The sequence below is a fragment of the Cyclobacterium sp. SOCE241 genome (assembly GCF_056867545.1).
In genome coordinates this window covers 519,044-576,714 of sequence record NZ_CP149779.1, presented here as the reverse complement: position 1 = coordinate 576,714, position 57,671 = coordinate 519,044, and the positions used below count along the sequence as shown (strand labels likewise).

Sequence of the window (57,671 nt, the reverse complement as noted above, 5' to 3'; positions counted from 1 at the left end):
GTTGAAGTTCTTTCTTTGTCCCAATGAAAATTTTGTTTGGCATAGGGACCAAAACCTTTGGCACGGCCTCCACTTTCATCAAACAGACCATTTGGTGCATGGTTGTGATAAATTTTACCAACACCCATAGTGTAATATCCTTGCTCTTTGAAATACTCATGCATCATTTTAGCTTGCTGAGTAGCCTTATTGGTCTCTTTAATCATATCATCAGCAATGAAGCCATAAATCCCTGTCGTAGAGGGACGAAGTCCAGTCATTATTGCTGTCCTTGAAGGGCTACACATGGGAGACTGACATTGGGCATTGGTGAAAAGTAAGCCACTGTCAATAAGCCTATCCAAATTGGGAGTAATGGCATTTGGATGCCCCATTCCCCCACAAAGTTATTCAAATCGTCCACCGCAATCATCAATATATTGGGTCGATCTTGTTGGGCTTTTCCGCTAAGGCTAGTAAAATAAAGACTTATAAAAAACAGTAAAAGGAACTTTTGGGACATGGTAATTTTTAATTGTTAATTGGATAATGATTAATTGTTAATTGACAATTTCTTCCAATTAGAATTTTAATTTCAGTAAGTAGGCTTGTCTTGATCCAGAATGTACGGAATTAAAGCCAATCATATCCCCATTTGGGCTCCACCTACAGTGAATATCACAGCGCCAATGTCCTTTAAATGATTCCGGTGTTACAAACTGACCTAAGGTTCTCACGGCATTGGTTTTCATATCCATCAAATAGATTTTCTGTTCTCGAAATTTGTTCTCTCTGGCATAAGTGTCTGTAACCATCCATTGGCCATCAGGTGAGAAAGTCCCATGCCCATCAAAATCCAGTAAGCCGTTTCCTAGTCTTTTATAATTTTCTTCACCGGTAGTGTACAATATGTGAGAGTATTGGGTGTTCTCAAAGGATCCTGTAACCATCAATTCCTCATCGTTTAACCAATCAAAATGGGAACCTCCCCAACCATCAGGAAAGCACTTTTCCAATTGGCTTCCATCAATATTTACGACCATGGAAGTGGTGTTTCTATTAGGTATAGCCCTGGCTAACCAAAATATTTTGGTCCCTCCTCTACTAAATAATGTGTGGTTAAAATATTCAATTCCTTCTTCCGGTATTTCAGGAACAATTTCTTTAACATCAGCTATAGAAACGATAAGTTTAGATTTACCTGATTCCAAATCAATTAAAAACAACCCATCATCTTCTGGAAATTGAAAATCCTCCCGCTTATCCTGTCCTTCTCCCCCATATCCATAGTCACTTCTGGTAATGCGTAATCTTGAAAAATTAATGCTAACGGCCTTCTTCCCATCTGGAGAAACGGCACTTATTGGATGTGGGATGGTTTTAATTTCCTCTTGGGTATGAACATTCATGATTATGGAAACAAACGCCCCTTCTCTAAGGTCATTGTAAATGATTAAAGAATCGGGAGAAGAAGCCAGCCAATGAGCCATGCAACCTTGCTGAAAATTCCATGCCTTGGTTGTAGTCAGAGGCTTAAACTCCATGGTTTCGAGGTCTACAAGTCCCAAAGTTGCTTCATCTTCCTCAGTTGGGAGCCTATCTACAATATCCGTTTCTAAAACAGTGGCATACCTTTGATTGGCGCTAAAGGAATTGATTCCATAATAACTGGCATAAAGGTGTTCTTTGTCATTGTCCACCAATTGAATTGGCTCCGAAACTTCCGGAAAATGAACAAGATTGGGATCATTCTTCTCCAAATTGGAAGGACGCTCGGCACAAGCTATTACAATTAAAAAACTAAGCAGAATAAAAATTGAAGGTCTCATTAAATTTGGTTATTTGGTGGAATTCGTTTGCTAATCAAAATAGTTGAAGGCACAAAATAGCATGAGAAAACGATCTTTCAAACATGAGGATTAAAATAGCCCGGATTATCACCTGAGCAACACCCTTTAAAAGGTCTTTTTTTATATGTGCCCCATTTTTTTTTCTTAATAACCAAAAAGCTTGCTGTAATCCAATTTTTATCCGGTTTTATGCGTGTATTCCTTTCCATCCTAAGGCAATTTAGTCATCCACTATTGCATAACTTAAATTACAATTTCATCGATTAAAGCAGTATTTTACTATAGAATTATTAAAAGATTACTTGTAATATTTTAAACCCAATTATTCATAAAAACTATCTATGTACTTTCAATTGATATTTTTTTTCTATAAAACTAAATTTAGAATAATTTAAACTGCTTTTTAGTTTACTTTTGATTATCATTATCATTTAATGTAATAATGTCAATTAACCGGTGATTATCCACCATTTAAAAAACCTAAAATCAAAATTATGAAGCAACCCTTATTAAAACATGTGAAACCCTTAATCCGATTGTTTTCAATGGCAATTATTATCCAATGCATAAGCATGGATTACTTAATTGCAGCAAACAAAAAGGGTAGAGAAAAAAGCTTAGAAAATTCAGGAAAGCATTTTTCAATGCCGAGTGGAAAACCAAATTCCACCCTTACAAATGCTAAAGGCTTTGGCATTAGCATTTCATCCAATCAAGCAGATGTAACGGTTACCGGAACAGTAACAGATCAGGAAGGTGAACCGATTCCCGGAGTGACAGTTTCCATTCCCGGCAGTTCTTTTGGAACAGCCACTGACTTGGACGGCAAATATTCAATTACTGTTCCCGAGGACGCCACCTTGGTTTTTTCATTTATTGGATTTGAAACACAAAGTATAGAAGTGAATAATCAAAACAATATTGATGTTACCTTGGTAGAGGACGTAGCCTCTCTAGATGAAGTTGTTGTGGTGGGCTATGGATCCGTCAATAGAGAAAACCTTACAAGTGCGGTCAGTTCCTTAGATGAGAAGGATTTTGTAGCCGGCACTGTTTCTCCATTAATGGCCATACAAGGAAAAGTTCCGGGTTTAAGTATTCAGTCCACCAATGGTGCTGATCCAAATTCGGATGTCTCCATCCAATTGCGAGGAGTAAACTCTGTAAATGCCTCTCAAGGACCACTTATTGTCATAGATGGGGTGCCGGGAGGGAATATCAATTCCGTAGTAAAAGAAGACATTGAATCAATTGAGGTACTTCGTGATGCCTCAGGAGCAGCCATTTATGGTACCAGAGCCTCCGGAGGGGTTATTTTAATTACAACAAAATCTGCAAAATCCGGAGAGTTGACTGTTAGCTATACAGGCGAAATGTTTGCTACAACAGTACGTCGTTACAATGAACCCCTTGGTAGAGAGCAATTTCTTGAGGAGGGTTTGGGAAATGACCTTGGACACAATACTGATTGGTTTGATGAAGTCACCAATGACACTCCTTTAAGCTACAGAAATGTATTGAGTTTTAGCGGAGGGGTGGAAGATGCAAGAATCCGTGCAACCATCAGTAATAACAATGCCAAAGGTTTGGCCATCGGGTCGGACAGAAATGATCTGCAAGCCAGAATTAATACTGATTTCACCTTGTTTGACGGCTTCCTAAGGATCACCAACAACCTTTCGTATAGTGAAAGACAATCTAATTATTCCAACAACGATATTTTCAGGATGGCTTTACAGCTAAACCCAACTGAAACACCATATGATCCAAGTATGCCTCATGGGCTAAATGTTTGGACAGGAGGGTATGACTGGTATAATCCTGTAGCGGATATTCGCTTGATGAAAAACCAAAGAAAATACGAATATCTCCTTAACACCACTTCCTTGTTATTTAACCTTACTGATAATTTATCCCTGACTGCTAGGTACTCTTTAAACAAAGGAAGTAATTATGGAACCTATTGGAGATCTGCCCAACATAAAACATCCTTGGATGAAGGAGTTGCAGGCTATGCCAGTCATAGTTATGGAGAATTTCAGGACAATACCTTAGAAGCTTTCTTCACCTACGATGAGACCTTTGACCTACACACTATCAATGCTGTTGGAGGTTATAGTTTTCAAGAATTCAATGGACAAGGGTTTTCTGCAAGCAATTCAGATTTTGCCGTTGATGGAATAGAAGAACATGATCTGGGAACAGGGAGATTCTTATCTGAAGGTAGGGCCGGTTTAGGTTCTTATAAAAACCCAAGAGTAAGATTAATGGCCTTTTTTGGAAGGGTAAACTATAGCTGGAATAATAGGTATTTGATAACAGCAAGTTTAAGAAGAGAAGGCTCATCCAAATTTGCCGCCGGAAATAGATGGGGAAACTTTACTGCCCTTTCAATAGGCTGGAATATTCACAATGAACCTTTCATGCAAAGCCAGAATATATTCACCAACTTAAAACTTAGAGCAGGCTTTGGTGAGACAGGAAATGAAGGGTTTTCACCTGGTGTAGCCACCAGAATGTATGGTCCTGATACTTGGTGGCTAATGAATGGTGAATGGCGAAGGACTTACGGTGTTTCCCATAACCAAAACACTGACCTAAAATGGGAAACAAAAAAGAATACAATCTAGGGATTGACTTTGCTATTCTTGAAGGAAGCGTGTATGGTAGATTTGATGTTTTTAGAAGAGATGTTGACGATTTAATCTATGATATCTCTGTCCCACAACCACCGGCAATTCATGACAAAACAACCATGAACGTAGGGATATTAAGAAATACCGGCTGGGAGGCTGAGGTATCATGGAATGCGGTCGATAATGCAGATTTTAAATACACCACTACTTTGATTGGTTCTGCCTATAAAAGTGAATTAGTAAGCCTTTGGGGAAACCAGACATTCTGGGACAGAAAAGGGTTTCCGGCACCGGGGAGCCCGGGTAATGCCGTAAGACTATTTCCCGGGGAACCCATAGGAAGGTTCTTTGTATGGGAACACGCGGGATTTACCGAAGATGGAAACTGGATGTTGAGAGGAGATGACGGGGAAGTATTTGATGTTACCGAAAGGACAAAAACCAACCAGGATAAGAAATTTATTGGCAATGCCATTCCAAAATTAATTCTTGCTTGGAACAATCAATTCACCATAGGAAGATTTGATGTAAATGCTTATTTCAGAGGTTGGGCAGGTCATGACATTTTCAACATGCCAAACTTTTACTACGGCATACCTTTAGAATCAAGAAATGTCTTAGTAGAGAATTACGAAGAACAAAAGCATATTACCGGGGAAAAAGAGCTGAGTGACTACTGGATAGAAGACGGAGATTTCCTTAAGCTAGATGTATTATCAGTAGGGTATTCATTTGATTTAAAGGGAAGTAAACATGTCAAAGGCTTGCGTGTATATGCCACAGGGCAAAATTTATTCGTGCTCACCAATTATTCAGGGTTAAATCCTGAAGTAAACATTAATGGTTTAGATCCGGGATTTGAAGAAAGGGCAACTTATCCACAAACCCGAACTTTCATGTTAGGAGTACAAGCAAATTTCTAAAGCCAAAAAAATTAAGACAATGAAAATAACAAAATATATATTAATTCTATTTACTGTCATCATAACAAGCTGTTCTTTGGATGAGGTTTGGTATGACCGGGTGGTACCGGAAACCTTCTTCAAAACTGAAGGAGATGTATTGGCAGCATTATACCGTCCTTTTACCCATGCAAGGTGGTATTTAACAGGGGATCGATGGGTGGCTCAAGAATTTTCAGGAGACCACTTTGCCCGAACAACTAAAGGAAGACATTGGTATGATGGAGGGCGTTATGCGCGCTATCAACATCATGAATGGACACCGGATGAATCTCAATTGTTTGGAACTTGGAGAGGAACCTTACAAGGTGTAGCACTAGCTCTGGATGTTAAGCAAGATTTAGGCAAATTAAATTACGCTGAACTAGCGCTTACTGAAGAAGATAAAGCGGCCCACCTAGGTCAGCTGGATGCATTGATCGCATTTTTCTACTTGAGAGGCCTGGATTTCTATGGTGGACTACCAATTTTCACTAGTCTCGACCAGGAAAATGTCCCTAGAAGTACTGACCAAGAGACTTTTGATCACATTGAAGGTTTATTAAAACAAGCGCTTATTGACTTGTCTGTGAAAGAAGATGGAGCACCTCAGGAAGGAATAGCAATCACGAAAGGAGCAGCTGTTGTTAGAGTTGCCTAGGCTTCAATGCTGAAGCTTATATTGGTGTGCCTATGTATGCAGAAGCTGCTGAAATATCCAAAGCAATCATTGCTAATGATTATGGAAATTATAGTTTGGACACGGATTGGAAAGGACCCCATGATTTTGATAATCACGAATCTCCTGAAATAATATGGTCTATTCCATCCGAATTTAACCGATTGGAATACACGCATTATGGTCACATGTATCATTACAATTCCCGTGTATATTTTGATGTAGACCTTGGATCAAACAATGGAACACATTTGCAACCCTCAAGAAAACCGGATGGCTCTTTGTATTCAGAAGATTTTAAGCTGGGTTCACCTTACGAAAAATTTGAAGATAATGACCTTAGAAAGAAACCATTTAAATATTTGGGCTCTGGAAGTTATGAAGGAATGTTCCTAGTAGGACCACAAATATCCCCCATTACAGGAGATCAAGTGATAGGTAATGAAGAATACAATGATCAGCCACTTGAGTTTGTAGATAAAGTAGCAAGGTTTTCCGAGTTAGGTACCACCTATTCTTCCATTGAGGAACTTCCCTCAAATATCGGTGCCGGTGAAGAAAATACCGGTATTCGTTTGGTGAAAATTCCCGTTCCATCTAGCCAAGACCTGACTTTGAGATGGGCTGCAGATCACCCGGTTTTTAGGTTGGCAGAAGTTTATTTAATGCTGGCTGAGTGTCAATTAAGGCTAGGTGAAGAAGCTGAAGCAGCAGAATTAATCAATACTGTACGCCAAAGGGCTTTTGAAGGGGGAAATGACCCTAACCCGGCTAGTGCGGGAAATTTAGATTTGTACAGAATGGCAGATGAATGGGGTATTGAATTTTTAGGAGAAGGAAGAAGAAGAACCGATTTAATAAGGCTCGGTTTCTTCACTACAGAAGAATGGTGGGACCACGCTCCTTCAAACTCAGACCATCTGAAGCGATTCCCTGTACCAACTGCTGCACTTTCAGCAAGTAATGTACTTGAACAAAATCCTGGTTATTAATTATTACTAAGAAAAATCAATTGACGGGCTTCTTGCAAAGGAACCCAAAACTGAAATGTTCAATCCGGCATCTCTTACTAAAGTATAGGTGCCGGATTTTTTCTTTTGATGTATTTGAAGGGAGGTAATGGTTAATTGTTAATTGTTTTTAAGGTATAAACTTCAATAATCTATTACCGTTGCCTGAGACTGATGGGCATCCGAACTACCGGTGCCTGAGCCTGTCGAAGGCAGAGGTAAGGCAGTAGAACAATTATTTCCAGGCTATTTTTGGCTTTGATTCACCTGTCTTAGTTTATAGAAATCTGGTTTATCATTGTTAAATGTAACCAAGACATAATGGGTGCCATTAAAGTTGATTATGTCTAAACCTCTTACCGCTTTTTGGCTAAAATTTAAACCAAGCTGATTTCCTTCTATTATTTTTCCTTCTGAAGTAATTGTATTTCCTGAAAGACTTCCAAGGCGACCATGATATGGGGACACACCAAAATAATTCCCACCTGCCATGACTTCTTCCTTGCCATCTCCATTAAAATCATACTTTAAAAAAGTGGTCAACGGTGCTACTTGTAATGAAGCGTCAAAACTTTCAAACTTAAACTTACCCTTTACATTAAGCAGGTATCCGGAAGCCAATTGCTCCGCTATAAGAAGGTTGGCTTGATCCAATTGCTCATCGTCAAATAGCTCTTTCAAGGGTTTTCCTGCGAAATCTTTATAAGAAGTAAACTTTCTTTTAAAAAAGTTCATTTGGCTCCCTAGTTCATCCAAGCCCGCAACAGTATAATAATTTTCATCTTTTTCATAAGCCACTATTGTTTCTGTGCTCCCATTTTCATCAAAATCTGCATAATACATCTTCAAGGGGAAACTTTCTTTAGAACTGAATTTGCTGTTTAAGCCCCAATTCCCCAATAAATAATCCGTTGCTCCATCTCCATTAATATCAAATGGAATAATGGCTTGCCATAGACCAGTTAACTCTTGATCCAAAATCTCTTCTGTAATGTCCTTTAAAATTCCTTCATGATTTTGAAAAAATCTGGGGGACATCCACTCCCCTACTACGATTAAATCCACCCAAGAATCTCCGTCAAAATCTGTCCAGACGGCATCCGTCACCATTCCAACATTCTCCAGTACTTCATTTCCAATTATTTTAAAAGTACCGACTTCATTTTTCAAGAGTACAGATTTAGGGATTTTTCCAAAATCTTTTGAAACTGCAGCCCCACCAATAAATAGATCTATATCACCATCTTTGTCATAATCATGCGCTTTTACAACCGAACCATTTTCTCTATAAGAAGGAAGCTCTTGTCTATAAAAGTCCTTTCCGTCATTGATCAATAGACGGTCTTTCAATGCTTCATTACCTGCGGTAAACTCTCCTCCTGCCGAAACCACAAACAGGTCATTTATCCCATCATTATTCAAATCTTCAATTATAGCCGACACATCTTCATGTAAGGAATCAAAAGCGATTTCACTGTAGTATTTTTCAACAAAGCCATTCCCATCCTGAAGAAAGATTCTAGAGGGTTGAGATTTAGCCCCTCCAAAGAAAATGTCATCACTACCATTTCCATCAAGGTCTTTGACTACGACTGCAGGTCCCCGATCAGAAATCTTGTAAGGGATAAGCTTTTGACGGTTAAAATCTATAAACCTATTTTCTTGGTGTTTATAATTTAATCCCGGCAAATCGTCAACCTTTTGAAACCAAGTGTCTTGTTCAGGGAAAACACTTAAATAATCCACCTTATCGCGAACTTCTAATGGTGTTAATTCTAAGGTTTGATTTACTGCGATATCATATTTTTTTCTATGGTATTGTCTGGCCATATTACATACAGCGAATCAACTTGTAGTGAATTTCCGAAACCGAAATGTACCAAATGTTCAGAGGAAGACTGAAAACCCCTTGAGGTAAATAATTGCTTCATTTGCATCTTCCCATGGTGCCAAGTGATCACTTTGGTGCCAATCCCAAAAGTATTTGGAGCCATGAAATTTACCTTAATTTTTAAATAGGCTGAATTTTCATTCAAGTCATTCCTGTATAAGGTAGCAGGTTCATTGATAGTGTTGGTTACTAAATCTAGGTCACCATCATTGTCCAAATCCGCCCAAGCGGCTCCGGTAGATAAATTCGGTTGATCAACCATCCACTTGCCTGTTTGATCAATAAACTTAAGTTGATCCTCACCTTTAAAAATATAGTTTTTCACTTTTCCAGAAGGCATTTTATTCAATGCTTCCTGATCCAATTTATTGGAAGCATTAAATTGGCGCTCTACTTCCTCACTTGAGATGTAATTGATATAATCATGATCATTGGGTCTTCGGGAAATCCCTGTAGAAATGAATAAATCCTGCTTTCCATCCAGATCAAAATCTGCAAATAAAGGACTCAACTCCAATCCGTAGCTGAGACACCACTGTACAAGGCGACTTCCTGAAAGTATTCTCCACCACGGTTGATTTGCAACATATTTCGCGCATACTGAGGATGATAATTGAGGCGTTCTATTTTTAGGTCATGTGTATAAATGGGGTCATCACTCATAGATGATTTAAGTACTTTTTCATCTTCAGGAAGCATATCCAAAGTGACAATATCTACAAAGCCATCTTGATTGATGTCCACAGCATCATTCCCCATAGAAAACCTGCTTACCTGGCTGAATTTATCCTTTAGTTGCTCGGTAAAAGTGCCGTCTCCATTGTTGACATAGTAATAATCGTCTTCGTGAAAATCGTTGCTTATATAAAGATCAGTAAATCCATCATTGTTAAAATCTGCAGTGGCCAACCCAAGTCCATAGCCATTGGCCCCACCAAAAATCCCTGCATCCTGACTTACATCAATGAAGTTTCCACCTTCATTCCTAAGCAACTTATCACCACTTTCCTCAGTGCGCTCATGTCTTATCGCTGCCGGGCCATAGGAATTATCAGTATGGACAGAATGGTTTAACAAATACATGTCCAGATCTCCATCATTGTCATAATCAAAGAATGAAGCCATTGTAGAATAGTTTTTAAAATCCAATCCATATTTCTTCCCTTCTTCGCTGAAGGTCAGGTCACCATTGTTGATAAACAGTTCATTCTTACCCTTAAACCCATGGATTCCTACAACAGCACACACATAAATATCAAGATAACCATCACCATTTATATCAGCCATCGTTACCCCTGTATTCCAATCAGCTAATCCGGCAACTCCGGCCTTATCAGTGATGTCCTCAAAAACCATGTTCCCTTTATTTAAAAATAATTTGTTGGCTACTTGATTTCCGGTTAGATAAATGTCTTGAAGGCCATCATTATTGATATCCCCTATGGCCACACCACCACCATTGTAGAAATAGAGGTAATAGAGAATACTTAAATTAGCAGACTCCTTTAATTCATTTATAAAATTAAGATCAGAAATTTCCGATGGTATGGATTTAAACAGAAATTCTTCGTTTCTAGACTCAGAGCATGCAAAAAGTGTGAAAAATAGTAGTGCAACTACGGCTATTTTCATTTTTCTATTGGGTAAATGATGAACCACTAATTTACTAATTTGAAATGAGGCAAAAGAAATTTAGATACATATTTTTGCTAATTCATTACCGGAAGTTGCTATACCAATCTGATGTAAAGAACTTAGGGTAATGAGGAGGCTAAACCTTGTGTTCAATTAGAAAACTTTACTTAATACTATTACCCATACTTGTACCAGCAATAATGAGGTTGAATAAAAAGACTGCTTCAATTACAAATTTTCTCCTGCTTCATACTAGCATGACTTAAAAGAAATAAAAACAAAGCACCAAATTTTTTATGGAAGTAATTTAGGAAATATTTCACCATGACTCCTTCCATAATTAATTCCTTTAGTATTAACCACTTTCTACAAAACTGCTGGATTTTAATATTTTCTCCGTTTTGCTTTCCATTCTGCCCTGCCGTATTCACCCAAACTCAATATACCGTCCATATTATTGTTATTCGCTACTCCAGTAAATTGAAAATTAAGGCGCACACCTTGCTTTGTATAAGAACTTCGTATCAAAATATCATTACCATAAAGCGTACCTGTTAGCTCACGAGGTCCGAAACTAGCATGGTGGGTACCAAAAATTTCATTTCCTCTTTGTTCAAGCATGAAAGTTTGGTTCACAATGCTCGCGACGAATTGTATCTCTAAGTCCCAAAGGCCACCTAAGTTAAAAGCAGCAGGACCACTAGGCTTTTGCATCTTTGGTGGATTGGAAAGCAAGTCATAAACGCTTTTGGCAATTACCTTCTCCTCGCCTGCCATAAGTTGGGAAGGGTTAATCCGTATGTTAGGCTCCATATTTGGAGGGAAAGGAAGGTAACTCCCAGCACCGCTGACAGCAATTCGGGGATTGTTTTCCCACAAAAGTTCTTCAACATCTTCTCCTGTGAGTGGAATTAAAGAAATATCCCATTTTACATGAAGAGAAGGTGATCGATTAGATCTTCCTTTTGGGAGAAGAATCTCTGTCTTCACCCCAGGAACCTGCTCCAAACGATGGGAGATGTAATTGGCCCACGAAATCCACATCCTCCACTCTTCTGTATGATCCCGTTTTTTCCACATTTCTACTGCTGTCAGCATCCCCATTATCTCCTCTCGTCCCACCTTAAACCCACGTCCAAAACCATGGTGGGGCGCACTTGTGATCCAAGAAGCTTGGACCAAGTCTTTGCGTCCTATCAATAAGCCGGCACATTGTGGACCTCGTAAATATTTACCTCCACTATAAGCAACCATATCTGCCCCTTGGGCTATATGTGGATTTGGGACTTCTAGTCCCTCAGCCGCTGCATCCACAAGGATTGGCACGTTAAGTGGCTTGGCCAGAGCCGAGATTATTTTCAGCGAGAGAGGCCCGTCCTCAGATGCACCACTTGCTAAGACCATAATCATAGCTGTTCGGGGACCCAAGGCAGCTTTTAATTCTTCTGGGCTATTTACCTCGATCATTCTCACTCCCACCGCCTTTGCTGCAGCATCATAGGCCGATCGAGAATATGAAGGAATAATCACTTCATCCTTCATTCCATCCAGATTGGGGATTTGCCAAATCTTATCAGGGTCGCCTCCTGTCACACAACCGGCTGTCGCAATAGATATTGCAGCGGATGCACCTGAAGAAACCACGCCCCATTCCGCCCCTGTTATTTCTGCTAGGCGAAGTCCTACTCCATTCATCAGTTCATCAATTTGAACAAAGTCCTTCACCGCTTCGTCCATCGCCACCTGTACTTCAGGCAAGACCCGAGTTGCACCAACGACAGTAACAGTGCCTCGGGCATTAATCAGTGGCCGTACTCCAATCGAGTCATATATGCTTTTGCCAAGAGCCTTTTTACTTGGGGACACAGTAGTGGTAGGCATTGACCTGGCACTATTTGTACCCAGAAGTGCTCCTAAAAACAGACCTCCAAATGGCAGGCTTGATAAAATATTTATTACTTTTCTTCTGCTAATCATGATCAATTTTTTTCAAAATAAAAGGTAATAGTATATAATTAGATTTTTGTCCGAATTAGAATTTAATTTTAATTCTCATGGATGAATAATTTAGCATTGATGTATGAGGAAGATGTAAACCAATGAACGCACCCTGAATCACCAAAATTCTATCGATTATTTAACCGAAGATATTTAACTGAAAGATCAACGCTACCTTCAAAGACAATAAGCACAAATATTTCCAGTCTCTCTAAAATCCATTTTTTTCTTCCGGTAACTTTTTTCCTTGATTTTCTTTTGGTCTCAAGGTTCAAGCATACTTTAACCCATAATTTAGAATACACTATCTCTAAAATAGTCCTAAAATCAGTATATTTATAGTATGGAAGTCAAAAAACCGGATAATGTCAATGAACCGGATTTGGAATATGGGAATTATTCCTATGCCGATTACCTGAAATGGCAGATGGAGGAAGTGGTCGAACTGGTCAAAGGGAAAGCCTTTAAAAAAGCTGCTGTTGCCCCAAAACGTATCCATCAGCAAATTTCAATAAAGTTGGCTGCTAAACTCTATTACTTTTTGGAAGACAAATCATGTCAAGTTTACGATGCACCCTTCGATGTGCGTTTTCCAAAAGCATCCAGAGCAGATCATTTAATACATGATGTGGTTCAGCCGGATATCTGCGTGATTTGTGATCGGGAAAAATTGGATGACAGAGGCTGCATAGGAGCCCCAGATTTGATTGTTGAAATTCTATCCCCTAGCAACAGTAAAACCGAATTGAAGCATAAGTTTAAGCTTTATGAGTCCAATGGAGTTCAGGAATATTGGATCATACATGCTGAAACCCAGGATTTGTTAATCTATAGTCTTTCTAACGGAAAATATGTCCCCTCCCTTTTGCTTACCTCCGGAGATGTGGCAGAGTCAAAGGTGATCCAAGGGTTTAAACTGGACTTAGAGGAGTTTTTTGGGGATATAGATTAGTATTTAGAACCAATAGTAAGGTGAAGCTTTCCGTTCAATTCTATTAATTTTTATAGAATTTCTTTTTGGGTAAGGAATCTTTCTTGAATTATACAACTATTTAAGCATAACTGTCTTGAAATATTTACATCAATTATTGTTTATAATAAGCCTTCTTATGGTTACATTAAGGAGCGACCTGGCTTATGCTCAGCTGTCACAAAACAATGCTAATCAATCGTATCAACTCAATAACCCTATATCGGTACCGTATCTGAAAAAGAATCTTCAGAAAGCCCAACCTAGATTAGTTTTAAATCAAGCAACTGAAAAAAGGCTAAGAGAAAAGCTTCAAACCGATCCCCTTATTCAGCATATTTATCAAGCCATCAAGTACAATGCTGCATCAGTACTGGCATTGGATTTAATTACAGTTGACATCCCAGATAATCCCCGATCTCAACAAAACCAGCTTGGTATTTCTAGAGATTTCCTCTATCGAATAAACATGTTAGGAATGGTCTATTTCGTAGAAAAGAATCCTGATATTTTGCAAAGGTTAAATGAAGAAGTGATTGCTGCCTGTAATTTCCCTACTTGGAACCCAAAGCATTTTCTTGATGTAGGAGAAATGTCATTGGCCATTGCTCTGGCACTAGACTGGACCGCAGGGAAATTACCCAAATCAACCATCTCTTTGGCGAAAAAGTCATTGATAGAAAAGGGTATTATGCCTAGTTGGCCTGAAAATGGGGAGACCCCTAGGTGGGTCAATGGTACCAATAACTGGAATCAGGTTTGTAATGCGGGAATGATTGCAGCCTCCATAGCCATTGCTGAGGAAAACCCGGAATTGGCAGCAAAAACCATGAAAAGATCAATCGAAGGCATGAACCATGCACTTGCAGCATATGCTCCGGATGGTGCTTATCCTGAAGGCGCTACCTACTGGGGTTATGGGACAATGTTTTCAGCAGTAACTGCAGCGATGCTTGAGAGCGCTTTTGGAACAGATTTTGGAATAGGTGACTATCCGGGCTTTAAAGAGAGCGCAAATTTCGGACTTTTAACCACAGCACCTTCCAAACTATTATACAATTATGCAGATAGTCCGGATGTACCGGAGCTATATACCGATTTTACCTTGAGTTGGTTTGCCTCCAAAACAGGAGATAGAAACTACTTGAATACTAAAAGATTTATGCAAACTCCTGATGAGATAGGGAAAATCTCTCGCCTGGCAGGAGCAGGCTTGGTTTGGACAGCACAGTTCGAAGAAAAGGAATCAGGACTTGTTCAAAGTGCCTGGAAAGGTGAAGGAGCAAACCCAATTGTGATTTTTACCGGTCAGGGGGAGAATAAAGAAGGGTATTATTTTGGCGGAAAAGGGGGGCGAGGATCGATAAGCCATGGAAATATGGATGCCGGTTCTTTTATTTTTGAATTAAATGGTGTTCGATGGGTGATCGACCCGGGCAACCAGAGCTATGGGGTGCTGTCGAGAGCCGGTTTCGATTTATGGAATAGGTGTCAGGAATGTGACAGATGGAAATTACTTACAAAGAATAATTTTGGACATAGTACAATCTCGGTAGATAATAAGCGGCACATAGTTGATGGTTTGGCAACTTTGGTAGACTTTAAAGGTGGGAAAAACCTGAAGCCACTTTTGACCTTACGCCGACTTTTGCAGGTCAACTTAAAAGCGCTGCTAGGAAGTTTATTAAAGATAGCCCAAGATCAATTATCATCGAAGACCAAATTGAAACCAACGATGCTACAAAATTGATCACCTGGCAACTTATGACGCAGGCCGATATTGAGTTAGTAGATGGTGGAGCTGTTTTGACTCAGGATGGCAAAACCCTCAAATTGGAAAACCTATCCCATCCTGAGTTTAACTTGTCTATTGTCTCACTTGATCCGGCTCCACTTGAATTGGACAAGCAAATTGAAAACCTAAAAAGAATTGAGCTAAGAATTCCTTCGTGGGTTTTAGAAGAAAATAAAGGGGAAATAAAAGTGCGTTTGTCTGGGGAATAGCATGAATACAGCATACTTAGGTTATTGTACTCATTGAGAAAATTATAATATGAAATTTTATTGCTAAGGATTCGGAACATTTTCTAAAAATTGCTTTGCCTTTTGAGCCAAATAGTTGTTATCAGAATTGCTCAACAAACGAACTTTTTCCAAACTGGTGGCATCGTACATTTTCTGTTTTTGATATACCTCTAGGAGTAACACAATTAAAGGAACTTCTAAGTCAAGAATCGACTCATAAAAAAAGGTTTTTGTTTCCGGGTGAACATTAGGAGCTTCTTTAAACAAATCTAGTATCCATTTCTTTTTACCACTATCCATTTGCGGAAATAGGGCGATCAGATCCATTTGGAAAGATTGGGAAGATAAATTCTGTGGATTAATAGTTTGTATGGCTTTTTCAGAGAGACTATATTCACTGCTTTTTATAAACTCAAAAATCAATGGGTTTATTTTTGGGTATTGATCAAGCTTTCCTTCCAATTGCTCCAGAGTCCATAGAATATCTGAAAGATTTTCACTTTCTAATAGAAGTGTAATATAATTAGCATCAAAATTTTCAGTAGTCCATTCTTTAATCACTCCATTGGTTGGTCCATATATCAAGTGCCATAATTTGTAAGTTGTGAAAGCAGCACCTTCAACCACATAGTCAAGAATAAATTTAGAGGTAGCACTCGACACAGCATCAATCTCTTTTACCTCATATTGGCTATCAGAATATTCTTCTTTAGATCCTTCCATCACAATCTCATTGTAGGAATATTCTCCCAAAGGAAGGAATGGATCTGCTAGTAATGAATGGAGTTTGATATACTCTTCCGCTGTAAATGGTTCATGATCATGTTTACTAAGGTGTTCTTTTTCAGGCAATTCAAAACCTAAATACCTTCCTGTAGGGTTCCAATATACAATTACATCAAGTAACCTACATTCTCCATCAAAGCAAACACTTGTGACGACATTTCGAGAGTAAAATACCGGATCGCCTTGAACGGATAAATGTCCATAAAGCGTGTCCATTGAGATCTCCTCTTCAAAATCAATTAGTCTTTTATCAACTTTAACAGCCTCAATTGTTAATGTTTTGTCTTGGAAGTAATGTATGGTTCCCGTATTGGAAACGGGAACCATACCAATAATGAACGCAGCAATAATTATTAGAAAATGTTGCTTTGTGACTTTAAACATCGATTTTATTAGCTTTCTAAGATGCTACAGAGGGAACAATGGCACCATGGTTTCTTAAAATTTGTCTTACCTCTTCCAATGAAACATCAGCAGGAGAAACATTTCGTCGGCATGCAACCGATGCTGTTGCTCCTGCAACCTGCCCCATGCCCATACTTGAGGCTTGAACCCTCAGGGCAGAATTGGCTAACCTGTCACTAGACAAACACCTGCCGGCAACCATAAAGTTCTTGCTGTTTTTGGGAATCAAAGCCCTTAAAGGTACAGTTGCAACCACCCCATCACTTAGTTGTTTTGGAGTAACACCATGTTCTATTATATGCAAATCTATCGGGTAATAAGAATAAGAAAGTGAATCCTCAAATACTTTTCCTGAAGTATAATCCTCGTGTGTGATTTGATACAAACCATCTATCCTATAAGTTTCTCTGATACCGATTTCTGTGCGCATGTCCTCAATTACAATATTCTCGCACCCAGGCAAGCCCCTTAAAAATTTTAGGTGTTTTAGAAGTGAACTTCTTGCTTGAATATTAGCGACAGTATGAGACTCAGAGGTTGTGGAGTCTGCGCCTCTTATATGTTGAATATTATCGCCTTTGGTACTTAGAAGGCCAACTATATTGCCTCGAAACTCTTCTCTGACCAATTGTCCACGATCTATAGCCTCTTCATATTCCCTTTTAATCATATCCAAATCCAAGGCTTCCATGTCATAGCCTCCCAACCTAAATATTAGGGTTCCTGGCTGAGTTTCAGATTCTCTTAACAGGTCAAACCCAGCAATATTTGCAGCAATTGCGTTCCCTGAACAATCAATGATTTGCTTGCATTTTATTTTGGTAGTAATCCCTTTACCAACGGTCTCCATTTCCCAGAATCCATTCTTAAACGCTATCCTAGTAGGTGTTTCATAATAGCGCAAATCAACTCCAGCTTCTACGCATTTTTGTTCTATTAATATGGAATACAGAGGACCGTTTAATCTCACTTGATGTTTCCAATGCCATCGGCCGTGAGGGACAGAAAAATTGGGTAAAGTATCTCCATTTAAAGCCACAGCTTCCTGTACCATTTCCCAACCAATACCACCAATAATCTGCTTCCCCCAAGCAAAGAAAATACCAGGAAAAGCCACTCCAGCGGTAGTAGTGGTACCACCAAGCTGGCTAACGCACTCGATTAGGGTTACTTTTTGACCTTCTCGGCCAGCTTGAATCGCTGCCACTGCACCAGCGGTACCACCTCCTACTACTACAATATCCGTTATTATATTTTTTGAACAACCTTGTAAGGTTCCTTTAATACATCTCCTTTTGCAAAGGGCGAAGTAGCCACACCTAGGGAAAGTGTTCCCATGGTGGCTATCATATCTCTTCTTTTCATAATTCTTTTTTATTACCAATCCGAATTATTTAAATAATCCACTATCAAAATATGTCATCGCCTTTTTAGAATGTTCTCCATCCATTAAATTAATAGCTTCAATAACATTCGGCTTGGTTATCTTATTTATTAAACTGGTTAATAACCCGGATTTTGATCCGTATCCGGATCCAGAGCCCCATTAAAGTTCAACTCGGATAATGGAATTGGCCATAAATAATGGGCGTCTGCTATGGTAATGCCTTTATTTTTCATTACCATTTCCTGTGCTCTTCCTACCCTTTTCAAATCTAACCAACGCTTACCTTCGAAGATAAACTCGTAAGCTCTTTCTTGTAATAAGGCATCAAGGAATTCTGTAATTTCACCCGAGGAGAAAGAATAATCAACTTCCGATGGTGAATCAATGGCTAAGCCATAAGCTCTTCTTTTTATTTTATTTAAGGCTTCTAAGGCTTCAGCAGTTACTGCATTGGCATTTCTAGCTGAAGATTCAGCAAAAATTAAAAGCACTTCAGCATACCTATATATTGGCAAATCATTTCCTCCATCACTCCTTCCAACAGCATCCAGCTCCATGTACTTATTACTTACCAAGGTATTTGGTCCCAAGCCAAAATCAACTTTGTCCCAAAGTTCTTTTCTTAAATCACCATCCTCCCAATTGATATAGAAAGGGTTAGAAGCATCGCTATAATGCGCGTAAGCCCCTCCAAAATTAAAATAACCGGTACTAGGATGATTCAATATAAATAACATGAAGTTTCCCTGTCCAATTTCCCTTGAATATTTAAAATAAAATACTTCTTCTGTGCTAGTAACCAGATCCGAACCGAAAATATCGGTACGGATGTCATTGGCTTCATTTATTTCTACCAAAGAATAATTGTTTGAATCAATAACTTCTTTGCTTTTCGCCATTGCCTTATCATAATTGCCTAAGGTCAAATGAACATCAGCCAGTAAAGTTTTGGCAGCATATATTGTAGGCCTTCCAATAAGGCTAGCAGTAGCATTAAGGTGCATTTCAGCATATTCAAGGTCTGATAAGATTAAATCATAAACATCACTAACAGAACTTTTTGGCAAGTCAATTTCCAACATATTATCCTCTGTTCTTAAGGGTACACCGGCCCAATTTCTTACCAGGTCAAAATAACTCAATGCTCTAAGAAACTTTGCTTCAGCAATAAAATAATTGATCTCTTCTTCACTAATATCATTCCCATTTGGCGCATTATAAATGACCAAATTGGCATTTCTTATGGCTTGATAGAAAGAATTCCATCTGGATCCTGCCGTATTGATATTTGTAGCATTTAACCCGGAAAAATCATTGTATTGGGCACGGCTTCCTCTACCATATCCCCAATCTGTATGTGCATCTAATATGGCAATCTGCTCTGCTCTGGTAGAACGCAAAGGTGAATAAATCGCATTTACAGCGGTCTCTACTTCCTCAGCCGTATTGTAAAAGTTTTCTACAGCAACAGTTTTAGGTTGTTCCAGTAATAAGTCCTCACAACTTATTAATAACAAGAGGAATACCGGAAGAATATATAATTGTATGGTTGTTATCCTTTTCATCTTTTTTCACTTTTGGTTGAATATTTGTTTTCACTACCCTGTTTAAAAACCCAATCTTACCCCCATTGTGAGGGATTTAGGAATAGGATAACTATAATGGTCTATTCCTAGTTGGGTACCTGCACCCCTAGAATTAACTTCAGGGTCCCACCAAGAGTAACCAGTCAAAGTGATGAAATTTTGAGCACTCACATAAACCTGCGCGCTATTAAGTGATTTTTTGAACAGAAGAGAAGCAGGTAGGTTGTAGGCCAGCTGAATATTTTTAAACCTTAAATAAGCCCCATCTTCAATAAACCTATCTGAAACTCTAACCTCGGTATTTCTGCTGATCAAAGGGTATTTAGCAGTAGTATTTTCAGGTGTCCAGTGATCATACAAGACTTCTTTTGGCATGTTCATACCCTGCCCAAAATCCATTGAGCTGGTAATTGAACTTACATTAAAAATATCATTTCCATAGGATCCTTGAAGGAAAAAACTAAATTCAAAGTTTTTGTAATTCATAGTGGAATTAAACCCATAGATAAAATCAGGGTTAGGATCACCAATATAAGTTTTATCATTTTCGTTAATGATACCATTGTCATCTTGATCGACAAAATTGATGTTACCATTTTCATCATAACCATCTTCCTGATAGCCCCAAAATTGACCTATAGGTCTTCCTTCTCTAAGGATGGTAACATTATCACCAACTACCAACACACTAACATAGGCGCCTAATATATCCTCGCCATTATGTAGGCTTACTACCTTATTTTGGTTAAAGGAAATATTACCAAAAACGTCCCATTTAAAGTCACCTGTCATAACTTTTCCATCCAAACTGAACTCCACTCCTTTATTTTGAACCTTTCCAACGTTTTGTATTGTAGTAGTGAATCCTAAAGAACTTGGAAGCCTAACTGTATTAAGTAAGTCACGGGTATTTTTAATATAATAATCTGCATTAAACAAAATTCTGTCATCCATAAACCCAATATCTATTCCAACATCAATTTGCTCAGTGGTTTCCCATTTTAAGTTGCCAGGCAAGACTGTACTAGGTGCAAAAGTGTTGAATAAACTATTTTGAAATACTGTATTTCCAGGGCTTAATTGGTTCAGCGTTGCATAAGGAGAAATTGCCTGACTACCGGTAAGCCCCCAACTAGTTCTAACCTTTAAATCTGAAAGCCAGTTACTATTTTCAACAAATGACTCCTTGAATACGCGGTAAGCAAAGGCTCCTGACGGAAAATAACCCCATTTGTTTCCTGGACTATACTTGGAAGAGCCATCCGTCCTAAAACTAAAAGTGAATAAAAACCTGTCGTCAAATGTGTAATTAACCCTACCTAGATAGGAAATCAATACAGAATTTGAATACCCGCTGCTCGGAATTCCCGGTGTACTTGCCGCCTGAAGACTGTAGGTTTCAAAGGAGTCACTTAAAAACCCAACCCCGCTTCCACTTAAATAAGTAGAGGTAAAATCTTGGTAAGTAAATCCAAGCAAGGCATTTAATTGGTGCTTGCTCGCAAAGGTTTTGTCATAACTTAGGGTGTTTTCACTTAAAAGACTTCTAAATTGACTTGTATTTACACTCGCTCTACCATCAGAGTTAAAGAAATTTCTAGAGGTGTAAGCATCCGTTCTGTCATCTCTGTTTTCAATTCCTCCAGAAATTTTTAATGTCAGATCTGGAATGGGTTTGTATACAAAAGCCATATTGGTCAAAACAATATTTGCCTTCACAATACTCATCTGTTCATTGAGGAAATTGAGCGGATTGATAATATCTGGAGCAATAAATGGATATTCATTTCCTAATACATTATAACTACCATCTTCATTATAAGGTTGAGAGATTGGTGCAGCAGACAATGCAGCCCCAATCATAGAATTACCACGTGAACCCCCTCCACTGTCCCTTCTTTCCGTTTTAAGGTGGGTAAGGTTACTATTAAAAAGTAAAGCTATCTTATCACTAACAGTATGATTGATGTTTGCTCTAAGGGAGTACCTATCGTAATCACTTCCTTTAATTATACCATCCTGACCAAAAAAACTTCCCGAAATAGAATATTTAGTTTTAGGACTTCCTCCACTAACATTTAAAGATGTGGACAATATCGGAGCCTTAGTAAAAATTAAATTTTGCCAATCAAACCCCTGACCAAAATTAGCAACCTCCTGTTCAGTAAAATACAAAGGAATATTATCATTGGTAGCTTGAATATTCTGGATTTGAGCATACTCACTGCCATTCATTAGGTCCAAAGTATTGCGAATGGATTGTGTACTATAACTTGTTTCGAAATCAACTTTAGAAGTACCTTCTTTTCCTTGCTTGGTGGTAATCAGCACAACTCCGTTGGCTCCTCTGGAGCCATATATAGCCGTTGCAGAAGCATCTTTTAAAACTTCTATACTTTCAATATCAAAGTTGTTTAAATTTGTAGGGTTACCCGAAAAAGGAAATCCATCGACCACGTATAATGGTTCATTGCCCCCTTGGATGGAATTAGTACCCCGAATTCTAACACTAATACCAGCTCCGGGAGCACCACTATTCTGGATAATTTGAACCCCTGCTGCTCTACCAGCCATCGCTTGCATAACATTCGATGTTGGGAAAGCATTAATTTCGTCTGATTTTACACTCGATACTGAGCCTGTTAAATCACTCTTTTTGACCGTTCCATAACCAACCACAACCACCTCTTCTAGATCGTTATTGTCTGGCTCCATGATAATGTTAAATTGGGTTTGGTTGGCTATAGATACATTCTTAGTTTTGAAACCAATAAATGAAATCACCAGAGTAGCTCCTTCTTCAACCTCAATTGAGAAATTTCCATCTAAATCTGTAACAGTTCCATTTGAGCTATTAGCAATTGTTACTGTTGCCCCGGGTAAAGGATCGCCATTTTCATCTGTCACGACGCCCTTAACAATTATTTGTTCCAAAACTTCTTCAACTAGAGCCGTTTTATGGTCCATTTTCTTAACATGGATGTTGCTATTTACCTGTTTGAAACTGAGATCCGTTTGAGCAGCAATGGCAGACAATAGAAAGTAAAGGCTTTCTCCTTTACTTTCTACATTGATTAACTGACTGTTCTCGATTTCCCTAGAGGCGAAAACAAAATTGTAATCCGTTAGCTTTTCTAACCTTTTAAAGGCTTCTTTTACCTTTACATCTCTTAAAGAAAGGTATACGGATACCTCCTCTATGCTTTTAACTTGGGCATTTCCATTAAAAGCTAGAAGGAAACTCATGCTCAAACACTGAAGAGTGAAGGCTATTGTAAATAATTTGGTCATGTAGATAACATGCTTAAGTAGGCATTTATTCATATCTTTACATCGTTTGTTTAGAAATTCGATTAAATAAACATTTTCGGAAAAAGGATGGCAGTCCTAGTTCCGGTTTCATTGAAGGTCATAAATGTTGGCGCATTTATGGCCTTTTTTAAATTTTAGACATTACATAGGCATACTAAATTTAGTGGAACTTTAAAGTCGCTTTATTTTTTCTAATTTGTATTCAAACCTTGCAGAATGACTTAATCCTTCAAGAACATTCTCTAAACTCTGGTCCTTAAACCTGCCTGATATTTCTAAATCTGAAGCTGGACGATTAATAAAATCAATATTTACTCCATACCAATTTTCAAGAACTCTCTTTATTTCAAACATAGACACTTCATCAAAAATGATCACCTTTCTTGTCCATCCAAGTAACTTTTCGGAATCAAAGGATAAACTTTTAATCTCATCCTTAGAAAGGTCTATTTCCAAGCCTTGTCCTTTTTCAAGATTGAGGCGTCGGGATTCATTTAATTTAATATCTACAGCCACTTTACCTGATATTAAAGCGATATCCAGTGGTTCATCGTCATAGGAGGAAATATGGAAGGTTGTTCCAAGTGCTGTGGTTGTCACTGCCCCGGTTTTTACACTAAATGGCCTCGATGTGTCTTCCGCCACTTCGAAATAGGCTTCCCCTGTGAGTTCCAATACACGTCGATTACTTTCGAAATTTTTTATATATCTTAAGGTACTTCCGGAGTTTAGTATCACTTTGGAGCCATCCTGAAGGGATAGGTTGGCCTTGACTCCGGGAGGGGCATAATGTTCAAGCATTTCCACCTCCTCTACAATTTCCGTATCATTCACACTAGGTAGATAAATATTAACCAAAATTGCCAGAAAAAAAATGATGGCTAAAATTCCAACCAAACGGTAAAATTGAGAAATTACCCTAGTGTTTTTAGTTCTCTTATCTCTAAACTTGAGAACAGTGCTAACAGCGTTCAAAGGAACAGTATTTTTATTTTTTCCTTAACCACCGTTTTTCCAATAGCCTGTTCTATATTACTCCAAGTTTCTTCAATTTTATCAGAAGATACCTTAGAAGAATTTCTTGACATATTTGCTACTATTTTTATTGCAATAGCAATGTCCTCCCTTTTTTTGGGTTTTCATTCAGGTATTTTTCCCAATATTTTTTCGTTTGGGCATCAGGGTTAAGCACCCATTTTTGAAATTCCGGGTCCAAAACAAAGTCGGCTATCTTATAATCTCGCTTACACATAGTAAAGTGTTTCAATTAAAGGAGACAAAAACATAGAAAAGTTATCCTCTTTAATAGAAAAAAAGTTAAAAGATTTTTTCTATGCCTATAAAACTTTTTAAAAAATGAACCATTGGCATAAAATTACAATATTTTTTACTAAGAGTTTTATTAAACTATATATTTAATTAATTTGAGGTTTAAATAGAATTTAATTCAACTGCGTTCATATGCTTTTGCATGGTTTCAAGCATAGAATATCACCTTCCAATCCCAAGAAAAGAATATTATTAAAACGCTAATTGAAATTAAATACGCTGATTATCAATAATTTAATTCATATAGCTAAAAAATTACAAAAAAGGAAGGTTACATTTATAGATTATTCTGCTTTATATTTATATACCCAAATAGGATATTGTCAATAAAAGACCAGGCTTTACATTTTAGTCTAATTTTGAATTCTTTTAATGACGATTAACTGAAAAGAATAACCCAAAATGCCTGAAAAGAGAATCTCACCGGTCTACTTAGCCAAGGAAGAGCGTAATTCCTCGTTAACCAGTTCAATTTTTTCTTCAGAAACTGCTGCATGGGATGCGTTCAGGCAGGGCAATGAATCAGCATTTATCTTTATTTATGAATCCTATTTTGAGATACTGTATGCCTATGGATTCAGCATTGTATCAGACGCAAATTTGGTGAAAGATACCTTACAGGATTTATTTGTAGAGCTCAGAGAAAGAAGGAGAAATCTTGGTGCAACAGATGCCATAAAGTTCTACCTCTTTAAATGCCTGAAAAGAAAACTTATAAAGGAAGTGACCAAATGGCCGAGTAAAAGGGAACCCCTTGAAGTCTTGCCAATGGGATTCCAATTTACCCTTTCTTATGAAGCCCAACTGATAGACCGGCAATTGAGCGAAGAGAAAATTACTAAGTTAAATATTGCTGTGGCCGGGTTGAGTCCCAGACAAAGAGAAATTATCTATTACAGTTTTTATGAAGGATTTACTTATAGGCAGATCCAGGAAATGATGGGCTTGGAAAGTCAACAAGCCACCAGAAATTTGATGTATAAGGCCATGCAATACTTAAGAAAATGTATTTAGTCATTTCTGTTTGTCCATAATTATCTAGAAGAAACTAAGCACCTATATTTATTTATCTGTGAATACATTGAACAATATCGAAGACTTTTTAACCCATCCGGAGTTTGTCAGGTGGGTTAAAAAGCCTGATAAAGAACTAAATTCCTATTGGGACCAATGGCGCAAGGCCAATCCGGAACAATTGCCAACCATGCAATTGGCAAAAGAGTTGTTGCTGAGCACCACATTTCAACCTCCACATTCCCCTACAGGGTTAAAGCAGGAGGTACTTCAAGAAGTACTTAGGCAACGGAAAAAAAGGCTAATCGACCCGAAGTTAAAGAAAATAAGGAAAAGAAATTAGGATACCGATCTTTATGGAATAGACTGGGACAAATGAATAGAGTGGCGGCCATTCTCTTGATCACCTTAGCAATAGGCGGATCATTTGGCCCCATCTTCACAATTAATTTTATTGCCGAAGAGGAATTGGAAACAGTTGATACCGTCTTTAAGTATACCGGTTCGGGTGAGAAATTACAATTGACTTTAGGGGACGGAACCAAAGTATGGGTAAATTCCTCCAGCCAAATAGAATTTCCAAAAAATTCTCCAATAGCGAACGGATCGTCTATTTAAAGGGTGAGGCTTATTTTGAAGTCAAGAGAGATAGTTTAAGGCCTTTTAAAGTAAGTACGAATGGATTGACAACTATCGTTCTTGGTACCAGCTTCAATATCAATGCTAAAGTCCCAGGTAACATTCAGGTGTCACTCGTAAGTGGAAAAGTTAAAGTAAGCACTTCTCTCACCCAAACCTCCTTATCTCCTGGAGAGATGCTTGATTATAATAGTGCAAAGGGAACCTACGATGTAAAAGTATTTGATGCTAACGATATATTGGCATGGAAAGAAGGAATTTTAAAGTTCCATAAATCCACATTACCTCAAGTAAAGGCTGCGCTGGAAGAATGGTTTGGGGTTAAAATCAAATTACAAAACGCCGAGGGGATAGTTTGGGAGTTTTCCGGTACCTATCCTCAACAAACGCTTGAGGAAGTGCTGGAAAGTATGTCCTATATCAAGGGTTTTGATTATCGGATTAAGGATAAAGAAGCAATCATAAAATTCTGATCATATGAAACATGAAGACAGTTCATAAAAAAACCGTATAGGAGCTTGCTCCTACACGGCATCTTAAACAACCTGTCCATGGGAATCATTGGGGAATGCACCCCTGGCAGGCTGGGCTTACCAAAATCGAATATTTAATAAACCTAGGTAAAATTATGAAAAATAAATTACTAAAGACAATCATTATGTTGTCAAAAAGTTTTCTATATGGTTTCGTATTACAGACCCTTATGCTAAATCTGGTTATTGCCATGAATGCAAATGGGCAATACAAAACCATTGAAGAGGTCAGGGTCACTTTAACAGCGGATCAATTGACTCTTGATCGTTTTTTTAGGGAAGTGCAGCGACAGACACCTTTTAAGTTTTCATTTGAAAACAGAGACATGAAAAGGAATCTGGACCTTAGCTTTGCCAAAAAGGAAGGCTCCGTAATGGACTTTCTAAAAGAGGTATCCCTTCAGACGGAATTATCTTTTCGGCAAATCAACCATGGCATAGATGTGCTAAAAAAGGAAGGAAATGGGAAAGTCTTAATTTCCTCTCCTGACCCCATAACAGTAAGCGGAACCGTAACTGACGAAAATGGACAGCCTATTCCGGGAGTTACGGTATCTGTTCCGGGATCCTCCATAGGCACTGCCACCGATATTGATGGTAAATATTCATTACCTGTTCCGGAGGAGTCAAAACTCGTCTTTTCGTTTATAGGTTTCGCTAGCCAAACTGTTGAAGTTGGTACCCGGAGTGTCATCAATATTGTCTTAAGCGAAGATATGGCTTCTTTGGGCGAAGTAGTAGTGGTTGGATATGGATCCGTTAAAAAAGTGATTTAACCGGGTCGATTGCCTCAATTAAATCTGAAGAAATCAAAGGCCTACCTGTAAGGTCAATTGCTGAATCAATTCAGGGAAGAGTAGCAGGTGTTATGGTCAATAAAAGTAGTGGAAGACCGGGATCTGGATCTGAAATAATTATCAGAGGTGTAGGATCAATTAATGGTTTAAGTCCTCTATTTGTTGTAGATGGTGTGATTTCAGGTAACTCACCAACCTTCAATCCACGTGATGTAGAATCAATTGAAATTATTAAAGATGCCAGTGCAGCTGCAATTTATGGCGCCAGAGCTGCAGGTGGAGTGGTCTTAGTGACCACTAAAAGAGGATCTTTTGGTCAGAAAAATAAGATTCAGTTTACCTCCAATACAGGAGTTAGAAAAATCTCCAACACTTATAAAATGTTGGAAACAGATGATTACGTGAGGGCACGAAATGGAATTGGAGATGACTACGATCTGTGGGATAATCCGGACCTTCCAAATACTAATTGGTTTGACGAGTTATTTGAAACAGGCATGGAGCAGTCCTATTTACTTTCTCTGAGTGGTGGAAGTGATAAGATAAAGTATTACCTATCAAGCGGCTATGAAAGAGAAGAAGGTATTCAAAAGGGTAATTATTGGGAAAGGTATTCAATTAGACTAAATGCGGATTATGCAGTTTCAAAAAATGTAACACTAGGCCATCAACTTTATTTGGCTAAAATGCAACAGGATCCTTATACCATGGAATTACCTTGGAGAACATTACCCTATATGGATGTTTACAATGAAGATGGCACATTTGCCGCAGTACCTCCTGTTGTTGAATTTTCAGGAGGTAATCCGATAGCTGAATTGGGCTACAGACATTATAAAAGCCGGGATTTGTCAGTTAATAGTATTTTTTATATGAATTGGGAAATCACTCCAGGTCTAAATTTTAAAACAACAGGATCGGGTTCTTTTGCTTCCGGATATGATGATAATTTTAGTGAAGCAAATCTATTAAGAAGAGCTCAGACCAATGAAAACTACAGTAAGTCTTTGAACTATTCAGAGTCTTATATATTAAATTCAACGTTGACTTATGATCGTGTGTTTGGTGAAAAACACGACTTTAAAATAATGGGTGGCTATGAAGTAAGAAACTCTCATGGTGCCAGCTTAAGTTCTCAAGCAACAGGGTTTCCGGTTAGGGTAGCAGAGTCTTTTGCATTATCCACAAATAACAACAAGACAGCTAGCGGTGGGCTATCGTATGGTAGTTTTTTATCTCAATTTGGCAGGCTCAATTATATCTATGACAGCAAATATATTTTAACTGCAAATGTAAGAAGGGATGGCTCCCCAAAATTTGGACCTCAAAACAGATGGGGTGTATTCCCCTCTGTTTCAGCAGGTTGGAAAATAAATGAAGAGGACTTTTTCAATGCGGGTTTCTTTGACCTTTTAAAACCACGAATCAGTTGGGGGATACTCGGAAATGATAGTGCATTAGGCAACTTCTTGTATCAACCCTCCTATCAGCAGGTTACCATGCATAGTTTTGATGAAGTAAGCAGTATCGGGGGGTTCAATTCCATAAGAGTTGTAAATGAAAACATAAAATGGGAAGAGATTCATTCTACTAATATAGGAATTGACGTTGCCATGCTCAATGGTAAAATTACATTCAATGCTGATTACTACTGGAGAAATACCAAGGATATGATTTATAATTTATCCATTCCATTATCATCAGGTATAGGAAACGTTAATAGCAACCCTAGTTTAATGCCTGTTAATATTGGAAGTATATTGAACCAAGGATGGGAAATAAGTTCACAGTACCGAAATACCATAGGTGATTTAAAGTTTTCTATTGGTGCAAATCTATCTCACAATGAGAACAAAGTGCTTGATCTAGGTCTACCTACTGCCTACATATACAGTGGGGGTGCGTGGCCTCTCAGTTCAAACTCTCGGCCTTTCATTACTGAAAATGGACAACCTGTGGGTCAATTATATGGATTTATTGCGGATGGTATCATCCAAAGCCAAGAAGAAATTGACGGATTAAATCAGGCTGCATCTGATTTTGCAGGTCAACCGGCATTCTATAATCATCAATATACAGGACCTGGAGATTTAAGATTTCGCGATCTTGATGGTGATGGTCGAATTACCGCTGAAGACAGAACAGTAATTGGAAACCCATGGCCTAAATTCCAATATGGTTTTAACTTATATATGGAATGGAAAAGGTTTGACTTAAATGCAACCATTATAGGAATTGCCGGAAGGGATATAATGAATGATGTCAAAGCCTTTGAGCAAAATTTTCAGCAAGATTTCCAATCAACATATGATATATTTAATGCCTCCTATTTCTTGGATAATGGGTTAACCGATCAACCTAGATTAGGACTATTCGATCCATCAGGTACGGGTGCCTACATTGAAGATCCCAGTAAGAATTACCGTTACTACTCAACTTATTTAGTAGAGGATGGATCTTATCTAAAAATCAAAAACATTTCTGTTGGTTACTCTTTTCCTAAATCAATTCTTGATAGAGTTGGCATGGATAACCTAAGAATATATTTATCCGGTCAAAACCTTTTCACCTTTACCAAATTTTCGGGACTAGATCCTGAGTTTTCCAATGATGTCAAGAATCATGGGCAGTACAATATATCTACCTATCCTCAGACCCAGTTGATTTCATTTGGATTAGAATTAGGTATATAAGAAACATTAAGACTTTATAAATATTAAATCAATTAGATATGAAATATTTAAATAAAAGATATTGGTTACTGGTAATAGTAATATCTTACTCACTTATCGGATGTCAAGATTATTTGGAACTTGAAGACAATACTTCAATTTCCGCGGGTTCTTTTCCCACCACATTGGAACATGTGGATCTATTAGTCGCTTCTACTTACGGTGCTCAGCATGATTGGGGTTTTTAGGTCATTATTGGCATGGATACGGAATTTATTGTTTTGACCACACGATAGATTTTCAATGGAAAGGGACCGAGAGCTGGATTGGAATGAGCATTGGAATGGCAGAGTTAGGTGATTCCAAATTGGTCAATGAATGGAGAGACTTATACAGAGGGATTTATTATTCTAATAGTGCTTTGGAAGGAATAAGAAGCTATCGAAGTATTGCTCCCGAATCAGAATTAACACGATTAAACCAATATGAAGGTGAAGTCTTATTTATGAGAGGCTTCTATTTGTGGCACCTTCAAGTCTTTTACGGCCAACCTAATTTAGATGGAATGGGAGTGCCTGTAATTACCGAGGTTCCTGGTTCTTTAGAGTCGATGTCAGTGGGTAGATCATCCACAATGGAAACTTATCAAGCCATGATTGAAGATTTCAAGAATGCTTCCACCCTTTTAGAAGGTCAATTAGACAACCATAGGGCTACAAAATGGTCTGCAAAAGCTGCTTTGGCAAAGGTTTATTTATTTGCTGAAATGTATGATAGCGCCAAGGTTGTCTTAGAAGACTGTATCAACAACAGCGGAAAGTCTCTGGTCTCTTTCGATCATTATAAAAACATGTTCAATGGAGATACTCAGTATGAATACAATTCGGAATCATTTTATGAAGTTGGTAACCGGGCTGAACCGGAAAAACCAATAATAACGGTTCGAGGGTACAAAACACCGGCTCCTCAGTAACGATTCTTTACACTCCTTTTTATATAGATAGTAATAATGAGAGAAGTGCAATGGGCTATAGTAATCAATATACACATGATAAAAATCTAAAGCGATTTGGCTATAATGACCCGGCCCCTCTAACGCAAATTGAAGAAGTTAATGGAGAATATAAACTATTAGACAGTTATGTAAGCCAACAGATGGAGCGAAGAGCAAATGCAGGAATGCAGGCCGATGGTCCGGATCCACGCCTCTATGTTTCTACTTTACAACCATTTTTTGATTCGGTTACAGTTGCAGGTGTGGAATACCCTGTAGCTCAAGCAGAATTTGGAAAATGGTGGGAAATGTCCCCTACGACAGGGATCGATCCAAACACATTTTACGGCTGGCCTTTAAGAAAAAATCAATTTCTTGGAGGTACTATATGGGAAACGAGAGCCGTTTATGGAGCAAATTTTTACTTTATCCGATTACCCGATATTTATTTAATGTATGCTGAAGTGATTAAAGATTCAAACCCTACTCTTGCTTTAGAATATGTTAATAAAGTACATCGAAGAGCGTATGGATATGATCCGGACACTCCCTCTCCAGTTGATTACGCAAGTTTAACTGACAATACCTTGGCCCCTGCAGATGATCATTTGTCAAATAACCCCCTCTTGTATGAAAGATGGGCAGAGTTTTTTGGGGAAGCAAAATGGTGGGAAGATATCCGCCGATTGCGCCTAGGTGATGAAGAATCTGATTTTTATAAGTCAGTTGCTTCCGGTAGGCAGATTGTGTGGAGAGATGAACATTATGCTATGCCAATTCCTCCTTTGGAGTTTGAGTCCAATACCAGTGAAGAATTAATTCAAAACCCAGGTTACTAAGGCTTTCAAAATGCCAAGACTAACACTGTTCCTAAGCATTGGCCTAAAATGGCTGTGCTAGGAACAGGTTAGTTTAAAATACAATCCTTCTTACTTCCGTTAATAACTTCACTCAATCGCTATTTGCTTAAACTTAATTACTGATTTTCAACAACATACCTTAACATTAAAAAAAATGTTAAGGTCATATTTATAAATAATCCTAATCTAAACTTAAAAACCAGATAATACATCACATTAATCGATATAATATTTGGTTTATAAATGTTCATTTTATCATTTACAAATGATCAATTGAAATAAAAAACCAAAATGCCTGAAAATAGGAACTCATCGGATTTGCTATGCAAGAAGAAGCTTAATTCATTAGTAACTTATTCCCTTTTGTCTGAGGTAAACTAGCGCTAGGAATACTGTCAGTCAAGCTAATAATTCTCCATAAATCTTTAAATAAGAACCCTATTTCTGAAAACTTTATGCCAAAAGATTCAGCATTATTTCAGAACCCTTTTTCCTAAAAGACAACTTGCAGGATTTATTTTGAGGTCGGGCGAAAGAAAAGTACAATTAGCATGTTGAACACCATCATGTTCTACCTTTTCAAGAAATGAATCTATGCAATAACTGCTTGCCTATAAATTATTGCCACAATAAATACTACTTAGGGTCTCAATTGAACTCAGGGTCTGCAAAAGGGTTGGCAGTAAGTGGTGTAATCAAGTAAAATTCAAATTTTTGGGGACTGAAACAAAATAGAAATAGGGCGAAACCGTCTGCCAACAAATAGGGGTGAAACCAACAACGATGGGACTGTTTTTACAGTGATTTCATGACACAATAGAAGATGATCAATTACCTATTATGATTTGAATATCAACAATATAAAAACAAGAAACACTAAAAAATGATTGGTTATAAATAAATTAGAATTAAGATATTATCGGAATGACTTGAAATAAAAAAGGGGCTACAACAACTTTAAATATGGGCTATTTTAAGTAATAAATTTGATTTATAATCTAAGTGTTCCCCACTCGGATAAAGATTAATATTTCAGTTGTATAAATCAAATTAATAGTTCCACACTCGATTTTTTCTTTATTACTTATTTAAATGATGAATTAATTACTTATAAAAAAGAATGAAATACATCAACCTTTCCTTGTGTCTTATCGCACTGATATTTCTCCAATGCCATTCACCTTACTCCAATCAGGATGAAAAAAAACTGATATTAACCGGTTCGAAATTGAACTTGTAGCAGAAAACCTTAATCAACCTATGTCCATGGATGTTTTGACTGATGGCCGGATTCTAATTGTTGAAAAAGATGGTGTGTCAAGGTTTTTGATCCCTATTCACAACTTGTAAGTACCATTGCTCAAATTCCGGTAAACAAGAGGTTTAATCAACCCTTTACCACTTCAGGTAAAAAATACGATGCCGATGATGGCATGCATGGAGTAGTTTTGGATCCGGATTTCGATAACAATAAATTGGTCTACATGTATTATTCTCCGGAAGGTGAAGATTCTAAAAGTGTATTGGCTAGGTACAAGTGGGAAGGAAATTCTTTGGATTTAAATTCGAAAAAAATCCTACTGGAATGGTCTACGCAAAGAGAAAGGTGCTGCCATTGGGGAGGAGGAATGATATTCGACAGAGAGGGCAATCTACTAATCGCAATTGGTGATAACTCTGGTTTTAATATTAATGATAAAGATGGGGATTCACGTCGGACTTCAGGAAACTCAAATGACTTAAGAGGATCAATTCTCCGCATAAAACCTGAGGAAGATGGAACCTACTCCATTCCTGATGGAAATTTATTTACTAAAGGTATGGAAAAAACCAGACCTGAAATCTATATTATGGGTGTCAGAAACCCTTGGAGGCTCACCATGGACAGTAAAACCGGTTGGTTATATTGGGGAGAAGTTGGACCAAGTACAGATGAATTTAATCGTGCGCGAGAGGCCGGGTATTTTGGATGGCCTTATTTTATAGCTGACAATAAAAAATACTGCTATAAAAACTGAATATGATACATTACATATTGTAAACAATTCTCAATACAATACCGGATTAGTGGAATTGCCTGCTAAACCTATCCCCTCAATTGCTTGGTATGATCGGAATCCATCAGAATTATTCCCTATTCCGGGAAGCGGAAGCCTTAGTGCTGTAGGAGGTCCATTTTATCGTAAAGCAGATTTTAAAAATGCTGAAAGACCTTATCCTGCATATTATGACGGAAAATGGTTTGTTACAGATTATGTTAGGGGATGGATCATGGAGTAATTAAGTAGATGATGAAGGCAATTATAATTCTATGGAAGAATTTATGCCGGAAGGAACATTTAAGGGGATTAATGATATGGACTTTGCTCCCAATGGGGACATGTATGTTTTGCAGTATGGGCATGACTCTTACGCACCTTACGCTAAAGATGCTAAACTATTTAAGATAAAGTACAATGGTGGTAATCGCCAACCTATAGCAAAAGCATCATCCGATAAAATTGCAGGATCTGTTCCAATGAAAGGAAGATTACTGACCGAAGGTACAATCGATTATGACAACAATATTAGCCAATACAACTGGGTACTAGCCTCAGAAAGTGCAGAATCCATCGAATTTAGTGAACAAAATCCGGATATAAATATTGAGGTTCCCGGAGTGTATCAAGCTATTCTTACCGTCACTGATGAAGAAGGAGCTATCGATCGAGACACCATTGAAATCACAGCAGGCAATGAACCTCCCCAAGTCTCAATTGAATTTCCTGAATCAAATAGTAGTTTCTATTTTCCTGGTGATGAAGTTAAATATTCAATAAATATTAGTGATGACGAAGATCACCAAATCGATAATTCAAAAATTAAAATATGGGCAGATTATCTTCCTGAAGGATTTGAATTACAAAACTTTATAACCAATTTAAAGAACTCCCCAATTCATTTTTCAGCAAATTCAATATTGGGCAAGCAGCTTATCAATCAAAATAACTGTACACAATGTCATCGTTTAAACCAAAAAGCAGTTGGTCCTTCATTTTATGAAATTTCAAATCATTACAAGGGCAAAGAGGGTGTCTATGCACAATTATCTGAAAAGATTATGGGCGGAACTAAAGGAAAATGGGGCCAAGCTGAGATGCCAGCTAACCCTGCTGTAAGTTTAGTAGAGGCTAATGCAATTGTTGATTATATTTTAAATTCTACTAACTCACCTGAAGATAAAACCAGCTTGCCACGAAGTGGTACTTTGAAGGTTGCAAATAAAGATGATGCGGGACACCTTATTTTTAAAGCAAGCTATACAGACAATGGATGGGGAGAAATTTCCCCGTTGGAAACCACCACTGTGGTAGGGTTAAAAAACCCGAGAGTTTTTGTTTCGAGTTATGACACCACGTCAAACATGCGTTTGTATACCCCACATTTTAAACAACCTAACCATCTAATCCCGAATGGAAAAACTTCCTATATTGGATTAAATGATACTGATTTAACAGGTATCACAAATGTAGGTCTGGATATCATAAATTTCGCAAAAATAGAGAAATCAAATTGGAAAATATCACTTAAAGCAAACTCTCCAAGTGGCGAAATTATAGGTTCATCCATGCTTGACAATTTAAACGAAGATGTTGATAAATTCATTAAAATTCCTTTAAAATCTACGATAGGAAAGAAGGATTTATTTATTGTAATTGAAAACAATAACTACCAAAAAGGGATGGAAGTGTTTGAAATAAGAAGCGTGAAGTTTTTCAAATAAAATAAACAATAAAAGCCTAATAATATGTTATTAAATCTAAGATCAATGAGTACTTTTTATAAAAGTCTATTTATATTTCTTTTATCTATATTATTTTTTATTGGTGGCTTGAATGCTCAAGAAGAAAAGATTCCTTCCGAAAATAAATTCCTAGACAATCAAAAGTTAGATGGTTATCGCGGTATTTGGTGGTTTCATCGTCCCATGGAAGACCGCCCTCATTCGCCAAGCTATGGTTCTACTGACTTTAAATACTCCGGCCCCCTTTCTTTTGCCTGGCCCCATACCGTAGCTCCAATGGCAATATATGCCCCTGAAGTGAACAAAACTTTCTTCGTATATGGAGGAGATTCCGGTCCGGAAAACAGGTATTTACTAGCAATGGTTTCCTACTATGATCACGAAAAACATCGTGTGCCTAAACCAACTGTGGTTAGAGATCAACGTGGGGTTGATGACCCACACGACAATCCAAGTATCACGATTGATGAGCAAGGGTATATCTGGGTTTTTGTGGCCGGCCGTAGCAGACATAGACCCGGCCAGATTTTCCGAAGTAATGCGCCATATTCTATTGATTCATTTGAACTTATTATAGAACGGGAACAAACTTATTCCCAAATATGGAGAGTACCTCAAAAGGTTTCTTTCACCTTTTAACCTTGTATACTAGTGGCAGGGAATTATATTTTGAAACCAACAAATCCGGTAAAGATTGGGAACCAAATCCGGCTGATAAACTTCAAAAACTAGTTGGGTTTGGAGGCCATTATCAGGTTAGTAGAGTCAAAGGCGATACAATAGGCACTGCGTTTAATTACCATCCGGAGGGAAATGTAGACCGAAGAACAAATTTATATTACCTTCAAACCACCGATTTTGGGAAAACTTGGACAACGGCAGATGGGACACCGGTTCAAATTCCACTTGAGGACCAAGATAATCCGGCCTTAATCAATGACTATGAGGCACAAGGTAAAAATGTATATCCTAATCAACTCTTATTTGATAATGAAGGAAGACCTGTCATATTATATATTACATCATTTGGGGCAGCTCCTGTGCCTGAAAATGCACCACGCGCTTGGAAAATTAGAAGATGGACCGGAGAAAAATGGGTTTCTCAATACGTGACAATATCTGACCATGCATACGATGAAGGTGCTTTTTATATTCATGATGATAGATGGACCCTCATTGCTCCAGCAGTACCAGGTCCTCAACCGGGTTTTAATGGCGGTGAAATTGGCGTTTTTGAAACGACAGACCCAGGCAATCCTGACAATGATTTTTGGCAATTGAAAAGACAAGTTACACGTAACAGTCCATTTAATCATGGTTACGTACGTAGGCCACATAATCCAAAGGATCCATTTTTTGCTTTTTGGGCAGATTCAGACCCTAAAAAAAGCACTATTTCACGAATCTTTTTCACTAACTCAAGGGGTGATAGAGTATACATGTTGCCTTACAATATGAAAGAAGATTTTGCCCAACCAATTTTATTAAACCCACCAACTCCACCTGAAGGCAAAGATACCTTTAAGTATTGATGACATACAGGTAAAAAATAATATAAATTCAATAACCGTAGGCTCTGGTTAAGCGTCTGCGGTTATATTATAACTTATATTGTAACCCGCTTTTTAAACTATAAATGATTAAACAATTATAAAAAAATATTTATCCCAACAAGTTGCAATTTTTAAAACCCGGATGAGGTAATAAGGTTTCTCTCCTCTGACAATTATCAGGGGTGAAGCCTATCTCATGTTTACGGGAAGTGTTGCAATCCCAAGAAAATTAGGCTGTTTACATATTTTAAGATAGTACCGCTATGATGCAATTGAAAACAACAACGAAGTGGCTGATTTTGAAGGGAATCAAGCACGTAAAAGATTGTCTTTTCATATATCGGGTTAAACCATGATTAAAAAACCTACTCTTTAATATGGACATTCTTATCTAACTAAAAAAAGTACCGGACAATTGCCCGGTACTTTTTTTTAGTGAAATTCGTTGCTCTACTGAAGGCTTATTTTAACCTCAGCCGGATTTAATTCTCTTTAAAAACAGGTACATCGTCACTAGAAACCGTTTTTGAGCCTTGGTGAGGCAGTAAAGGATGAAACAGCCTCATACATTTTCGGATCCCTGAGCCTGTCGAAGGGTCCCACGGCTTCCTCTACGCAAATTCCTTCCCAAGCTTATTAATCCAGATTTTTAAGTTCAGGGCTCAAGCTCAACTGGCAATTGTCACAAGCCGGATTCACTATTAAGCTTCCTGAAGGCGATTGCCCTATAAAGCCAACTCACTAACACCCCGGTTGGCTCCTCCAGTGTCGACTAAAACGGAGCTACAAAGATTGCATTCCGCTAGAATACTACCTAGATCCTGCCATCCGGATTGTTGCGTATTTTTATAAAATGCTAAGTCTCGGAATTACCACTTTCTTATAAATTATAGGTCGAACTCCTGTCTATTTTAATTGGCTTCCCGGAATAGGTTCAGGAAAGGCTCTCATTGGGCTGTATCTAATATAGGAATCAAAGACTTCTTTGTCAGGCCCTACAACTCTCGGGTCATTAGTAGACTTTAATTCCGACAACAAAGCCTCTTGCATTTCATCTTTGACCGAAGCAAATTCAGGATCATCTGCTAGATTATTTAAGCAGTAGGGGTCATTTTTTATATCATAAAATTGCACTTCTTTATTCTTTGCAAAAGCAGCGTCGAAAAAAGGCTTTATGGCAGGGTCCTTATAATTTTCGATTATATAGGATTTTGTGGGGGATTCATCCACATCAGTAAATGCCCATTCAGAATGGCTGATCCCATCCGCATCAATTCCAAACATGGGAAGCAATTCATTTTCATTCTCAGGGTTTATTCTTTGGGGAGCACCGGCAGGCCAACGATCAGGCTTCATGTTCCAAACCAACAAATAATCCTCACTCCTAATTGATCTTTGTGGATAGCCCCAATTGAGATACCTTGAAGATGAATGTCTTTCCCTTCCTGAAAAGGCATACTTTTTAGAAGGGTTAATGGTCCCTTGCTTTTCAGATTCCAGGAGGGGGCGAATACTTTTACCGGTGATTGGTAGCATCCCATCCTGACTTGTATTTGTTAAATCTAAAATTGTAGGGGCAAGGTCTATAAATCCTATAGGGTCGTCCACCTTTCTTCCTCCGGGAAACTGTTTGGGATACCTTACTGCAAAAGGCACATGAATACCATAATCATAACTGTTTGCTTTGGCTCTAGGGAAAGGCATACCATTGTCTGCGGTGACAATAATTATCGTATTCTCAAGTTCTCCTATTTCCTCCAAGTAATTGATCATGGAATCCAGATGACTGTCATACCATTCAATTTCTACCGCATAATCCAACATATCTCCTCGGACAATTTCATTGTCAGGGAAGAATGCCGGCACTTCTACATCCGACAATTTTTTATCCGTTCTTTTCCAAGAATCTTTTTCATAAGCACGATGCGGTTCTGTCGCCCCAAACCAAAAGAAAAAAGGTTTGTCTGCCCTTTCATTTTCCATGAAAAATTTAAAATTTTCATAATAATTTATGTTGCTTATTTTGTCGGCTGGCCTTAAATCTTCAGGCCCTTCTTCGTACCTTATCTTGCTGTGCTCTATACCCGCAGCATCGGTTTTTCTCCAAAGGCTATCATTTTCGTTTCGAGCATAACGAAAAGGGGATACTCCTTTGCCTGTTCTTCCTGTCTTATACCCATTCTCCTCCAAGATATCTACAAAAGGAACGTGTTTTTTAACCAAGGAGCAGCATGCTGGCCTGAGGATTCATTTTGCCAATGATGTCTTCCTGTAATGATACTGCTCCTTGAAGGAGCACATCCGGGAGAACCTGCCATAGCGTTGGTGAAGTATACTCCCTCTTTAGCTATTCGATCAAAAGCAGGAGTATTTACAAACTTACTACCTTCAAAACTTGTATGATAAAATGACTGATCGTCACTTATCACAAACAATATGTTGGGTGGTTTACTGTTCGTTTCTTGGTTTTCTCCACCACAACTTGATAATAGAAGGATAAAAAACCCTCCTATTATCATTAGCTGATTATTTAAACCGTTTGATTGGCAACCCTTTAAAAGGGCTGCCAAATAATTTTTCTTTTTCATATATATCTATTTAATCTGCTTCATATCCCGGATTTTGGCTTAGTTCAGCACCAATATTTCTTTCTATTTCCGTGTAAGGAATAGGAAACAGGTTATGATAAGGTTCAACATCCACCCCAAAATTAGTTACATCAGGCCTTCCATTACAATACTTATTGGTACGCTCATACAATAGTCCTAAACGACTTAAAGTAAGCCTTCTTTTTTCCTCGACCCCAAGTTCGCGCATTCTTTCATCCAAAATATAATCAATATTCACTTCAGATGGTAGAACTAATTTCGCATTGGCACGTGATCGAACAATATTGATATCATTTGCAGCCTCCGTTAGCTGGTTATTTCCAAGAAAAGCTTCTGCACGCAATAGGTAAGTCTCGGCCAACCGAATATGGTATTGGTCACTATATGTTGTACCTGCAGTAGAAGAATTTAGGGTTTTAAGTTCAGGGTCCGCATACAATTCGGCAGGGTGCTGGCCCGGAGTGGTCACTTTGGATTGATAAGGATAAAAATACCTGATGGTATCATCCAGACTTTGTCGGAATAATTCCATATGCTCAGAAATTTTTTGTCCGTACCATTCAGATTCCGGATTATTAAACAATACATCTCTAACGAAATTGAATTCAGAATTACGCATGTCATTCCAATCGTATTCCCAAACACCATAATTAAAATGGTCTGTTCCTCTAAACCTACCTATTCCTCGGCCACCTGTGTAATCCGATACGCCAAGCGGTAGAAAAGGAGCAATTCCTGAGGGATCTCTTACGATAAAACTCCATGGCCTTGGGGAGTGATCACGCTCCAATTGTGGACCTCTTTTGGCTGAAGATGATATAACTCCACCGGGTATATCAACTTCATATTGCCAAACCCAGATGCCCTCCGTATTGCCAACGCTTCTATTTTGATTGTACCTTCTAAACAAATCCCAATAAACATCTCCAGGTTCATTTGACAAAGAACCAAATCTCTCTGTCATCAATGCAGTATTGGGATCATCTATGACCATAGAAGCCGCATCAATGGCATCCGTCCATTTTTCTAAAGAAACGTAAACTTCTGCCAAAATATGATATGCCGATAAGTTACTTATTTCACCATCTTGAACTGTTGCAATACCAGGTAGGTTCACTGCTGCAAAAGACAAATCACTTGCCGCCTGCTCATAAACCTCAACCCTACTCGCCCTCACATAATCAGTCTTAGGAGAACTTACTTCTTCCAATTCAAGGGGAACCCCACCGTATAAATGAGCCAAATTTCTGTAGGAAAGACCGCGAAACAATTTGGCTTTGGCCTCAATGCTCAATTTCTCTTCCGAAGTCATCGTCGCCCCTTCTAGTCTGCTTAATATAATATTGGCTCCGGAAATTACCTTATAGTATTGCTGCCAATGAAACTCGGCCACTTCACTAGTAGGTAAAAGGGTCGCTTTATAAGATCCAAACCTAACGTTTAGCTGATTGGCTCCATTGTATCCCAAATCTGTTCCATAAATATAATCTAAAGGACGGTGTTCGCCATTAGAAAGAATTTCTCTGGACTGATCATACAAAGCATAAACCGCTGCATTAAAATCAGAAAAGGAAATGTAGGAATTTTCGGGACTGGCAAAGTCCAAAGGCACCTCTTCAAGTATTGCTGATTCATCACAAGCTTGGATACCTAACAGTAGCAAGCTTAACAAAACGAAATTGTATTTTATATTTTTCATAGCTAAATTCAAATTAAAAACTAACATCCAGACCTAAAGAATAACCCTTCATAACCGGCAAACCGGATGGTTCAAGCCCACTTCCTGTCTCAGGGTCCCATCCTTCCCAACTCGTCCAGGTGGCTAAGTTTTTTCCACTTACAAAGAATTTCACCCCTTGAAGTCCAAGTTTATCTACAACCAATGAGTTATTCAGTTTATAGGCAAGGGTCACGTCCTGAAGACGAACAAAACTCCTATCTCCATAATAGTTATATTCTATTCCTGCTACTTGATCTTGACCTCTGTATCTGGCATCGGGATTGGCTGGAGTCCAGTAATCATAGTCTACAAACATATTGTTTCTCCTGGCATTGTCAGACTGTCCAAAATTGGGATTGTTCAGTCCCAAATAGCCATTTTTTCCACCTTGAATGGAGTTGATAAAAAACCTAAAGGTGAAATCTTTATAAGTGAATTCATTCATCAATCCAAAATTGTATGCTGGCTCTTCTCTTCCTCTGATGACCCGGTCCAATGCATCAATTGAACCATCGTCATTTTGATCCACTATTCGATGGGTACCCACAAAAAATCCTGATGGAGCTTCTTCTCCCAACTGGATAATACCTGCAGACTCATAATCATATATAGAATTAATGGATTCGCCAATAAATAGGCCACTACCTATAAGGTCATCCTCCTTACCATCTCCATCCGCATCCTGTCCCAATAAGGATACAATTCTGTTTCTATTGGAGGCAATATTAAAACTTGCATTCCATTTAAAATCACCTTTTTCAATAACTTCTCCTCTCAAGACAAACTCTATTCCTCTGTTGGCAATTTCTCCAACATTGGTTGAAATGCTTGAAAAACCGGTTACTTCAGGAATATTTATATCATATAACAAATCATTGGTGGTATTCTCGTAGTAATCCAAAGTTCCCGTAAACCGGTCTTGCAAGAATGAAAAGTCAAAACCAAAATTAAATCCTGTGGTAGTTTCCCAAGCTAGGTTAGAATTTGCCAATGTATTTACAGTTTGTCCAAAGACTGTACTTCCACCATTGCCAAAAACATAAGCCGGATAAATTGAAACTCTTGCCAATGAAGAATAGCGGCTGGTAAGGTTTCCATTGGCCCCATACGAGCCTCTGAATTTAAGGTAATTTAAAGCAGATTCTTTCATGAATTCTTCTTCACTTATTACCCACCCTAAACCTATGGAGGGAAAAATTCCAAACTTATTGTTTTTGAAAAGCCTGAAAAACCATCCCTACGAACGGTTGCTGTAATCATGTACTTGTCACTGAAATCATAATTTGCTCTAACTGTCTGGTAAACGTAGCTTTCATCCCATGCACTAGAATTAATTAATTGAAGTTGCCCCAGACTTAAATCATTATAACCTAAACTTAGATTAGAATAATTGGTACCATTGGCTTCGGTGCTCTCATATTTTAATTCTCTGCGCCCAAACACCATGGTCAAATCAAGGTTGTGGTTATTATTAAAACTTTTGCGGTAGGTTAAAATATTATCAAGGGTCCAGTCATAAGAATTGTAATTTCTTTTAAATGCCTCACCGGCCGCACCGGCCCCATAGACATTGCTTCTGTAATGCCTTCTCCAGCTATAATTGTTACCAAAATTCACTCGATATTTTAAACCCTCGATAAAAGGGATTTCTAAATCCATATAAACATTGGCAAATAAATTATTATTCTTGTCAAAATCATTGGACAATGGGCTTAAAAACGGGTTGGCACGAATGGCGCCATCAGGATTAAGAATTACATTGCCTTCTTCATCATAAGGGGTAACCAATGGAGGCATGGTGGTAATCTGACTCAAAGCAGGAATTTCACCCGAATTATCAGCAAAGGAACCGAAAGTTTGTACCCCAAATCTAAACCAATCCAATATTTGATGGTCAAGGTTAATTCGAGCTGTCACCCTCTCATATTGGTCGTTCATTATATAACCTTCCTGTTTCGTGTATCCGGTAGAGATAAAATAGGAAGTTGCCTCTGATGCTCCTCTTACACTTAAATTATGGTTGTTAATAAAACCTGTCTGAGTAGCCGCATCCCACCAATTAAAATCTGTCCCATTCTCATAGCCTGCATAGACAGTAGGTTCAAACAAGGCCGCAACATCATAATCAGGATTAGGTTGTGTATAATCAGGGGCTAAGTATGCCTGAGGCCAATCTTGGTCCCTAACTTTTTGTAAGAAACCTTCTCTATCCATTAATTCTGGTCTATTCGTAGGAGACTGAGTGGTTACCGTTCCCGTATAGTTAAAAATTGGTTTCTGCTCCATTTTCCCGCCCTTGGTGGTTATCATGATCACACCATTTGCTGCTTGCGCACCAAAAATAGCCATACTACTGGCATCCTTAAGTACATCGATAGATTCTATGTCAGCAGGATTTAAATCCGCCAAATTCCCGGTAAAAATTATGCCATCCACTACGATTAGGACATTTTGATTTCCACTTAGGGTGGTCCTTCCTCGAACCGAAATGGTAGGGTTTTGCCCTGCCCTATTTACTTGTCCAACATTTAAACCCGGAACAGATCCTTGTAAAGATTGAGCAATATTTACATTTGGAGACTCTCTAAAGGCTTCAATATCAGCCCTGACCACAGATCCGGTAACATCACGCTTCTTTTGGGTACCATATCCCACCACAACTACTTCCTCTAGGGAGGTATCGTCCAATTCCATTGAAATATTAAACTGGGTTTGGTTCCCCACATCTATCCTCTTGGTTGTATAGCCAATGAAAGAAACAACAATCGTTGCACCCTCAGGAACGTCAAGCTCAAATTTTCCATCTATATCTGAAACTGTTCCTTGGGTACTATTGGCCAGTGTGATGGTTGCTCCAGGCATAGGGTCACCATTTTCATCTAAAATCACACCGGTTATTTCAAGGTCATAATCGCCCTTTGGATCATACCTGTACGCATGATTATTAGATAATAAAGAATTATTAATATTTGGCTTTTCTTTTGAATCCCCACCCTTTGAGGCAGCGAGAAGGTATGTAGGATTGAAGACCAGAAGGCTCCATGATAGTGCAAAGAGGGTGAAAATATTTCTCGCACTATTAAGTACATTTTTATTCATTTGGATATTCATTTTGGGTTAGATAAATAATTATTAAATATTGTGTTAAAGACATTTTTTACATAGGCGATTATTTAATTTTTATTAAAAGTGAAGCATTAGAAATTTAAAGATTGACCGCTTAAAATTTCTATGGCATTGATCTTTCTAAATTTGGTGATATTGAATGCATTCCAATGATTTTATTGGATAGGCCTATATGAATAGTCCCTTGAATGGGGTAAATCAGCTATGGGGATCGAATTTATTTAATTAGAAAAATTCAAAAATATGCACCAATCCCTGCAAAAAAATTATGAAATGAACAAGCTTTTTAAGGCTATGTATGGCTTTCCAAGCCAATGTATAAACTGATCGAAGGTTAATACCCATTAATTTTGAAACTTCCTCGTAAGTCAATTGCTCAAAAAAAGCAGATTAATTACCTCCTTCTGTCTTATTGGTAGCCTATCTAATCCTTTTGCTAATTTAACCTGTAATTTAATTTCTCTTTGAACATTAATCATCTCACTTTCAATGGATTCAATAAAATGAGAATTGGCCAACGAATTATCCCAATTCACCGTATTTTTATTTATTTTATTACGATTTTCTTTGAATAACTTGTGAGAAAGTGCCCGAAGAAGATAAGCTTTTACATGATCAGGCTTACTCAAAGATTGATGGTATTTCCACAAATCTATAAACACTTCTTGAATGCAATCCTGCAATAAGTCCTCCTGCTTTGTAAGCGCTTGTCCATAACTAAAAAGCGTGGTGGCAAATAATTTATAGAGCCCTTCTAATCCAGAGCGGTTGCCCTGCATTAACAAATCCCAATAATAATTGGGTCCCATTGAGGAGTGTTTCTTCTTAAAGGGTTCATTTTGGGTTTTTAATAATATTATTTTCAATTATAGCTAAAATATAATTTTCTTACAAGGAGTATTTTGATTATGGTAACAACGAAGGCTAAATGGTATCAGCCAAGGAAATCTAAAAATAATTCAACTATAAAAATGAAACAATTGTACACCTATGGCCTCAATTATTGGAGGATCTTAGCACAGGAACCAATAAAAATTCTTTGCAGGCACTATTCCTTTAAACCGAAAAAAGAAGTAGATTTCCATTACAAAACCTACATATAAAATACCTAAAGATCAATCAAAAAAAGCCGAACAAGCTAATGTTCGGCCTATAAAAATTATTTTTAATCTTATAATCCTGCGGCATCAAATAAAATTTCTACCGGGTGATTTGCTTTTTTTCCGGTTCCATCCGCTATTTGATGCCTGCAGCTTGTTCCCGGTGCAGCTATCAAATCTTCACTGCCTGCACTTCTCACTGCAGGGAAAAGCACCATCTCGCCAATCTTCATACTTAATTCATAATGCTCTTTTTCATAGCCAAAAGAACCTGCCATACCGCAACAACCTGAAGGGATTACGGTTACTTGATAATTTTGCGGCAATTCTAAAATTTTCTTAGAATAATTGACCGATGACAATGCTTTTTGATGACAATGTCCGTGTAATTTCACCTGTCGCCTTTCTTTCGTAAAACTTTCAGCTGTGATATTGCCAGCCAAGCTTTCTTTAGCTAAAAACTCATCTACTAGCTCACAATGGAATTTTAAAGATCTGGCTCTCTCTTTGTATTCAGGGCTTACCAGTCTAGGGTATTCATCTCTAAAACTAAGAATGGCTGACGGTTCCACTCCCAATAAAGGACTTTCTGCTTTTATAATTTCGGAAAATATTTCAACATTTTTGTTTGCCATTTTTTGTGCATGGTCAAGCAAGCCCTTAGACATTGCCCCTCTCCCGCTTTCCACATGGTCTACCATCTTCACTTCATAACCTAAATGTCTAAGAAGTTTTATGGCTTTAATGCCGGTATCAGTATCATTGTGGTTGGTAAACTCGTCACAAAAGAAATATACGGTTTTTATTATCGGCTTACCATTTAGCTTGGCATAGTTCTTCTTGTACCACTTTCGAAGGGATTGAGGACTTAATGCCGGTAAGTTCCTTTCCGGAGCCACGCCAAGAACCTTTTTCATGATTCCACCGGTAAGCCCATTGCTCAAAAAGAAATTGGCTATTCCCGGCACCCTACTTCCCAATTCATTCAATGAATTAATATGGGTAAAAGCTTTGGAACGTAAAGGAACAGGGTTGGATTTAAAATACTGGTATTGAAACTCTGCTTTCATGGTCGCCATGTCCACATTAGATGGACATTCAGAAGTACATCCTTTACAAGAAAGGCAAAGATCCATTACCTCTTTTATCTCCGGATGATCAAAGGGATTTTCCTTCTCACTCTTTGTCAAAAATTCACGCAAAGTATTGGCTCTGCCTCGCGTAGTATCTTTTTCATAACGGGTCGCCTGATAGCTGGGACACATGATGCCCCCGCCGGAATTAGGGAGTTTTCTACAGTCCCCGGAGCCATTGCATTTCTCAGCCATGGGGAGAATTCCCCCTACCTGACTAAAATCAAATTTCGTTTTGTGTTCCCGCTTAGGCAAGTCAGCCTCATACCTTAAAGAAGAATTCATCGGGGGAGCATCCACAATTTTCCCCGGATTAAAGATTCCTTTGGGATCCCATTTTGCTTTTACTCGTTTAAAAAGGTCGTAATTTTCCTGCCCTACCATTAGCGGTATAAAGGCTGCTCTTAACCTTCCATCTCCATGCTCCCCACTCAAAGAACCATTGTATTTTTTCACCAATTTGGCACTGGCTTCACTTATCTTATAAAACTCGTCGACATCTTTGGACTTTTTAAGATCAAGGATGGGTCTTAAGTGAATTTCTCCAGCTCCTGCATGGGCATAATAAACAGACTGCTGACCAAATTCAGCAATCAATTCAGCAAAATCATCAATATAATTCGCCAAATCATCAATATCCACTGCTGTATCTTCGATACAGGCTACCGCTTTCTTATCACCTGGAATATTTGCCAATAATCCTAAGCCGGCACTTCTCAACTCCCAGGCACTGCTTGTTCGATCAGGACCAATTATTGGATAGGCATACCCCAAGTCTACATTTTTTAAAGCTGCTATAAACGCAGCACCTTGAGCATTTGCTTCCTCAATGGTTTTCCCCCTAAACTCCACCATTAAAATGGCCATTGGGTCTCCCTCTACAAAATCTCTGTTTTTACTCTGTTCTACATTCTCTTTTGTACAATCTAAGATCTTTTTATCCATCAACTCTACAGCTGTTGGCTTTTCTTTCATGGCTACTTGGGCAGCCTTCATGCTGTCATGAATGGTCTCAAAGTGAGCCGCTACCACAATATCAAAAGGATCCGGAAGTGGATCGAGGTGAATTTTAATTTCTGTAGTGATCGCTAAAGTACCTTCCGAGCCGCATAATAATTTACAAAAATCAAATGGAACATCTTTGTCGGAAAAACCTGTGACTCTAATAAGTAGTCCAATGCATAACCTGTATTCCTCCTATGTATAGTTGATTTAGGGAAATTTTCCCTAATGTTTTCTTGTATTTCCTGCTGGCTTAATTCTTCTCTTACATGGCGGTATAGTTCCCCCTCTAAGCTTTCTTCCTTACATTTGAGGTCAAACTCATCCGGAGTCATGGATTTGAAAACAGCTTCACTTCCATCACTTAACAAAACCTTAAGCTCAAGCACATGTTCTCTCGTACTACCATAAACAATAGAAGTGGTGCCACAACTATTGTTTCCCACCATTCCACCTACCATTGCACGGGTGGCAGTACTTGTAATTGGGCTAAAGAAATATCCGTACTCTTTGAGGTAATTATTTAATTCGTTTCTTACAACACCCGGTTGGACCCTTACCCATCCTTCTTCCTTATTAAACTCAATAATTTTGTTGAGGTATTTGGAAACATCAACCACTATTCCATCTCCTACACATTGACCGGCCAAAGATGTTCCTGCTGTCCTTGGGATCAATGAAAGGCCATTGGAATTGGCAAAATCAATCAATTTTTTGATATCAGCATTGCTTTTCGGTAAGGCAACTGCCGTTGGCAGGGCCCGATACACTGAGGCATCAGTGGCATACAAAGTTTTCATCAAACTATCGTAATGCAATTCACCATCCAATTCAAGCGCTAGTTGGCTTAAAAGCGGACTGTCTTTGGTTGTTTTACTCATGACCCAAAAATAAAACAGTTAATGCTAGAAAAGAACTCAAGAGATAGATTTTATTTGAAGAAAATAACCTTTATTCCTTTTTTGGTTTCTATTTAAAAAAATACAAGGTAATTTTCTGAAAAAACGAATACAATGCTAATCAAAGCACCTCTTGATTCCACCCATATTGACTATTTGAAGAATATTGGAATACTTTCATCCAATGAAGAAGTGACCGATTCATTCAAAGCTGGTGAAGGAAATATGAATGTCACCCTTACCATAAAAACCAATAAAAGGACAATTGTCTTGAAACAATCCAGACCTTTTGTAGCCAAATATCCGCAAGTACCTGCTCCGCTGAGCCGAATTGAAATTGAGTACAAATACTATAACCTTATTAGTCTCGATAATTTTCTATCTTGTTTTTCACCCAAAGTATTGGCCTTTGATAAAAAAGCTGGCTTTTGGTTTTGGAACATCTAAACAATGGTGGAGATTACTTAAGTATGTATCAATCCAAATCAATCCTTGGAGAAAATGTACTTGATTTATTGCTCAGTTACTTAAAGAAACTGCATCAACTGCCTGTTTATGAATTTCCAGACAACATGGAAATGAGAAAATTAAATCACCAGCATATTTTTGTTTTCCCTTTCCAATCAGATAATGGATTTAACTTAGATGATGTTCAAGATGGCTTACAAACCTTGTCAGAAAGGGTTAAAAATCATACCCCATTAAAAGCGAAAATAAAAGGTATAGGTGACAAGTATCTAGGCAGGGGCAAATCGCTTATCCATGGAGATTTCTATCCCGGCAGTTGGTTTGAGACAGACAACGGTTTGAAAATCATAGATACTGAATTTTCATTTTTAGGTGATCCCGAATTCGATTTAGGTGTGATGCTAGCCCATCTTAAAATGGCAAGGATACCTGATGAATTAATTCAAAAAGTCATCCAAACCTATCCCTTGGAAAATGGTTTAATATCCTCCTATATGGGAGTAGAAATTTTAAGACGGCTATTTGGACTGGCACAACTTCCTTTGAATTTGTCTATTGTTGAGAAAGAAGAATTAACCAACGATGCAATAAATCTGATCATGAATGAAGAAATTTAATTTTATTTTTTCACTTTATTTAGCCTTTTAATGCTTTCATGTGAACAAAGCAAAAAGGAGGTAGAAGATACAGTCCCTTCAGTCTTAACACTTAGCCAAGCTGAACTTTCCGACAAAATAAAAGGCCTTTTAGTAGGCAGTGCTATAGGAGATGCCATGGGTGCCCCTACAGAAATGTGGCCTAGAGAAGCTATTCAACATACTTATGGGTGGGTCAATGGACTGGATTCAATGGTTAGGGAAGTTTCACCTGAAGGAATTTGGCTGGCCAACCTTCCCGGAGGAGGCACCACCGATGACACCAGGTGGAAATCCCTGATGGTAGATTATTTGGCAAAAAATGAAGGAAACCCATTTGATGCAGATTCTTTTGCAGAACATATCATTCAAGTTTATGAAGCCTATTTTAATGGCTTGAAAACCTTAAAACCCGAACAGACTTCGGCATTGGAAAGGGTAAACCTGAAAGTTTTTTGGTTGCAAGAATGGTATAAAGTTTCCTTAGCTTACCGCGAAAATAATTTAAAGGCTTATCACAAGGCACTAGGGAAATTTTATGGTGGAGAAATGGTTTGTGCCGGTTTGCTTTATTCACAAACCATTGGATTGATGTATCCCGGAAGGGCTGAGGAAGCGTACAAAAAGGCATTTGAACTGAGCATCTTTGATTTAGGTCTTGCCAAAGACATTGGCTCCCTTTCCGCAGCGATGACAGCTGCAGCGATGACGGCAAATGGGGATCAAAATAAAGTTTTGGATGTATTAAGAGAAGTAGATCCGGAGGGTTATTTTACCAGTCGATTGGTAGGCCGAAGCAGTTACAGAGTATTTGAGTTGGCCAAATCCATTGTTGCAGCAGCCAAAGACAGTACACTGGTGGACGAGAAATTACCAAAAGGAAGCAAAATCCCCAATGTTTCTATCCAGCGGGCGTATGACTTGCTTGATCAAAACCAACAGGACATGCCCTTTCATGCTGCAGAGATTCACCTACAAGTATTGACAGCCATGTTGTTCAACGATTTTAAATTTGAAGAAACACTTGTATTTCTAACCAATTATGGCAGGGACAATGATACCACTGCGGCAATTGCAGGAGCAATTTTAGGCGCTTACCACGGCTATGAAAAACTCCCTAAGACCATGTCTGAAAAAGTTATTAAAGTGAATAAAAGTCATTTAGGTATTGATATTGAAAAAATGGCAGACAAACACTTTACAACCATACAATCTATGTACATATGGCCCGAATGATTAATTTTTAGTATTATTATGTCAATAACCCCAAATAACAATTATGGAAAGCAATGTATTTACTGCAGTTTTTTTACCACTAGCCCTTGCCTTTATCATGCTAGGTATGGGACTGACCCTAAGTATTAAGGATTTTAAAAATATCTTCATCTCTCCCAAAGCCATCAGTTTAGGCCTGTTTTGCCAACTTCTAATGTTACCGGTATTGGGATTTTTGCTTATTTTGGCCTTTGGCTTGGAAGGTTCCATGGCCGTTGGTATAATGATTATTGCAAGTTGTCCTGGAGGTCCCACTTCCAATATGATCACTCATCTATGTAAGGGAGACACTGCCCTTTCGATAAGTCTAACAGCTTTAAGCTCTGTAATCACAATCATCACCATTCCTTTGTACATCAATTACGCTATCATTTATTTTGGTGAAGAAGGGACCGTTGCTTTACCGGTTTTGCAGACCATAATCCAGATCACCGGAGTAACCCTCATACCGGTTGCCATAGGTATGTATTTAAAACATAAATTTCCTGCACTGTCACAGAAAGCGGATAAAACAGTTCGCATCGCATCCATTATATTCTTTGTGGTGATCGTTGGTGGTGCAATATTCAAAGAAAAGGACAATATTTTGGGCTTTTTTGCAGAGGCAGGTCCGGTAACAGTGATCCTCAACATACTTACTTTTGGTTTTGCCTGGTTAATTGCCAAAGGGTTTGGATTGCCACTGAAACAACAGGTTTCTATAAGCATAGAGTCCGGTATTCAAAATGGCACCTTAGGTATTATGATAGCAGCTACCTTATTACAAAATACTGCAATGGTGATCCCTGTGGTCATTTACAGTTTGATCATGTTTATAGCCTCCATATTAATTGTAGTAATTCTTGGCAATAATGAAGAGGCTGCATTGGTAAGAAATAAAGCTTAAAGAATTAAGTCTTTGGTTTTAAGAGCCGGAGACTTTTTCCTGATTAAGAAAATAAACCTTCAAAGAAATTTATTATCATTGGCCCCGTTGGAAGGGTAAAAATTAACGGCAATGAAATCGTCACCAATTTTATCCACCATTTCTTTTTTGAAAGCAAAACTAGAATAACCCCTGTGGGGTATAATATAAGGCTTAGGAATAGAAAAAAATTGTCCATGAAAAATAACTGGCCAAAAGTATGGCAACAAGCCCACCAATGTAGAAAGCATTGCGATTTTTTAATTTTTCCATATTATAAATTTTAGTGTTCTTAAAATAATCGCAGGCTAATCAGGCTGAAATTTGAAACGGGTAATCCACTGTTTGATTGAATCAGCGGATTCCTAAATAGACGGGAAACAAGCCCCGACCAATAGATTTTAATTCTATAAATCTTTCTAAGATAACAAGTAAATATTTATTAATAATATTTTAAAAGAATTATATTTTGAAATAGCTGTAATAAACCACCCTTCTCTGAGTGATTAAGAAATATCAACCTAAGTTGATGTCAACTACTTTACTGGTAAAAAATGCTTGAATAATAAAAACAACGTTACCATAGGTTAAGTAATAATTTCACATTAAAATCAAGCCGTCTGAAGATTGAGTATGGTGCCAAAACAAAAGAAACCTACTGCCTTGTCTGCTGGAGGCTACTACCCAACTATTGGCCAAACCTTCTTTTTGTATTCGATCATAATCCATCCTATAATTTTGGTTTTCCGTTTTTAATAACCTGTCCCAAAACCTAAAATACAAACCATAATTCCCCTTAGGTTTTGCATGATGAAGATTATGATAAGTTGAGCTAATGAGGACTTCAAATAAAAAAGAGTTCCTGAACCATTTTGGTGCTATTTCATAGCCTAAATGCCCATAAACGTTAAAACAAAAAGACAATAACCCAAAAAATATCAATGACAAAGGATGCATTGGAATCAAAACTAAAATTAAAGGAACAGCCAGGGCTTCAGTAATTGCTTCATAAAAATGAAAAGAAAATGAGGTCCATGGAGAGGGATTTGTAGACTTATGATGGGTAAAATGTATGCTCTTGAACAATTTAGGGTGATGTACAATCCTGTGCATCCAATAAAAATAGCTATCATGCAGTATTAATGCTAATAGTATGCTTAATGGTATCCACAGAAAATGGTATTCATGAAAATCATTGTAAATAGTAACATAATCACGTAGTGGGGTAAATAAAAACAAAGCTATCACCAGGCCAATCACAAAGCTCGATTGCACTGAATGCAAAATCTCACGGATAAAATCTTTATTCTTAGCAAGACCTAACTGAATTTTGTTCTTAAAAAATTTATTGGGATAAAACTTATAGAAAATCACATAAGCCGTACCTGCAACCAAAAAGTAGCGAATAATATTGCTAGCTATAGGAGTAAAATAGTGAATGCTAAATCCTTCCATGGTTTTATTCGTTTATATTGATTTCATAATTGTTTTCATTTACTGTTAAGGAAACACTGCCATTTCCATTGAAAACAATTGTACCATAAAAAGAAAAGGGAATATTTTCACTCAATCCTGATAGAATAAATGTTCCACCACCAGAGGATATGCTGTAATTTGATTTATCAATAAGCACATTAACCAAATCAGCATTAAATTTACTCGATAAGCTTCTTGTATTTAGGTTTGTAGTGATGCTTTGGATTCCTTCTCTATTAAAAAAACCACTAAACAAGAGCGAAGAAGCTGATGGCTGTAATCCTGAAATGGCTATGACAGTATTGGTAACATCATTGGAATTAATTCTTGATGTTGAATAACTACCAACTGAACTGGCCTCAAATTCCACCATTTGTGGTACATTAAGACCATTGCAAGCCATCATATAGGACCAATCTATCTCATAATCTGCTAGTATAGGAGCCTCGTTATAATTATAATTAAAGGAGGCTTCATACAAGGTGCCGCAAAGCTCATTTAAGGTGATATCTGTAGTCAATTCTTCAGAAAAGGTGTTGGTCATTTCATTTAAACCTCCTGTACTTTTTTGCAGGGAGCTTTCTATTAGCACTACAGCTTCTACTTCAGAGACTACATTTTTAATTTCCATATCCTCTTCGTTTGCGCAAGAGACCAAGCTTAGGATGACAAAAGCTGCAACAATTGATTTTGAAAGTGTCATGATATTCGTTTTTAAGTTTAACAATGACACAAATCTAAAACAGCCCTAAGGCTAAAGGCGTTAACAAAAGATAATTTATAAAATCGAATGATTAGTATTTTGAAGCTATCCTTTTTCTAATCCTGCTAAGTGAAACTGGAGTAATGCCAAGAACATTTGCAATGTATTTATCCTGAACCCTATTGGTAATCCCTGGGTAGTCTTTTACAAACCTTTGGTACCTTTCTTCTGGAGTCAGTAAGACGAAAGACTCAACCCTCTCCATGGACTCTTTTAATAGACGTTGAAGCACATACTTTCTATTGGCCTCTAATTTCGGATTCCTTGCGACCAAATCCTGCAATACATCATAATCAATAAAAAATACCTCAGTATTTTCCAATGCTTCATAAAAATATCTGGAGGCTTGGCTAAACAAAATCAAGTCAACATTGGCCACAACCTGATGTTCTGGGATTAATTTTAAGGTAATTTCTTCTCCCTTATCATTAATATTAAAACAACGAACCAAACCACTTTTAATATAGAAAACATCATTCCTTTTGGAGCCTTCATTTATGAGAAGCTCTTTCTTGCTAAAAGAACCATTTTTTGCGGCCTTTAATAAAACCTGGATATCCTTTAAACTAAGCTCCTTACCAAACTTATAAATTTGTTTTAATCTGTTTAGATCGACCATTAAAGTAAAAGCTAATTGTACTTGAAATTCCTAAGCTAAAAAAGAATATACACAGCATAAAGAATATTTCCATTATCGAGGCATTATTAACCCTACTTTTCAATATAATTGCTAAATAAAATCCTCTTCTTGGGAGGAATTGCTTTGCTTTTAGCTGCAATTTTCAGCAATTCCTGGTTCTTTTCTTTTGCGAATACCAGTTGAAATAAGGATGCTACGGTTAAACTGTTTTCAGGCCGTTCTACAAGGATAAATTCATCACCAATACCAACATGGCCTTCTTCTAGAATACTTACATAAGTACCTCCAAAACCATGTTCAATAAATTGCTTAAGTACTTTTTGGGTTCCAAATTTATGTCCAAACTTATAACAGGGTTCTCGGTATTGGGAAATCTGAATCATGGCATCCCCTACCTTATAAATTGCACCCAGCTGCACCTCTCTTTCATCAAATCCACTTACTGTAAGGTTTTCTCCCAACATGCCCCAAGACCAATCAAGGTCAGGATACAAATCCTTCCAGTAGGGATATTGTTCAGCAGAAAATAAATAACAGGCTTTATAATAGCCTCCATGGTTCAACCGATTGGAAATCTCATCACCTAACACATCGTTTTTCGCCCTGGCTTCGACACTGGGACACCCAAAATCAAAAACCGAACATTTTCGCTAGATTTGTTGACTTTCAGTCAAAAATAGGGTCTTTCTTAGCTTTTTCCTGAAGATTTGAGTTGTACTTCTACAGTATAAATTCCTTTTGCTATTTCTATGGCTTTTTGGGATGAGAGTTTTAGATCCTTTTTCCAATAATTGCCTTTCCAGCTCTTTGTATACTTTGTAAGCAACAATGCTATACTTATATGTGCCTCAATTTACGTTGTTTATAATGAAAAACTGGCCTCACTTTTATTTCGTTTTTGGTTATCCTAAATGCCTTTTCTATTTCCATAGATTATTATAATTCTCAATTACTTTGTCTTTATCCAAGTCAGTATTTGTGATATATCCTTTGAGACCATCCCATTTCCCATCCTTTTCAAATTTTTCCATGTCTAGGGCAATCTTTACCTCTCCATCCATTTTGAGGTATTTATTATAGCCTCTATTGTTGATGTGGGTTTTGTTGAGCTTCCCAGTTTTTATCTGTTTTTCTAGCTTTTTAAAACCTTTCTCCCTGTTTACCTTATCTTTTTTTGCTCTTTTATCTGAATAACTGACAACCATCCTAAGTTCCTCTTCCCAATCTAGTAATCTACTCTCTCCGTTTTCAAGTTCTAAGGCCAATACCTTCTCTTTACTTTTATCTGATGATGCTTTCAGTCTTGCTCCTAAAATAAACTCATATCCATTTTTACGTAATTCTTGAACATTTCTTTTGATAATAACCCCGAGTCTGCAACAACAATTGGAGCGGGTAGACTGTACTTTCTTCTGAAAGTTTCTATGACTGGAATCATGGTATGTCCTTCAAACTTATTACCCTCAAAGATCTCATAAGCTAGAGGATAGCCTTCCAGACCAACCAAGAGGCCCAAGACAATCTGAGGGTTTTGATGCTTGCCTTCCTTGGAAAAAACCTGTTTTTCTCAAATCATCTTCCTGATCCACTTCAAAATAGAGAGTTGTCACATCATAAAAAACGATATTAATGCTACCTCCTAATACCTTCTTTGTGTGTTCAAAACTGATCAACTGAACTGTTTCCTTGTAGTTATTGTAAAGCTTATCCATATACCTATATAGATCCTGAACTTGGAATTCAAGACCATGATAAGTGGATAAATAATCACAAGTTTTCAGTTTGCTGGCTGGAAAACAGATTCGTGAATAGACCAACCATCTAAAAATATCATCATTGATAACATTGAACCCGATATCGTTGAATATCTTATCAAGAAGTAACTCTGTTCCAGAAACAGTAATTTTTTCTACCCGATCAAGGACAGAATCGGCAATCTGTTCTTCATTATTAAACGGTATCTCAAGATTACCTTTTATACTCTTTAATCCATTGCTCTCCAAGAATTACAAGCTTTTCAACTTCGACCTTGATGGAACTACTTCCAATCGTTTTGGCAACTTTGTATTTCCCTCTAACTTTCTCGATTACCTGAACACTTATCTTACCACTTTTATTTGGCTTTCTGCGAACGAACATGCCTAAAAGTACTTAAAAATCCCCTCTGGGACACCTAAATTAAAAACCATAAAAAGAATCACTATTATACAGTTGTTTACATTCTAATGGACTGACCATTGTCGAAGTCAGACAGGCTTTATAATAGCCTCCATGGTTCAACCGATTGGAAATCTCATCACCTAACACATCGTTTTTCGTTAAATAGAGCCTTTCATTTGTAGGCTTTTTATAGATGCCAGTTGTTTCTTCCTTTCCTTTCCAAAGAAAGGTAGTTGGTGTTCCAATATTCGTTGAGATTATTTTCATAGGCTGTTCATTCGAGAATTAACTAATTATAGTAGAAAAATAAGAAGCCGTGTCCCTTTTCTAATTCAATTATTTTATTTGTTCTACTAATTCAAGCCTTTTAACTGTACTTTTTCTTGCCAAAATAGTTCCTGGAGACAAAACAGCATTGGCACCAATCTTTGTATTATCCCCAATCAAGGCTCCGAATTTTTTGGATCTAGTATTTATCACCACCCCATTATGTTTA

General features: G+C 37.8%; 49 protein-coding genes and 2 pseudogenes (2 of these 51 running past the window's edge). 25 read left to right on the top strand and 26 right to left on the bottom strand.

Features of this window, described 5'->3' with window-relative positions; all coding sequences use genetic code 11:
• Positions 1-374, bottom strand: the start of a protein-coding gene (locus WG932_RS02685; RefSeq protein ID WP_483086860.1) for a sulfatase. 931 nt of this gene lie to the left of the window's left edge; 374 of the gene's 1,305 nt are visible here — the first part of the coding sequence; its start codon is at positions 372-374; its stop codon lies off the left edge, out of view.
• Positions 375-560: 186 nt separating this feature from the next.
• A complete protein-coding gene (locus WG932_RS02680) occupies positions 561-1,808 on the bottom strand; it encodes a TolB family protein (protein WP_483086859.1) in 1,248 nt (415 codons plus the stop codon).
• 515 nt (positions 1,809-2,323) lie between these two features.
• Here WG932_RS02680 and WG932_RS02675 point away from each other — a divergent pair.
• The 4 genes from WG932_RS02675 to WG932_RS02660 are packed head-to-tail and all read left to right on the top strand — an operon-like array spanning position 2,324 to position 7,077.
• On the top strand, positions 2,324-4,459 hold the full coding sequence (locus WG932_RS02675) for a SusC/RagA family TonB-linked outer membrane protein (RefSeq protein WP_483086858.1): 2,136 nt from the start codon (positions 2,324-2,326) through the stop codon (positions 4,457-4,459).
• Positions 4,432-5,388: a TonB-dependent receptor domain-containing protein gene (locus WG932_RS02670; RefSeq protein WP_483086857.1), complete on the top strand. Its 957-nt coding sequence runs from the start codon at positions 4,432-4,434 to the stop codon at positions 5,386-5,388. Before WG932_RS02675 ends, WG932_RS02670 begins: the two co-directional genes overlap by 28 nt.
• A gap of 19 nt (positions 5,389-5,407) precedes the next feature.
• Positions 5,408-6,067: a RagB/SusD family nutrient uptake outer membrane protein gene (locus tag WG932_RS02665; RefSeq protein WP_483086856.1), complete on the top strand. Its 660-nt coding sequence runs from the start codon at positions 5,408-5,410 to the stop codon at positions 6,065-6,067.
• 32 nt (positions 6,068-6,099) lie between these two features.
• Complete coding sequence (locus WG932_RS02660; RefSeq protein WP_483086855.1) at positions 6,100-7,077, top strand: RagB/SusD family nutrient uptake outer membrane protein; 978 nt, start codon at positions 6,100-6,102, stop codon at positions 7,075-7,077.
• Positions 7,078-7,341: 264 nt separating this feature from the next.
• On the opposite strand, the gene WG932_RS02655 is transcribed toward WG932_RS02660, so the two are convergent.
• From WG932_RS02655 to WG932_RS02640, 4 genes are all read right to left on the bottom strand, one after another.
• Positions 7,342-8,925 carry an FG-GAP repeat domain-containing protein gene (locus tag WG932_RS02655; RefSeq protein ID WP_483086854.1) on the bottom strand — a complete coding sequence of 528 codons (1,584 nt, stop codon included), beginning with the start codon at positions 8,923-8,925 and terminating at the stop codon, positions 7,342-7,344.
• Positions 8,883-9,497: an ASPIC/UnbV domain-containing protein gene (locus WG932_RS02650; RefSeq protein ID WP_483086853.1), complete on the bottom strand. Its 615-nt coding sequence runs from the start codon at positions 9,495-9,497 to the stop codon at positions 8,883-8,885. The genes WG932_RS02655 and WG932_RS02650 overlap by 43 nt, the downstream gene beginning before the upstream one ends.
• Entirely contained in the window at positions 9,494-10,618 is a 1,125-nt protein-coding gene (locus WG932_RS02645; protein ID WP_483086852.1) for an FG-GAP repeat domain-containing protein, read from the bottom strand. The genes WG932_RS02650 and WG932_RS02645 overlap by 4 nt, the downstream gene beginning before the upstream one ends.
• Positions 10,619-11,005: 387 nt before the next feature.
• Positions 11,006-12,598: an aminotransferase class V-fold PLP-dependent enzyme gene (locus tag WG932_RS02640; protein ID WP_483086851.1), complete on the bottom strand. Its 1,593-nt coding sequence runs from the start codon at positions 12,596-12,598 to the stop codon at positions 11,006-11,008.
• Positions 12,599-12,962: 364 nt separating this feature from the next.
• On the opposite strand from WG932_RS02640, the gene WG932_RS02635 reads away from it, so the two are divergent.
• The 3 genes from WG932_RS02635 to WG932_RS02625 all read left to right on the top strand — a co-directional run bounded on the left by WG932_RS02635 (position 12,963) and on the right by WG932_RS02625 (position 15,593).
• Positions 12,963-13,571: a Uma2 family endonuclease gene (locus tag WG932_RS02635; RefSeq protein WP_483086850.1), complete on the top strand. Its 609-nt coding sequence runs from the start codon at positions 12,963-12,965 to the stop codon at positions 13,569-13,571.
• A 157-nt stretch (positions 13,572-13,728) separates the two neighbouring features.
• Positions 13,729-15,339 carry a heparinase II/III domain-containing protein gene (locus WG932_RS02630; protein ID WP_483086849.1) on the top strand — a complete coding sequence of 537 codons (1,611 nt, stop codon included), beginning with the start codon at positions 13,729-13,731 and terminating at the stop codon, positions 15,337-15,339.
• Positions 15,336-15,593 (top strand): hypothetical protein, encoded by a 258-nt coding sequence (locus WG932_RS02625; protein ID WP_483086848.1) that lies wholly within the window; start codon positions 15,336-15,338, stop codon positions 15,591-15,593. The genes WG932_RS02630 and WG932_RS02625 overlap by 4 nt, the downstream gene beginning before the upstream one ends.
• A 63-nt stretch (positions 15,594-15,656) precedes the next feature.
• Here the strand turns inward: WG932_RS02625 and WG932_RS02620 are convergent, their stop codons facing one another.
• The 6 genes from WG932_RS02620 to WG932_RS02595 form a co-directional block, all read right to left on the bottom strand.
• Entirely contained in the window at positions 15,657-16,784 is a 1,128-nt protein-coding gene (locus tag WG932_RS02620; RefSeq protein WP_483086847.1) for a hypothetical protein, read from the bottom strand.
• Positions 16,785-16,800: 16 nt separating this feature from the next.
• Complete coding sequence (locus tag WG932_RS02615; protein ID WP_483086846.1) at positions 16,801-18,189, bottom strand: FAD-dependent oxidoreductase; 1,389 nt, start codon at positions 18,187-18,189, stop codon at positions 16,801-16,803.
• Between the two features lie 119 nt (positions 18,190-18,308).
• Entirely contained in the window at positions 18,309-19,757 is a 1,449-nt protein-coding gene (locus WG932_RS02610) for a RagB/SusD family nutrient uptake outer membrane protein (protein ID WP_483086845.1), read from the bottom strand.
• 42 nt (positions 19,758-19,799) lie between these two features.
• Positions 19,800-23,024: a SusC/RagA family TonB-linked outer membrane protein gene (locus WG932_RS02605; RefSeq protein WP_483086844.1), complete on the bottom strand. Its 3,225-nt coding sequence runs from the start codon at positions 23,022-23,024 to the stop codon at positions 19,800-19,802.
• Between the two features lie 237 nt (positions 23,025-23,261).
• The gene (locus tag WG932_RS02600; RefSeq protein WP_483086843.1) at positions 23,262-24,065 is read right to left on the bottom strand and encodes a FecR family protein; all 804 of its coding nucleotides are present in this window, start codon (positions 24,063-24,065) and stop codon (positions 23,262-23,264) included.
• Between the two features lie 127 nt (positions 24,066-24,192).
• Complete coding sequence (locus WG932_RS02595) at positions 24,193-24,342, bottom strand: hypothetical protein (protein ID WP_483086842.1); 150 nt, start codon at positions 24,340-24,342, stop codon at positions 24,193-24,195.
• Between the two features lie 479 nt (positions 24,343-24,821).
• Between WG932_RS02595 and WG932_RS02590 the strand changes: the two genes are divergently transcribed.
• The 14 genes from WG932_RS02590 (at position 24,822) to WG932_RS02525 (ending at position 37,244) form a co-directional block, all read left to right on the top strand.
• Positions 24,822-25,433: an RNA polymerase sigma factor gene (locus WG932_RS02590; RefSeq protein WP_014021882.1), complete on the top strand. Its 612-nt coding sequence runs from the start codon at positions 24,822-24,824 to the stop codon at positions 25,431-25,433.
• Between the two features lie 58 nt (positions 25,434-25,491).
• Positions 25,492-25,776 (top strand): hypothetical protein, encoded by a 285-nt coding sequence (locus tag WG932_RS02585; protein ID WP_483086841.1) that lies wholly within the window; start codon positions 25,492-25,494, stop codon positions 25,774-25,776.
• Between the two features lie 32 nt (positions 25,777-25,808).
• Positions 25,809-26,051 (top strand): hypothetical protein, encoded by a 243-nt coding sequence (locus tag WG932_RS02580; protein ID WP_483086840.1) that lies wholly within the window; start codon positions 25,809-25,811, stop codon positions 26,049-26,051.
• Positions 25,982-26,545 carry a FecR family protein gene (locus WG932_RS02575; protein ID WP_483086839.1) on the top strand — a complete coding sequence of 188 codons (564 nt, stop codon included), beginning with the start codon at positions 25,982-25,984 and terminating at the stop codon, positions 26,543-26,545. The genes WG932_RS02580 and WG932_RS02575 overlap by 70 nt, the downstream gene beginning before the upstream one ends.
• Before the next feature lie 155 nt (positions 26,546-26,700).
• On the top strand, positions 26,701-27,381 hold the full coding sequence (locus tag WG932_RS02570) for a carboxypeptidase-like regulatory domain-containing protein (protein ID WP_483086838.1): 681 nt from the start codon (positions 26,701-26,703) through the stop codon (positions 27,379-27,381).
• Positions 27,382-27,389: 8 nt separating this feature from the next.
• Positions 27,390-30,095, top strand: coding sequence for a SusC/RagA family TonB-linked outer membrane protein (locus WG932_RS02565; protein ID WP_483088560.1), 2,706 nt, complete (start codon positions 27,390-27,392; stop codon positions 30,093-30,095).
• Between the two features lie 38 nt (positions 30,096-30,133).
• A complete protein-coding gene (locus WG932_RS02560) occupies positions 30,134-30,322 on the top strand; it encodes a hypothetical protein (protein WP_483086837.1) in 189 nt (62 codons plus the stop codon).
• 83 nt (positions 30,323-30,405) lie between these two features.
• On the top strand, positions 30,406-31,047 hold the full coding sequence (locus tag WG932_RS02555; RefSeq protein WP_483086836.1) for a RagB/SusD family nutrient uptake outer membrane protein: 642 nt from the start codon (positions 30,406-30,408) through the stop codon (positions 31,045-31,047).
• 50 nt (positions 31,048-31,097) lie between these two features.
• Positions 31,098-31,907, top strand: a complete 810-nt coding sequence (locus WG932_RS02550) for a RagB/SusD family nutrient uptake outer membrane protein (protein WP_483086835.1) — start codon at positions 31,098-31,100, stop codon at positions 31,905-31,907.
• Positions 31,908-33,283: 1,376 nt separating this feature from the next.
• Positions 33,284-33,946 (top strand): PQQ-dependent sugar dehydrogenase, encoded by a 663-nt coding sequence (locus WG932_RS02545; RefSeq protein ID WP_483088559.1) that lies wholly within the window; start codon positions 33,284-33,286, stop codon positions 33,944-33,946.
• A 49-nt stretch (positions 33,947-33,995) separates the two neighbouring features.
• A complete protein-coding gene (locus WG932_RS02540; protein ID WP_483086834.1) occupies positions 33,996-34,208 on the top strand; it encodes a hypothetical protein in 213 nt (70 codons plus the stop codon).
• 31 nt (positions 34,209-34,239) lie between these two features.
• Positions 34,240-35,691, top strand: a complete 1,452-nt coding sequence (locus WG932_RS02535) for a c-type cytochrome (protein WP_483086833.1) — start codon at positions 34,240-34,242, stop codon at positions 35,689-35,691.
• A 45-nt stretch (positions 35,692-35,736) separates the two neighbouring features.
• Complete coding sequence (locus WG932_RS02530) at positions 35,737-36,351, top strand: hypothetical protein (RefSeq protein ID WP_483086832.1); 615 nt, start codon at positions 35,737-35,739, stop codon at positions 36,349-36,351.
• Positions 36,315-37,244 (top strand): BNR-4 repeat-containing protein, encoded by a 930-nt coding sequence (locus tag WG932_RS02525; protein WP_483086831.1) that lies wholly within the window; start codon positions 36,315-36,317, stop codon positions 37,242-37,244. Before WG932_RS02530 ends, WG932_RS02525 begins: the two co-directional genes overlap by 37 nt.
• A gap of 927 nt (positions 37,245-38,171) precedes the next feature.
• On the opposite strand, the gene WG932_RS02520 is transcribed toward WG932_RS02525, so the two are convergent.
• From WG932_RS02520 to WG932_RS02490, 7 genes and pseudogenes are all read right to left on the bottom strand, one after another.
• The gene (locus WG932_RS02520; RefSeq protein ID WP_483086830.1) at positions 38,172-39,488 is read right to left on the bottom strand and encodes a sulfatase-like hydrolase/transferase; all 1,317 of its coding nucleotides are present in this window, start codon (positions 39,486-39,488) and stop codon (positions 38,172-38,174) included.
• Positions 39,461-39,853 carry a sulfatase-like hydrolase/transferase gene (locus tag WG932_RS02515; protein WP_483086829.1) on the bottom strand — a complete coding sequence of 131 codons (393 nt, stop codon included), beginning with the start codon at positions 39,851-39,853 and terminating at the stop codon, positions 39,461-39,463. The genes WG932_RS02520 and WG932_RS02515 overlap by 28 nt, the downstream gene beginning before the upstream one ends.
• A 10-nt stretch (positions 39,854-39,863) precedes the next feature.
• Complete coding sequence (locus WG932_RS02510; RefSeq protein WP_483086828.1) at positions 39,864-41,573, bottom strand: RagB/SusD family nutrient uptake outer membrane protein; 1,710 nt, start codon at positions 41,571-41,573, stop codon at positions 39,864-39,866.
• 13 nt (positions 41,574-41,586) lie between these two features.
• On the bottom strand, positions 41,587-42,762 hold the full coding sequence (locus WG932_RS02505; protein WP_483088558.1) for a TonB-dependent receptor domain-containing protein: 1,176 nt from the start codon (positions 42,760-42,762) through the stop codon (positions 41,587-41,589).
• A gap of 14 nt (positions 42,763-42,776) precedes the next feature.
• Positions 42,777-44,693, bottom strand: coding sequence for a SusC/RagA family TonB-linked outer membrane protein (locus tag WG932_RS02500; RefSeq protein WP_483086827.1), 1,917 nt, complete (start codon positions 44,691-44,693; stop codon positions 42,777-42,779).
• 395 nt (positions 44,694-45,088) lie between these two features.
• On the bottom strand, positions 45,089-45,529 hold the full coding sequence (locus WG932_RS02495) for an RNA polymerase sigma factor (protein WP_483086826.1): 441 nt from the start codon (positions 45,527-45,529) through the stop codon (positions 45,089-45,091).
• Between the two features lie 362 nt (positions 45,530-45,891).
• A pseudogene (locus WG932_RS02490) lies at positions 45,892-48,836 on the bottom strand (FAD-binding and (Fe-S)-binding domain-containing protein).
• A 132-nt stretch (positions 48,837-48,968) separates the two neighbouring features.
• Here WG932_RS02490 and WG932_RS02485 point away from each other — a divergent pair.
• Genes WG932_RS02485 through WG932_RS02470 form a run of 4 tightly spaced genes read left to right on the top strand, consistent with a single transcriptional unit; the run spans position 48,969 to position 52,118 of the window.
• On the top strand, positions 48,969-49,301 hold the full coding sequence (locus WG932_RS02485; RefSeq protein ID WP_483086825.1) for a hypothetical protein: 333 nt from the start codon (positions 48,969-48,971) through the stop codon (positions 49,299-49,301).
• Complete coding sequence (locus tag WG932_RS02480; RefSeq protein ID WP_483086824.1) at positions 49,283-49,939, top strand: phosphotransferase; 657 nt, start codon at positions 49,283-49,285, stop codon at positions 49,937-49,939. Before WG932_RS02485 ends, WG932_RS02480 begins: the two co-directional genes overlap by 19 nt.
• Before the next feature lie 30 nt (positions 49,940-49,969).
• Positions 49,970-51,193 carry an ADP-ribosylglycohydrolase family protein gene (locus tag WG932_RS02475; protein WP_483086823.1) on the top strand — a complete coding sequence of 408 codons (1,224 nt, stop codon included), beginning with the start codon at positions 49,970-49,972 and terminating at the stop codon, positions 51,191-51,193.
• A 43-nt stretch (positions 51,194-51,236) separates the two neighbouring features.
• Complete coding sequence (locus tag WG932_RS02470; RefSeq protein WP_483086822.1) at positions 51,237-52,118, top strand: bile acid:sodium symporter family protein; 882 nt, start codon at positions 51,237-51,239, stop codon at positions 52,116-52,118.
• 618 nt (positions 52,119-52,736) lie between these two features.
• On the opposite strand, the gene WG932_RS02465 is transcribed toward WG932_RS02470, so the two are convergent.
• From WG932_RS02465 to WG932_RS02435, 7 genes and pseudogenes are all read right to left on the bottom strand, one after another.
• Positions 52,737-53,591 (bottom strand): sterol desaturase family protein, encoded by an 855-nt coding sequence (locus WG932_RS02465; protein ID WP_483086821.1) that lies wholly within the window; start codon positions 53,589-53,591, stop codon positions 52,737-52,739.
• Between the two features lie 4 nt (positions 53,592-53,595).
• On the bottom strand, positions 53,596-54,315 hold the full coding sequence (locus WG932_RS02460; protein ID WP_483086820.1) for a hypothetical protein: 720 nt from the start codon (positions 54,313-54,315) through the stop codon (positions 53,596-53,598).
• Positions 54,316-54,406: 91 nt separating this feature from the next.
• Complete coding sequence (locus tag WG932_RS02455) at positions 54,407-54,994, bottom strand: Crp/Fnr family transcriptional regulator (protein WP_014021865.1); 588 nt, start codon at positions 54,992-54,994, stop codon at positions 54,407-54,409.
• Positions 54,995-55,086: 92 nt separating this feature from the next.
• Positions 55,087-55,605 carry an MOSC domain-containing protein gene (locus WG932_RS02450; RefSeq protein ID WP_483086819.1) on the bottom strand — a complete coding sequence of 173 codons (519 nt, stop codon included), beginning with the start codon at positions 55,603-55,605 and terminating at the stop codon, positions 55,087-55,089.
• 40 nt (positions 55,606-55,645) lie between these two features.
• Positions 55,646-57,154: pseudogene (locus WG932_RS02445) on the bottom strand (IS1634 family transposase).
• 39 nt (positions 57,155-57,193) lie between these two features.
• Complete coding sequence (locus tag WG932_RS02440) at positions 57,194-57,442, bottom strand: hypothetical protein (protein WP_483086818.1); 249 nt, start codon at positions 57,440-57,442, stop codon at positions 57,194-57,196.
• Between the two features lie 69 nt (positions 57,443-57,511).
• Positions 57,512-57,671: the final stretch of a DapH/DapD/GlmU-related protein gene (locus WG932_RS02435; RefSeq protein WP_149392369.1), read on the bottom strand. 446 nt of this gene lie beyond the right edge of the window; only the last 160 of its 606 coding nucleotides appear in the window; its start codon lies beyond the right edge, outside the window; the stop codon is at positions 57,512-57,514.

Bases quoted from the DNA above. Each gene is read 5' to 3' on its own strand.
- WG932_RS02680 (WP_483086859.1), bottom strand. From the start codon at position 1,808: ATGAGACCTTCAATTTTTATTCTGCTTAGTTTTTTAATTGTAATAGCT.
- WG932_RS02675 (WP_483086858.1), top strand. From the start codon at position 2,324: ATGAAGCAACCCTTATTAAAACATGTGAAACCCTTAATCCGATTGTTT.
- WG932_RS02670 (WP_483086857.1), top strand. From the start codon at position 4,432: ATGGGAAACAAAAAAGAATACAATCTAGGGATTGACTTTGCTATTCTT.
- WG932_RS02665 (WP_483086856.1), top strand. From the start codon at position 5,408: ATGAAAATAACAAAATATATATTAATTCTATTTACTGTCATCATAACA.
- WG932_RS02660 (WP_483086855.1), top strand. From the start codon at position 6,100: ATGTATGCAGAAGCTGCTGAAATATCCAAAGCAATCATTGCTAATGAT.
- WG932_RS02655 (WP_483086854.1), bottom strand. From the start codon at position 8,925: ATGGCCAGACAATACCATAGAAAAAAATATGATATCGCAGTAAATCAA.
- WG932_RS02645 (WP_483086852.1), bottom strand. From the start codon at position 10,618: ATGAAAATAGCCGTAGTTGCACTACTATTTTTCACACTTTTTGCATGC.
- WG932_RS02640 (WP_483086851.1), bottom strand. From the start codon at position 12,598: ATGATTAGCAGAAGAAAAGTAATAAATATTTTATCAAGCCTGCCATTT.
- WG932_RS02635 (WP_483086850.1), top strand. From the start codon at position 12,963: ATGGAAGTCAAAAAACCGGATAATGTCAATGAACCGGATTTGGAATAT.
- WG932_RS02630 (WP_483086849.1), top strand. From the start codon at position 13,729: ATGGTTACATTAAGGAGCGACCTGGCTTATGCTCAGCTGTCACAAAAC.
- WG932_RS02620 (WP_483086847.1), bottom strand. From the start codon at position 16,784: ATGTTTAAAGTCACAAAGCAACATTTTCTAATAATTATTGCTGCGTTC.
- WG932_RS02610 (WP_483086845.1), bottom strand. From the start codon at position 19,757: ATGAAAAGGATAACAACCATACAATTATATATTCTTCCGGTATTCCTC.
- WG932_RS02605 (WP_483086844.1), bottom strand. From the start codon at position 23,024: ATGAGTTTCCTTCTAGCTTTTAATGGAAATGCCCAAGTTAAAAGCATA.
- WG932_RS02595 (WP_483086842.1), bottom strand. From the start codon at position 24,342: ATGTGTAAGCGAGATTATAAGATAGCCGACTTTGTTTTGGACCCGGAA.
- WG932_RS02590 (WP_014021882.1), top strand. From the start codon at position 24,822: ATGCCTGAAAAGAGAATCTCACCGGTCTACTTAGCCAAGGAAGAGCGT.
- WG932_RS02580 (WP_483086840.1), top strand. From the start codon at position 25,809: ATGAATAGAGTGGCGGCCATTCTCTTGATCACCTTAGCAATAGGCGGA.
- WG932_RS02575 (WP_483086839.1), top strand. From the start codon at position 25,982: ATGGGTAAATTCCTCCAGCCAAATAGAATTTCCAAAAAATTCTCCAAT.
- WG932_RS02570 (WP_483086838.1), top strand. From the start codon at position 26,701: ATGAAAAATAAATTACTAAAGACAATCATTATGTTGTCAAAAAGTTTT.
- WG932_RS02560 (WP_483086837.1), top strand. From the start codon at position 30,134: ATGAAATATTTAAATAAAAGATATTGGTTACTGGTAATAGTAATATCT.
- WG932_RS02555 (WP_483086836.1), top strand. From the start codon at position 30,406: ATGAGCATTGGAATGGCAGAGTTAGGTGATTCCAAATTGGTCAATGAA.
- WG932_RS02550 (WP_483086835.1), top strand. From the start codon at position 31,098: ATGGGCTATAGTAATCAATATACACATGATAAAAATCTAAAGCGATTT.
- WG932_RS02535 (WP_483086833.1), top strand. From the start codon at position 34,240: ATGGAAGAATTTATGCCGGAAGGAACATTTAAGGGGATTAATGATATG.
- WG932_RS02530 (WP_483086832.1), top strand. From the start codon at position 35,737: ATGAGTACTTTTTATAAAAGTCTATTTATATTTCTTTTATCTATATTA.
- WG932_RS02525 (WP_483086831.1), top strand. From the start codon at position 36,315: ATGGAGAGTACCTCAAAAGGTTTCTTTCACCTTTTAACCTTGTATACT.
- WG932_RS02515 (WP_483086829.1), bottom strand. From the start codon at position 39,853: ATGAAAAAGAAAAATTATTTGGCAGCCCTTTTAAAGGGTTGCCAATCA.
- WG932_RS02510 (WP_483086828.1), bottom strand. From the start codon at position 41,573: ATGAAAAATATAAAATACAATTTCGTTTTGTTAAGCTTGCTACTGTTA.
- WG932_RS02500 (WP_483086827.1), bottom strand. From the start codon at position 44,693: ATGAATAAAAATGTACTTAATAGTGCGAGAAATATTTTCACCCTCTTT.
- WG932_RS02495 (WP_483086826.1), bottom strand. From the start codon at position 45,529: ATGGGACCCAATTATTATTGGGATTTGTTAATGCAGGGCAACCGCTCT.
- WG932_RS02485 (WP_483086825.1), top strand. From the start codon at position 48,969: ATGCTAATCAAAGCACCTCTTGATTCCACCCATATTGACTATTTGAAG.
- WG932_RS02475 (WP_483086823.1), top strand. From the start codon at position 49,970: ATGCTTTCATGTGAACAAAGCAAAAAGGAGGTAGAAGATACAGTCCCT.
- WG932_RS02470 (WP_483086822.1), top strand. From the start codon at position 51,237: ATGGAAAGCAATGTATTTACTGCAGTTTTTTTACCACTAGCCCTTGCC.
- WG932_RS02465 (WP_483086821.1), bottom strand. From the start codon at position 53,591: ATGGAAGGATTTAGCATTCACTATTTTACTCCTATAGCTAGCAATATT.
- WG932_RS02460 (WP_483086820.1), bottom strand. From the start codon at position 54,315: ATGACACTTTCAAAATCAATTGTTGCAGCTTTTGTCATCCTAAGCTTG.
- WG932_RS02455 (WP_014021865.1), bottom strand. From the start codon at position 54,994: ATGGTCGATCTAAACAGATTAAAACAAATTTATAAGTTTGGTAAGGAG.
- WG932_RS02440 (WP_483086818.1), bottom strand. From the start codon at position 57,442: ATGAAAATAATCTCAACGAATATTGGAACACCAACTACCTTTCTTTGG.